Raw genomic sequence first — 56,575 nt, 5'->3', positions numbered from 1 at the left:
GCGCACGGCCATCGTGGCGCCGGTGGATGGCTTCGTGGCCAAGCGCAGCGTGCAACTGGGCCAGCGCGTGCAGCCGGGCGCCCCGCTGATGGCCATCATCCCCTTGCAGCAAGTGTGGGTGGACGCCAACTTCAAGGAAACCCAGCTGCGCAACCTGCGCCTGGGCCAACCGGTGAAACTGACCGCCGACATGTACGGCGATGCGATCGAATTCGATGGCAAGGTGGCCAGCCTCGGCCTGGGCACCGGCAGCGCGTTCGCCCTGTTGCCGGCGCAGAATGCCAGCGGCAACTGGATCAAGATCGTGCAGCGCGTGCCGGTGCGCATCACCCTGGACCCCAAGCAGTTGCAGGCGCACCCGCTGCGGCTGGGCATGAGCATGGCGGTGGATGTCGGCGTGCGCGACCAGTCGCTGCCGGTGTTGCCGGCCACCGCGCCCACCCGGCCGGTGCTGGCCACCGACGCCTATGCCAAACAGCTGCATGACGCCGACGCGATGATCGAGGCGCTCATCGCCGGCAACCTGCCGGGCAGCAAGCGCTGATCGCGGCGGCCCCATGAGCACGCTTGCAGAGCAGGAAGAGGCGGCGGGCCTGCCGCCCGGGCGCGAGGCCACCACCCGCCTGGCGGATTTCCGACCGCCCAACGTCGCCCTGACCACCCTGGGGCTGGCGCTGGCCAGCTTCATGCAGGTGCTGGACACCACCATCGCCAATGTCTCGTTGCCCGCGATTTCCGGCAATCTTGGCGGCAGCGCCAATCAGGCCACGTGGGTCATCACCTCGTTTGCGGTCAGCACCGCGATTGCGTTGCCGCTGACCGGCTGGCTGGCGCGCCGCTTCGGCGAGCGCAAGCTGTTCATGATCTCCACGCTGGCGTTCGTGATCGCGTCGTTCCTGTGCGGCCTGGCGCACAGCATGGGCCTGCTGGTGGCCGCACGCGCCTTGCAGGGGTTTGTGGCCGGGCCGATGTATCCGGTGACGCAGGCATTGCTGCTGTCGATCTATCCGCCCGCCAAACGCGGCCAAGCCATTGCCTTGCTGGCGATGGTGACCGTGGTGGCCCCCATCGCCGGCCCGATCCTGGGCGGCTGGGTCACCGACAACTACAGCTGGGAATGGATTTTCTTCATCAACATCCCGATCGGCATTTTTGCAAGCGTGGTGGTGGGGTCCCAGCTCAAGGGCCGCCCCGAGAAGCTGGAAAAGCCGAAGATGGATTACATCGGCCTGGCCACGCTGGTGTTGGGCGTGGGTGCGCTGCAGATCCTGCTGGACCTGGGCAATGACGAAGACTGGTTCGCGTCCCCCACCATCGTGGCGCTGGCCATCGTGTCGGTGATTGCGCTGGCGGTGTTCGTGATCTGGGAGCTGACCGACAAGGACCCGATCGTCAACCTGCGCCTGTTCCGCCATCGCAATTTCGCCGCCGGCACCATTGCGATGGTGTTCGCCTACGGCGCTTTTTTCAGCGTCGGCATCCTCGTCCCGCTGTGGCTGCAGCGCAATCTTGGCTATACCGCCATCTGGGCCGGTTTTGCCAGCGCGCCGATCGGATTCCTGCCGGTCATCCTGGCGCCGCTGATCGGCAAGTACGCCAACAGGTTCGATTTGCGCATGCTGGCCACGGCGGCGTTCATCGTCATGGCCGCCACCAGCTTCACCCGCTCGCACTTCAACCTGGACGTGGATTTCGCGCATGTGGCCATGGTGCAGCTGATGCAAGGCCTCGGGGTCGCGCTGTTCTTCATGCCGGTGCTGCAAATCCTGCTGTCCGATCTGGAGCCGCACGAGATCTCGGCGGGCTCCGGCTTGATGACGTTCGCACGCACGCTGGGCGGCAGCTTCGCCGCGTCGCTGACCACGTATGCGTGGTCACAGCGCACCACCGTGCACCATGCCCAACTGACCGAACACATCAGCACCGCCGATCCCACGATGCTGGAAACCGTCGCCCGCTATGGCGGCGGTGACTTGCAGCGGGGGGCCTTCGTGCTGGACCAGATGATTTCGCAACAGGCGCTGCAAATCGGCTTCAACGAAATATTCCATCTGCTCGGGATCATCTTCCTCGGCGTGATCGTATTCGTGTGGGTCGCCAGGCCCCCGTTTGCCGCAAAAACCGGGGCCCCCGCCGGCGGCGGCCACTGACGCGAAGCGATCAGGCCTGTTCCAGCGCGTCGGCCAAGCGTTCCACGCCGATGACCTCCATGCCTTTGTAGCTGCCGGATTTCGGCGCATTGGCCTTGGGCACGATGGCGCGTTTGAAGCCGTGGGTGGCGGCTTCTTTCAGGCGTTCTTCACCATTGGGCACCGGGCGCAGCTCGCCGCTCAGGCCCACTTCACCAAAGGCCACGGTCTTGTCTGGCAACGGCGTGCTGCGCAGTGAGGAGAGCACTGCCAGCAGCACCGGCAGATCGGCGGCGGTTTCTTGCACGCGGATGCCGCCGACCACGTTCACGAACACGTCCTGGTCGCCCACCATCACCCCGCCGTGGCGGTGCAGCACCGCCAGCAGCATCGCCAGCCGGTTGCCCTCCAGCCCGACCACCACGCGCCGCGGGTTGGACAGCGGCGAGGCGTCCACCAGCGCCTGCACTTCCACCAGCAGCGGGCGGGTGCCTTCGCGGGTCACCATCACGCAGCTGCCCGGCTGCGGCCGGCCGCTGCCCGACAGGAAGATCGCGGACGGGTTGGCCACCTCGCGCAGGCCGCCGTCGGACATCGCGAACACGCCCAGCTCATTCACCGCGCCGAAGCGGTTCTTGAACGCGCGCAGCACGCGGAAGCGGCTGCCGGAATCGCCTTCGAAATACAGCACCGCATCGACCATGTGCTCCAGCACGCGCGGGCCGGCGATGCCGCCCTCCTTGGTCACGTGGCCGACCAGGAACACGGCGGTACCGGTTTCCTTGGCATAGCGCACCAGCCGCGCGGCCGCTTCGCGCACCTGGCTCACCGAGCCGGGCGCGGCCGTCAGGCTGTCCGTCCACAGGGTCTGGATGGAGTCGGCGATCAGCAGGCGTGGCTTGGCGGCGATGGCGTGTTCGAGGATGCGCTCCACGCAGGTTTCCGCCAGCCCGTGCAAGCCCTGCAGCGGCAGGCCCAGGCGCTGCGCGCGGCCGGCCACCTGCGCCAGCGATTCCTCGCCGGTGACGTACAGCCCCGGCAACGTGCCGGCCATTTTCGCCAGCGTCTGCAACAGCAACGTGGACTTGCCGATGCCCGGATCGCCGCCCACCAGCACCACCGCACCTTCCGCCAGCCCGCCACCCAGCACGCGGTCGAACTCGCCGATGCCGGTGGAAGCACGCGCCTGTTCGTCGGTGCGCACATCAGCCAGCGCAGTGATCTTCGGCGCGTCCACCTTGCCGGCCCATCCGCTGCGCCGCGAGGCCGGCGACTTGGCCTGCGCCGCCGTTTCCAGCGCGATCTCCGCCAGCGTGTTCCATGCCCCGCAGGCCTCGCACTGGCCTTGCCACTTGGGGTGATCGGCCCCGCAATCGGAGCACACATACGCGGTTCTGGATTTGGAAGCGGGCTTGGCCATGGGTACGCACATCGGACGGTACGGACACTGTAGCCGCCGTCCGTCGCAAATGCCGAGACGGATGCCCCTCCGGGCTCAAGATCGCGCGCCGGTGGACGCTAACGAAGATGAGCCTCCCCCGGTTTCCACACTCGCCATGATCGTCACCGGTTCCAACCTGCAATTGACCGGCAGCCACGCCTACCTGGACTACCAGCGCACGCAGGAATCCCTGACCGCGTGGAAGGACGGCCCGGACGGCCGCCAGCAGATCCAGCATGCGTCCACCCGCGAGCAGTTGCGGATGGGGGCCGGCAACGCGCAGGTCAGCCTGCAAACACACGCGCCGCGCCCCAGCCTGCCACCGCTGGCCAGCGCGCCGGCGGCCCCCGCCCCGGCCACGGCCGCCGACGAGGCCGCCGCCACCGACGCCACCGTGGACGACCCCGGCGACCTGAAGATGGCGTTCCTGCGGCTGCTGATCGAACAGCTCACCGGTCGCGCCGTGCAGGTATTCGATGCCAGCCAGATCAAGGCCGATGCCGAACCGCCATCGGAACTGGCCGCCGCCGCGCAACAACAGCAGGCCGCGCAATCGGGCGCCGCCGGCGGCAACGATCGCGTGGGCTGGGGGCTGAACTACCAGTACGAAGAGATCCACCAGGAAAGCGAAACCACGCAATTCACCGCCCAGGGCATCGTGCACACCGCCGACGGCAAGGAGATCGCCCTGACCCTCGAGTTGAACATGGCCCGCAGCTACGCCAGTCACACCAGCCTGTCGGTGCGTGCCGGCGATGCCCTGAAAGATCCGCTGGTGATCAACTTCACCGGCAACGCCGCGCAGCTGTCGCAAACCACGTTCAAGTTCGACCTCGATGCCGACGGCAAGGCCGACGACATGCGCTTTGTCAGCTCCGGCAGCGGACTGCTGGCCATGGATCGCAACGGCGACGGCAAGATCAACGACGGCAGCGAACTGTTCGGCGCGAAAAGCGGCAACGGTTTCGCCGACCTTGCACAATACGACGATGACGGCAACGGCTGGATCGACGAAAAAGACACGGCTTTCCAGACCTTGCGTGTCTGGACGCGGGATGACGCCGGCAACAACCACTTGCTGGGGCTGCTGCAAGCCGGCGTGGGCGCGCTGTATCTCGGCAAGGCCGACACCCCCTTCGCAGTGAAGGACAGCCACAACGTGCTGCAAGGGCAAATCCGCGCCACCGGCCTGTACCTGCGCGAAAGTGGCGCCGCCGGCACCCTGCAACAACTCGACCTGGTGGCCTGAAAGCAGATGACGTCGGGTAATCCGATGGTGATCGAGAAGGCCGGGCTGCAACAACTCGACCTGGTGGCCTGAAAGCAGATGACCGCGCGGCCATGCTGCGGCATGCTTGCAACACCCGCCGCCCGTCTTGATGCCGATGCGCCCGTTTCGATCCGTTGCATGCCTGCTGCCGCTCCTGCTTGCCGCCTGCGCCCACACCCCCGCCGCCCACGACGATGCCCGCCATTGGGCCAGCGCGCGGCAATTGGTGCTGGTCACCTCCACCGGCTGGGACGCCACCGATGGCGAGCTGCGCCGCTTCGAACGCAACGGTGACGGCAACGGCTGGAAGCAGGTCGGCGAGGCGATGCCGGTGACGCTGGGCCGCGGCGGCAGCGGCTGGGGCCTGGGCCTGAATCCGCAGCGTGGCGACGGCCCGGTCAAGCGCGAGGGCGACGGCAAGGCGCCGGCCGGCGTGTTCGCCATCGGCACCGCGTTCGGCTACGCCGACCGCGCAAATACCGGCCTGCGCTACCAGGCGATGACCGCCAATGACTGGTGCATCGACGTGCCGGCCTCGAACTACTACAACAGGATCATCGACCGCAGCACGGTCAAGGCGCCCTACCTCGACCAATCCAGCGAGCCGATGCGCCGCGACCTCCACGCCGACGGCGACCAGCGCTATCGCGAAGGCTTCGTGATCGAACACAACCAAGGCGGCGCGGCACGCGAGGGTGGCAGTTGCATCTTCGCCCACCTGTGGCAAGACCCGCAGACCACCACCGCCGGCTGCACCGCGATGGCGCCCGCCAGCATGGACGCGCTGCTGGCCTGGCTGGACGGGCGCCGCAAGCCGGTGTTCGTGCTGCTGCCGAAGGCCGAGTACGCGGCGCTGAAGCACGACTGGAAGCTGCCGGACATCACCGCCCCGGAGGGCAACCCGTGAGTCAGACCGCACGCGTGCTGACCGGCCTCGTCGCCGGTATCGTCCTCGGCATCCTGCTGGCATGGCTGGCGCCGGATACCGGGTTGCGGCTCGCCGCCGTCGTCGAGCCGTTCGGCAAGCTCTGGCTGAACGCCCTGCAGATGACCGTGGTGCCGTTGGTGTTCGCGCTGGTGGTGGTGGGCATCAACCAGGCCAGCGACGCCGCCCATTCCGGACGGGTCGCGCGGCAGGCCATCGTGAGCTTCGTGGTGCTGCTGGCCGCCGCCGCCGCGATGGCCGCCGTGCTGGCGCCGCTGGCGCTGTCGATGCTGCAGCCCGATCCGGCCGTGGCCGCCGCGCTGCGTGGCCATGCGCAGGACATCGCACCCCCCGCCGGCGGCTGGGCCGAGGCCCTCGTCGCACTCGTCCCCAGCAATGCCTTCGCCGCCGCCGCCGCCTCGGCGATGCTGCCGCTGGTGACCTTCGCGCTGTTCTTCGGCTTCGCGCTCACGCGCCTCGCGCCGGAGCCGCGCGCGCAGGTGGTCGGCCTGCTGAAGGCGATCAGCGACGCCATGATCGTGATCGTGCACTGGGTGCTCTGGGCCGCGCCGGTCGGCATCTTCGCGCTGGTGCTGGCGCTGACCGCGCGCGCGGGCCTGGGCATGCTGCAGGCGCTGGGCATCTACATCCTGCTGGAATGCGCGCTGTACGTGCTGGCGGTGGTGCTGCTGATCGCGGTAGCGGTGACCGTGGGCAAGCACCGGTTCGGCCACTTCATGGGCGGGCTGGTGCCGGTGCAGGCGGTGGCGGCCAGCACGCAGTCGTCGCTGGCCACGCTGCCGGCAATGCTGGACAGCGCTTCGAGCCGGCTGGGCATCCCTGCCCGGGTGTCCGGGCTGGTGCTGCCGATGGCGGTGTCGCTGTTCCGCATCACCTCGCCGATCCAGTACCTCGCCACCGCCTGCTTCATCGCCTGGGCGCTGGGCGTCACGCTCACCCCGGCGCAGCTCGCCACCGGCGTGGCGCTGTCGGTGCTGGTCAGCATGGGCTCGGTGGGCCTGCCGGGGCAGGCGATCTTCCTTGCCACCAACCTGCCGATCACCTCGGCGATGGGCCTGCCGATCGCTCCGCTGCCCGTGCTGATGGCGGTGGACGCCATCCCGGACGTGCTGGCCACCGTGGGAAATGTGACAGGCGACATGACCGCGACGGCGGTGGTGGCGGCGCGCTGCGGCGAGCCGGAACAAGCGGTTCCATCCGAAACCACCGCTTGACAGCCCTCGCTGCAGTGCAGCAGAGTCGACCCATGTCCCGCCGCATGACCACCACCACGACCATTACCACCGGTACCACGCCGGTGCGGTCGGTCATGCCTGGATAAACCATCCCAGACAACGGCCCCCGCAGCGAAGAGGCGGGGCGCGAATCCCGACTCGATGCGACGCGGGGCTTCCACCGGAGGCTCCATGGATTCGTCGCAACCTGCACCGCCAAAACCCGTTTGCCGCGCGCACAAGTTCGGCGGCAGTTCGCTGGCCGACGCCGGGCGTATCCGCCATGTCGCCGGCCTGCTGCTGGCCGATGGCGCTGCGCGACAGATCGCCGTCACCTCGGCGATGCACGGGACCACCAACGCGCTGGTGGCACTGGGTGAAGCCGCCACCGGCGGCGGTGACTGGCAGGAGGGGCTGGCCGCCCTGCGCCAACGCCATCGCGACACCGCGCGTGAACTCCTGACGCATCCCGATGCGGCGCTGGCGCGGATCGACGCGCTCTGCGGCGAGCTGGCCGAGCTGCTGCAGGCCACCTCGTTGCTGCGCCAGCCGGGCCGCACTGCGCTGGAGCGCATCCACGGCATGGGCGAAGTGCTGTCCACCCACCTGCTGCACGCCCATCTGTGCGAGCGCGGCGCGGACTATGCCCTGCTGGATGCGCGCGAGGTACTGGTGGTGCGCCACACCGACCTCGGCGCGGTGGTCGACTGGGATGCCAGCGCGGCGCTGCTGGCCGACTGGCGCGCACGCCACCCGCAGGCGCGGGTCAATATCACCGGCTATGTCGCCCGCGACGAACACGGCCTGCCCACCACGCTGGGCCGCAACGGCAGCGACTACTCCGCGGCGATCTTCGCCAGCCTGTTCGAGGCCGACGAGCTGCACATCTGGAGCGATGTCGATGGCGTGCTGTCGGCCGATCCGCGGCTGGTGCCGGAGGCGGTGCCGCTGGCGGCGATGAGCTATCGCGAGGCCTGCGAGCTGGCCTATTTCGGGGCCAAGGTGATCCACCCGCAGACGATGACGCCGGCCATCGCGCGCGGCCTGCCGATCCTGATGCGCAACACCTTCCGCCCCGATTTCCCCGGCACCCGCATCGACGCCGATGGCGACCGCAGCGCCGCCGGCCCGGTGAAGGGACTCACGCTGGGCGGCGACCTGGCGCTGGTGTGCCTGGAAGGCGCGGGCCTGATCGGCGTGCCCGGCACCGCCGAGCGCGTATTCGCGGCGCTGCATGCCGCGCACATCTCGGTGGTGATGATCTCGCAGGGCAGCTCCGAGCATTCGATCTGCTGCGTCGTCCACCAGCGCGAAGCGGCAGCCGCGCGCGACGCGCTGCGCGAGGCGTTCGCCCGCGAACTGGCCGGGGCACAGGTGCAGGGCGTGACGATGCTGGCCGGCGTCAGCGTGCTCGCCGCGGTGGGCGACGGCATGGCCGGCACGCCGGGCGTGGCGGCGCGCATGTTCGATGCGCTGGCGCGCGCCCGGGTCAACATCCGCGCGATCGCGCAGGGCGCCTCCGAGCGCAACATCTCGGTGGCGATCGACTCCGCCGATGCCGCGCGCGCGCTGCGCGCGGTGCACGCCGCGTTCTGGCTGTCGCCGCAGACGATCGCGCTTGCGGTGATCGGCCCCGGCAAGGTCGGCAGCGCCCTGCTCGACCAGCTGCAGGCGGCGCTGCCGCGGCTGCGCGAACGGCACAACATCGACCTGCGCCTGCGCGCACTGGCCAGCCGCAACTCGCTGTGGCTGTGCGAACACGGCGCAGACGCCGACTGGCGCGCGCGCATGCAGGCCGCACCGTCCGCGGACGGCCTCGACAGCCTTGCAGCGCACCTGCTGGACGCACACCTGCCGCACGCCGTGATCATCGACTGCAGCGCCAGCGACACCGTCGCGCAGCGCTACCCGGACTGGCTGGCGGCCGGCATCCACGTCATCACCCCGAACAAGCAGGCCGGTGCCGGGCCGCTGGAACGCTATGGAGCGATCCGTGCGGCGCAGGCGAAAAGCGGCGCGCGCTTCCGCTACGAGGCCACGGTGGGCGCCGGGTTGCCGGTGATCTCCACCCTGCGCGACCTGCTGGACACCGGCGACGAACTGCTGGCCATCGAGGGCATCTTCTCCGGCACGCTGGCCTGGCTGTTCAACATGTTCGACGGCAGCAAGCCCTTCTCCACGCTGGTGCGCGAGGCGCATGCGCTGGGCTACACCGAACCCGACCCGCGCGACGACCTCTCCGGCACCGACGTGGCGCGCAAGCTGGTGATCCTCGCCCGCGAATCCGGCATGCCGCTGTCGCTGGCCGACGTGCAGGTGGAAAGCCTCGTCCCCGACGCCCTGCGCGACGCCGACCGCGACGCCTTCATGGCCGGGCTGGAAACGCTGGACGCACCGATGCGGGCCCGGCTGGAGGCCGCGCGAGCCAAGGGCCACGTGCTGCGTTATGTCGCCCGGTTGGAACGTGATGGCAAGGCGTCCGTTGCACTGCGCGAACTTCCCGCCGACCATGCTTTCGCCCATCTGCGACTGACGGACAACTGCGTGTCGTTCACCACCCGCCGCTACTGCGACAACCCCTTGGTCGTGCAAGGCCCCGGTGCCGGGCCGGACGTCACCGCCGCCGGCGTGTTCTCCGACCTGCTGCGGCTGGCCGCAGCGCTGGGAGCCAGGCTGTGAGCGCCGTGCGATACGAGGCGCGGGCGTTCGCACCCGGTTCGGTCGGCAATGTCGGCGTCGGCTTCGACGTACTCGGCCACGGCATCGCCGGCATCGGCGATGTCGCCACCGTGCGCCGCATCGAGGTGCCGATGGTGCGGATCAGTGCCATCCGCGGCGCCGTCACCGACCTGCCGCAGGAGGCCGCGCGCAACACGGCCGGAATGGCGCTGATCGCCCTGCGCGAGGCGCTGGCGCTGCCGTTCGGCTTCGAGATCGAGATCGACAAGGGCATCCCGCTGGGCTCCGGGCTGGGTGGCTCGGCCGCGTCCTGCGTGGCCGCGCTGGTGGCGGCGAACGCGCTGCTGGAGGTGCCGCTGCCGCCGCACGCCCTGTATCCGCATGCGCTGGCCGGCGAAGCCGTGGCCAGCGGCGGCCGCCACGGCGACAACGTCGGGCCGATGCTGCTGGGCGGGCTGGTGCTGGCCACCGCGGAGCGACTGACCAAGGTCGACGTGCCGGCCAGCTGGTACGCGGCGGTGGTGCATCCGCACGCGGTGCTGGAAACCCGCCGCGCGCGCGAAGCGCTGGCCGGGGCCTATGCGCTGAGGGAGTTCGTCGCGCAAAGCGCGAACCTGGCGCAGGTGCTGCTGGGCTGCGAACGCGGCGACGCGTCGCTGGTGCGGGCCGGCCTGTCGGACGTGCTGGTGGAGCCACGCCGCGCGCCGCTGATCGCGGGTTTCGCGGCAGTGAAGCAGGCCGCACTGGAAGCCGATGCCATGGGCGCCAGCATTTCCGGCGCGGGGCCCAGCGTGTTCGCCTGGTGCGAGGATGAAGCCACCGCACGGCGCGCGGGCGGCGCGATGACGGCTGCATTCGCCGCCGCCGGCATCGACAGCGACCTGCACCTCACGCCGGTGGCCGGCCCCGCCGCCGAGGTGCTGGCATGAACGCCTACAGCACACGCGGCCGCGCGCCGCTTGTTTCGATCGCGGATGCCATCGCCGCCGGCCTCGCGCCGGATGGCGGCCTGTACATGCCCGCAACATGGCCGTCGTTCACCGCCGCGCAGTTCGAAGGCGCGGACACGCTGGCCGACGTCGCCACCCGCTTCCTCGCCCCGTTCTTCGCCGGCGGCGCGCTGGAATCCGCCCTGCCCAGCATCTGCACCGACGCGTTCGCCATCGCGCCGCCGCTGGTGGATTTCGGCAAGCGCGGCGACTTCCTGCTGGAGCTGTTCCACGGGCCCACCGCCGCGTTCAAGGACTACGGCGCGGCCTTCCTGGCCGGTTGCCTGGCGGCGCTGCCGCGCGACGACAAACCCTTGACCATTGTGGTCGCCACCTCCGGCGACACCGGCGCAGCGGTGGCCGCCGCCTTCGACGGCCGGCCCGGCTTCCGCGTCGCCATCCTCTATCCCGATGGCCGCGTCTCCCCGCGGCAGGCGCACCAGCTGGGCTGCTTTGGCGACAACATCCGCGCGCTGCGGGTGGACGGCAGCTTCGACGACTGCCAGCGCCTCGCCAAGACCCTGCTCGCCGATACCGCCTACCGCGCCGAGGTGCCGCTGGGCTCGGCCAACAGCATCAGCCTGGGCCGGCTGCTGCCGCAGGCGGCCTATTACGCGCACGCCGCCCTGCAGCACTGGCGCAGCACCGGTCGCACGCTGAACTTCGTGGTGCCCACCGGCAACCTCGGCAATGCGCTGGCCTGCCTGCTGGCCAAGCGCATGGGCCTGCCCATCGGCGAGGTGGTACTGGCCAGCAATGCCAATACCGTGCTGCCGGATTTCTTCGCCGGCGGCGACTACGCGCCGCGGCCCAGCATCGCCACGCTGGCCAACGCGATGGATGTGGGCGCGCCCAGCAACTTCGAGCGCCTGCAATCCCTGTATCCCGACAACGCGGAACTGCGCGCCGCCCTGCGCGCCGAAGCGGTCAGCAATGCGCAGATCCGCGCCGCCATCGTCCGCGTCCGCCACGAGCGCGGCCACGTCCTCTGCCCGCACACGGCGTGCGCCGCCGAGGTGCTGGACCGCCTGCGCGCGGGCGGCGCGCAGGGCGACTGGGCCGCCGTGGCCACCGCCCACCCGGCCAAGTTCCCGGAAGTGGTCGAACCGCTGCTGGGCGAGGCCATCGTCCCGCCACCGGCACTGGCGGCGATGCTGCAACGGGAAAGCCACGCGCAAGCGCTGGCCAACGATGCAGCGCTGCTGAAGCAGCACTTGCGGAATGCCTGAGCCTCTCGGGCATTCCGCACAACAACTTTGGGCGAATCAACATGCCATGCCGACGGACTGGCGAAATTCGCCATGCATGGGATAATGGCGGGTCATGGCCCCGTAGCTCAGCTGGATAGAGCGTCCCCCTCCTAAGGGGAAGGTCGCCCGTTCGAATCGGGCCGGGGTCGCCAGCTCGCCCGTTCGCATTCCGGAAGCAGGCAGGCAACGGCTTTCAGGGTAGGCATGCGCCGGCCTTGTGCGTCTTGTTTGAACTTGACCTGCTCTACGCCAGTACAACTCATCGGAGATCCACCATGTCCCATCCCGTCCTCACTGCGCTCGGCCTCGCCGCCGTCGAATCCGGTACCTATCTCGGCAACGGCGAATGGTCGAAGACCACCGATGCCGGCGTGATCGAACCGGTCAACCCGACCACCGGCGAGGTACTGGGCCGTGTGCACGCCTCGTCGCAGGCGGATTACGAGCTGATCGTCGAGCGCGCGCAGGCCGCCTACAAGGTGTGGCGCACCACCCCGGCACCGCGCCGTGGCGAGGCGATCCGCCTGTGCGCCGACGCGCTGCGCACCCACAAGGACGCGCTGGGTTCGCTGGTGGCGCTGGAAATGGGCAAGTCGAAGCCGGAAGGCGACGGCGAAGTGCAGGAAATGATCGACATCGGCGAGTTCGCCGTGGGCCTGTCGCGCCAGCTGTACGGCCTGACGATGCACTCCGAGCGCCCGGGCCACCGCATGTACGAGCAGTGGCACCCGATCGGCCTGGTCGGCGTGATCTCGGCATTCAACTTCCCGGTGGCGGTGTGGGCCTGGAACAGCTTCATCGCGGCGATCTGCGGTGACATCACGCTGTGGAAGCCCTCGCCCAAGACCCCGCTGTCGGCGATTGCGTCGATGAAGATCTGCAACGAAGCACTGCGCGCCGGCGGCTTCCCGGACATCTTCTTCCTGTTCAACGACGCCGGCAGCGAGCTGGCGCAGCAGTTCGTGGACGACAAGCGCATCCCGCTGATCAGTTTCACCGGCAGCACCCGCGTCGGCCGCATGGTCGGCGAGCGTGTCGCGCGCCGGATGGGCCGCAGCCTGCTGGAGCTGGGTGGCAACAACGCGATCATCCTCGATGAAACCGCCGACCTGAAACTGGCGATCCCCGGCATCGTGTTCGGTGCGGTCGGCACCGCCGGCCAGCGCTGCACCACCACCCGTCGCCTGATCGTGCACGAAGCCGTGTACGACGACGTGCTGGCCAAGCTCATCACCGCCTACAAGCAGGTGGAAGGCAAGATCGGCGACCCCACCGACCCGGCCAACCTGATGGGCCCGCTCAACAGCAAGGACGCGGTGGACGCCTACCTCGACGCCGTCGCCAAGGCCAAGGCCTCCGGCGGCACCGTGGAAACCGGCGGCGCGGCGATCGACCGCCCCGGCAACTTCGTGCTGCCCACCATCGTCACCGGCCTGAGCAACGACGCCGAGATCGTCCAGCACGAGACCTTCGCGCCGATCCTGTACGTGATGAAGTACAAGGACCTCGACGAAGCGATCGAAATGCAGAACGCAGTGCCGCAGGGCCTGAGCTCGTCGATCTTCACCACCAATCTCAAGCGCGCCGAGGCGTTCCTGTCGGCGGCCGGCAGCGACTGCGGAATCGCCAACGTCAACATCGGCACCAGCGGCGCCGAGATCGGCGGCGCGTTCGGCGGCGAGAAGGAAACCGGCGGCGGCCGCGAGTCCGGCAGCGATGCGTGGAAGGCCTACATGCGCCGCCAGACCAATACAATCAATTATTCTGATGCGCTGCCGCTGGCACAGGGCATCAAATTCGACCTGTAAGGACGGCAATGAACGCAGCTGCGCGCCAAACCAACTCGCTTGCCGTGGTCAGTCTTGTCTGCGGCATCCTGGGCTGGACCTTGCTGCCCTTCCTCGGCAGCCTGGTGGCGATCATCTGCGGGCACATGGCCCGCAGCGAGATCCGCCGATCGCCCGACACCCAGGAAGGCGACGGGCTGGCCGTGGCCGGGCTGGTGCTGGGCTACCTGGTGATCGGCGTCTCGGCCCTGGTGGTGATCGGGGTGGTCCTGTTCTTCGGCGGGCTGGCGGCACTGCTGGCCGTTGCCGGCATGGGGCACTGAGCACTTGTACTCGCTGGCACGCCCATTCCTGTTTGGCGTCGATGCCGAGCGTGCGCACGGCATCGGTTTGCTGTCGCTGGAAGCCGCCTACCGTTGCGGCCTGAACCCGCTGCTGGCGAACCGGCCGAAGCCGCTGCCCACCAAGGCCTTCGGCCTGACCTTCCCCAATCCGGTGGGCCTGGCCGCCGGGATGGACAAGAACGGCGCGCACATCGACGCATTGCTGGGGCTGGGCTTCGGCTTCGTGGAAGTGGGCACGGTGACGCCGCTGCCGCAACCGGGCAACCCCCGGCCGCGCATGTTCCGCCTGCCGGAACACGCAGCGGTGATCAACCGCATGGGCTTCAACAACGAAGGCGTGGACGTGCTGGTGCGCAATGTCGAGCGTGCCAAGCGCAAGACCGGCTTGCTGGGCATCAACATCGGCAAGAACAAGGACACCCCGAACGACCGCGCCGAGTTCGACTACCTGCTGTGCCTGCGCAGGGTCTATGCGCTGGCCGATTACGTGGCGATCAATATTTCCTCGCCCAACACCGCCGGCCTGCGCGAATTGCAGGAAGAACAGGCGCTGCGCAGGCTGGTGGGCACGCTGCGCGACGAGCAGGAAAAGCTGGCCGGCGTCCACGGCAAGCGGGTGCCGGTGCTGGTGAAGGTGGCGCCCGACCTGTCGGAAAGCGACATCGACGCCTGCGCCCGGGTACTGGGCGACTTGCAGGTGGACGGGGTCATCGCCACCAACACCACCATCGCCCGCGACGGCGTGGCCGGCGCCCCGCATGCCGAGCAGGCCGGCGGGTTGTCGGGCGCACCCTTGATGGGCCAGGCCACCACGGTACTGCGCATGCTGCGCACCCGCTTGCCGGATGCCATCCCGTTGATCGGCGTGGGCGGCATCATGCACGGCGCCGATGCCGCCACCAAGCAGACCGCGGGCGCAGCGCTGGTGCAGACCTATACCGGGCTGGTCTATCGCGGCCCGGCACTGATTGGCGAATGCGTGGAAGCCTTGCGCCGGCGCAAGGAAGCCCCCAGCCGCGGCACCCTGCCGCCCGACCATCCCTGAGCCCGTGTCCAGCGCCTATCGTCTGACCGAACATGCGCGGCTGGATGCGCGCAACACGTTCGGCGTGCCCGCACGCGCGCCGATGCTGGTGGAAGTGACCGACACTGCGGCACTGCCGGAATTGTTCGGCTACGCGATGCTGCGTGCTGCCGACCTGTTGCTGCTGGGCGGCGGCAGCAACCTGCTGTTTGCCGGCGACGCGCCGGGGGCGGTGCTGGCGCTGCAGACCCGCCGCATCACCCTGCTGGATGAAACCGACCACACCGCCATCGTGCGGGCCGATGCCGGCGTGGTCTGGCACGAGTTCGTGTTGTGGACGCTGGGGCATGGCTTGACCGGGCTGGAAAACCTGGCGCTGATCCCCGGCACCGTGGGTGCCGCGCCCATCCAGAACATCGGTGCCTACGGCGTGGAGGTGCGCGAGCATGTGCGGCAGGTGCAGGCCTTCGACCGGCATGCCGGCAACTTCGTGACGCTGGACGCGGCGGCCTGCGCGTTCGGCTACCGCGATTCGCTGTTCAAGCACGACGGCGACCGCTACGTGGTCACGGAGGTGGAATTCGCCCTGCCGCGCCGGTTCCAGCCGCGCCTGGACTACGCCGGCATCGGCGAGGAATTGCATGCCATGGGCGTGACGGCCGCACCACGCGCGTCGCAGGTGGCCGAAGCGGTGATGCGCATCCGCCGCCGCAAGCTGCCCGACCCGACGCTGGTGGGCAATGCCGGCAGCTTCTTCAAGAACCCGATCGTGCCGGCCGCACAGGCCGAGACGCTGCTGGCCGCGCACCCCGCCCTGCCGGTGTTCCGGGGCGCGGATGCCGGCTCGCGCAAGCTCTCTGCCGCCTGGCTGATCGACCAATGCGGCTTCAAGGGCCATCGCGACGGCGATGCCGGCGTGTCCGCCAGCCATGCACTGGTGCTGGTCAACCACGGGGCCGCCACCGGCCTACAATTGCTGGGGCTGGCGCACAGGATCGCCGACGCCGTGCAGGCGCGCTTCGGCGTGGCGATCGAGCCGGAGCCGCGCATCGTGGGCGCCACGTGGTGAGCAATAACCCGCATCGCCAGCACCTGCGCGCAGCGCTGCTGATGCTGGGCAGCACCGCCGGGTTCGGGTTGATGGCGATCTTCATCCGGCTGGCATCGAAGACCGTCCCGACCTGGGAAGTGGCGTTCTTCCGCAACCTGTTCGGCTTCCTCGCCCTGCTGCCGCTGCTGGCTGCGCCGGCGCTGCGACAGCCGCAACCGCTGCACGCCTTCGCCGCCAACGTGCGCACCCGGCAATTGCCGCGCTACCTGGTGCGCACCGCGATCGGCATCGCCAGCATGTTCTGCGGGTTCTGGGCGATCGCCCACCTGCCGCTGGCGCAGGCGATCTCGCTGACCTATTCCTCGCCGATCTTCGTCACCATCGCCGCCATCCTGATGCTGGGCGAGAAGGTGCGCATCCGTCGCTGGCTGGCGGTCACCGCCGGTTTCATCGGCGTGCTGGTGATCGTGCAGCCGTGGTCGCATGCGTTCAGCGCGAAGACGCTGGTGGCGGTGGCGGCGGCGGTACTGAGTGCGCTGGTGGCGATCCAGATCAAGCAGCTTTCCGCCATCGACAAGGCCGACACGATCGTGTTCTGGACCTATGCGCTGTGGGTGCCGATGTCGCTGCTGCCGGCGCTGCTGGACTGGCACTGGCCGCAGGGCCGCACCTGGTTTTGGCTGCTGGCCACCGGGCTGATGGGCACCACCGGGCAATTGCTGTGGACGCGCGCGCTGAAGCTGGGGGATGTTTCGGCGCTGACGCCGATCAGCTTCACGCAATTGCCCATCGTCACCCTGGCCGGCTGGCTGCTGTTCGGCGAAGCGGTGGGCGCGGCCACCCTGCTGGGGGCCGGCATCATCCTGGCGTCCACGTTCTACATCGCCCACCGCGAGGCGCTGCTGGCCCGCCGGGCGGCGTCGAAAGCGGTCAACGAGGCCAATCCACCGGGCGAATGAGCAGCCCCGGCACCGGTGCTACAGGTAATCCTCGATCCGCACCGCGTCGATCTGTTCCGGCGCCAGGAAGCGCTCGGCGTATTCGCGGTACACCCCGGCACGCAGGAACAGTTCGAACAGACCGGCGTCGATGTGCGCGCTGGCGCGCATCGAGGCCATGATCGCCAACGCTTCCGACAGGGTCTTGCCGGCTTTGTAGGGCCGGTCGGCGGCCGTCAGGGCCTCGAAGATATCGGCGATCGCCATCATCCGGGTTTCCATGCACAACTGGCTGGCATCCAGCCGCCGCGGATAGCCGGTTCCATCGAGTTTCTCGTGATGGCCACCGGCGATCTCCGGCACCGAACGCAGGTACTTCGGCAGCGGCAACGCACCCAGCATTTCGATGGTGAGCACGATGTGCTGGTTGATCTTGTAACGCTCTTCCTCGGTCAAGGTGCCGCGCGCCACCGCCAGGTTGTGCAACTCGCCGCGGTTGTAGAGCAGCTCCGGCACCTGCATGCGGAAGCCCCAACGGTTGCTGTCGGACATGTGCTCGTTGCTGGGGCGCGGAATGCGATGCTCGGGGCGGTCGGCCAGCAGCGGCTCCAGTGTCGGCAGCGCGGGGGCGGGTTGCGGGTAACGCTCCAGCTCGTCGCGGGACAGGCCCAGGCGGTCGTCCAGCGTGCGCTGCCAGCACCGCTGGCCGATCACGTGCAGGCGCTCGCGATCCTCGCGCGACAGGAATTCGCCACCCACGTTGCAGCGCGCGACGAACGCGAATTCCTCGTCCAGCGCAAGCAGCAGCGCATCCCGCCGCTCGCGCAGCGGCGGCTCTTCCAGGCCGGCGGCCCGGCCCTGCCAATAGGCCACCTCGGCATCGCGCTTGAGCACTTCGAAACGCATGCGCACTTCATGGATGCGGTTGTGCAGGGTTTCCAGCTTGGTGGCCTTGTCCACCACATATTCCGGCGTCACCACCTTGCCGCAATCGTGCAGCCAGCCGGCGATCTGCAGTGCCTCCCACTGTTCGCGGTCGAGCGTGTAGCCGGCGAACGGCCCCGTCTGCGCGGCGCAGGCGGCGCGCGCCAGCATGAAGGTGAGCTCGGGCACGCGCGAGCAATGCCCGCCGGTGTACGGGCTCTTGGCGTCGATCGCGTTGGCGACCATGTGGATGGTGGCCTCCACCAGCGCCTTCTGGCTGCGCAGCAGTTCCTGCGTTTCCAGCGAGGTGGCCGCACTGGCCGCCACCGCCTCGATGAACGCGACCACCGAGGCATCGATGACATCGTCCTTGAACAGCAGCAGCATGCCCAGCAGTTGCTCGCTGCGGTCGCGCACGGGCAATGCCAGGACCTCCAGCCGCGACAACCCCGCGTCCAGCCCGAGCGTCCGCAATTCACCGGTCTGCAAACGCCCGCTCAAGGGCTGCATGATGGCCGCCGCCGCTGCCAGCAATGCCGGCAGCGCGCCCGGATGCAGCGGCGGCAGATCCGGCGCGGGCGTGGCCCTGCCGCCCTCGACATCGAACGCGCAGGCACGCAGCGCATCCGTGGCCGGATCGATGAGATAGAGCACGCCGCCGCGTGCGCCGGCGATGTCCACCAACTTGTCCAGCAGCCAGGGACGCAGCGCCTCGAAATCCGTTTCCACCGCCAGCCGCCGGTTGATGCGCAGGAAACGCCGGACCGCATCGCGCATCAGGTCGAAAGCCGCGCCCAGCTCGGCAATCTCGCGTACCCGCGAGCGCACCACCGGGTGATCGCTGAAATCGAAGCGGCGCACCGCTTCCGCCTCGCCCTCCAACTGCGCCAGCGGTGCCGCGATCCGACGCGCCATCACCAGTGCCACCACCAGCACGGCAAGAATCAACAGCACCAGCTCCCACACCCCCGGGATCAGCTCGGCAAACGCGCGCAGGAACCCCGCGGTGGCCAGTGCCAGGCCAACCGCCAGCACGGTGATGTGCAGGTACAGCGGAAAACTGATGCGCCTATCACCCATGGCGCCCCCCAACGCGTTCGGCATGACAAGGATAACGCGGCAAGGCGCGATGCCGGGTCAGCCGGGTGGGCGCATCCGGTAATGGCCGTCCACGTAGTCGTCGATCAGCGCGATGAACTCCTGCGCGATGTGTTCGCCGCGCAGGGTGACGGTCTTCTCGCCGTCCACGAACACCGGCGCCGATGGCGCCTCGCCGGTGCCCGGCAGGCTGATGCCGATGTTGGCGTGGCGCGATTCGCCCGGCCCGTTGACCACGCACCCCATCACCGCCAGCGTCATGTTCTCCGCGCCCGGATGGCTGATCTTCCACTCCGGCATCTTCGCGCGCACGTGGTTCTGGACCACGCCGGCCAGCTCCTGAAAGAACTCGGAGGTGGTGCGGCCGCAGCCGGGGCACGCCGTCACCATCGGCGTGAACGCGCGCAGGCCCATGGTCTGCAGCAGCTCCTGCGCGACGATCACTTCCTGCGTGCGCGAGGCACCCGGCTCCGGGGTCAGCGAAATGCGGATGGTGTCGCCGATGCCTTCCTGCAGCAGCACCCCCAGCGCCGCGCTGGAAGCAACAATACCCTTGCTGCCGATGCCGGCTTCGGTCAGGCCCAGGTGCAGGGCGAAGTCGCTGCGCCGGGCCAGGTCGCGGTACACCGCGATCAGTTCCTGCACGCCGGACACCTTGGCGCTGAGGATGATTTTCTCCGCCGGCAGGCCCAGCTCCACCGCGCGCTGCGCCGATTCCAGCGCCGACAGGATCAGCGCCTCGCGCATCACCCGGCCGGCATCCCACGGCTCGGCGCGCTGGGCGTTCTCGTCCATCAGCCGCGCTGCCAAGGCCTGATCCAGCGAGCCCCAGTTGGCGCCGATCCGCACCGGCTTGTCGTAGCGGATGGCGAACTCGATCAGCTGCGCGAACTGGGTGTCCTTCTTCTTGCCGAAGCCGACGTTGCCGGGGTTGATGCGGTATTTCGCCAACGCTTCGGCGCAGGCCGGCTCGCCCGCCAGCAAAGTGTGGCCGTTGTAGTGGAAGTCGCCGATGATCGGCACGTGCACGCCCATCATCGCCAGCCGTTCGACGATCCGCGGGACCGCGGCGGCGGCCTCGGCGGTGTTCACCGTCACCCGCACCAGTTCGGAACCGGCGCGCCACAGCTCGCCGATCTGCTTGGCCGTGGACGCCACGTCGGCGGTATCGGTATTGGTCATCGACTGCACGACGACCGGCGCGCCCCCACCCACCTGCACGCCTCCGATCTGGACGGGGCGAGTGATACGGCGGGCAAGCGGGCCGAAGCGGTCTGGGGCGAGTGTGGTCATGCGGGCATTTTAGCGGGCTACTCGCTTCCGGGGTCTGCCTGCCCCCTGCGGTTCGCCGCTTAGGCTCCGCATCCAGCTCCGATGCGCGGCCGCGCATTGACGCTACGATGCCCCCATGCAACCCAACACCCACACCCTCACCCCCAGCCAGCTGAACACGCTGGCGCGCGACCTGCTGGAAGGCAGCTTTCCCAATGTGGTGGTGGAGGGCGAACTGGGCAATGTCACCAGGCCGGCGTCCGGCCATTTGTATTTCACCCTCAAGGACGCCCGCGCGCAGGTGCGCTGCGCGCTGTTCAAGCCCAAGAGCCAGTGGCTGAACTTCATCCCGCGCGAGGGGCTGAAGGTGCTGGCGCGCGGGCGGTTGACCCTGTACGAGGCGCGCGGTGATTACCAGCTGGTGTTGGATGCGATGGAGGAAGCCGGCGAAGGCGCGCTGCGACGGGCCTTCGAAGAACTGAAGGCGCGGTTGCAGGCGGAAGGACTGTTCGATGCCGTCCGCAAGCGCGCCCTGCCCCCCTTTCCGCGCCGGATCGCGGTGCTCACCTCGCCCTCCGGCGCGGTGATCCGCGACATCGTCAGCGTGCTGCGGCGGCGCTTCCCCTTGCTCGAGGTCGAACTGCTGCCGGTGCCGGTGCAAGGCGAAGGCGCGGCCGCGCAGATCCGCACCACCCTGCTGCGCGCCGACGCCAGTGGCCGCTACGACGTGCTGTTGCTGGCGCGCGGCGGCGGCTCGCTGGAAGACCTGTGGGCGTTCAACGACGAGGCGCTGGCGCGTGCGATCGCCGGCTGCACCACACCGGTGGTGTCGGCCATTGGTCATGAAACCGATTTCTCGCTGAGCGACTTCGCCGCCGACCTGCGCGCACCCACGCCCTCGGCCGCCGCCGAACTGCTGGTGCCCGACACCGCCGCGCTGTCGGCGCGGCTGGCCGCCTTGCAGCGGCAGATGGCGTCCCTGCATGCCAATGCCCTGCGCCAACGGATGCAGCGCGCCGACCGCGCCCTGCTGCGTCTGCACGCGCAGCGCCCGCAGGCACGGCTGGCGGCGCTGGCACAACGCGCGGCACAGGCACGGCTGCGACTGGGCAGCGCCATCACCCGCGTGCTGGAACGCGAAAAAGCAACCCTGCGCCACGCCGATGCAGTGCTGCGCGCCCGGCATCCCCAGGGCCGCCTGCAACAACTGCGTGCACGCCTGCAATTGCTGGCCCAGCGTCCACAGGCCCTGATCGTCCAGCGCCTGCAGCGCGACGCCCTGCACCTGCGCGGGCTGGCGCGCTCGCTGCATGCCATCAGCCCGCTGGCGACGGTGGGGCGCGGCTACAGCATCCTGCAGCACGACGACGGCCAGGTGGTGCGCACCATCACCGAAGTGGCCATCGGTGAACGCCTGCACGCGCGCCTGCACGACGGCACATTGGCGCTGCGGGTGGAAACGCCAACCGCGCCGTGAGGCGCCAGGCTCAACCCGCAGGCAGCGGCACCGGCGGGCTGTACAGGAACCCTTGCGCGTAGGTGCAACCCAGCTCCACCAGCCGGTCGCGCTGGTGGCGGGTTTCCACGCCTTCGGCGATCAATTCGATGCCGAGGCTGGTGGCCAGCGCCACGATCGCACGGATCACCGCCACGCTTTCCGCGCTGTTCTCGCCATCGAGGCCCGCCACGAAGCTGCGGTCCACCTTCAGGCTGGCGATCGGGAAGCGGTGCAGGTACGACAGCGCGGAATAGCCGGTACCGAAATCGTCCAGCTGCGCCAGCACCCCGTGCCTGCGCAGCAACGCCAGGCTTTCCAGCGTCCGCGGCGCATCGTCCAGCAACGCCACCTCGGTGATTTCCACCCGCAGCCGCGCGGGCGACACGCCGGCATCTTCCATCAAGGCCAACAGCCGGCCGGCGAAGTCGGGGGAACGGAAATGGCGGGGCGACACATTCATCGCCACGTACCCCAGGCCGGGGTGGGTGGCCACGTCGGCGATCACCCGCGCGTACATCAGCCAGTCGATCTGCTCGATCAACCCGCTTTCCTCGCCGACATCGAGGAACTCGCCCGGCACCAGCAGCCCGTGCTGCTCATGGCGCCAGCGCAGCAACGCTTCCTGGCCAACCGGCTCGCCGGTATCCATGCGCACGATGGGCTGGTAATACGGCACGAACCGTTCGGCCTGGATCGCCCGGCGCAGATCCATTTCCATGTCGAGGCTGCGCATCGCCTCCTTGTGCATTTCCTCGTCGAACATCGCGCAGCGATCACGGCCGTCGCCCTTGGCGCGATACATCGCCGCATCCGCATCGCGCAGCATTTCCTCGCCACTGCGGTAGCGCGAGTGCCACATGGCAATGCCCACGCTGGCGCTGGGGAACAGCTCGCGGCCAGCCACCCACACCGGCGAGGACAATGCCGCCAGCACCCGGCATCCCAGTTCCTCGGCCATGCCCGGGCCATCCAGCCCTTCGGCGAGGATGGCGAACTCGTCACCCCCCAGGCGCGCCACCAGGTCGTCGCCGCGCACGCTGCCGACGATGCGGCGGCCGGCTTCCACCAGCAGTTCGTCGCCCACCGCATGGCCCACGCTGTCGTTGACCAGCTTGAAGCGGTCCAGATCCATGAACAGCACCGCGAAGCACGCATGCGGATCGTGCTCCGCCGTCGCGATGGCGCGCGCCAACCGCTCCAGCAGCTGCACCCGGTTGGGCAGGCCGGTGAGGGTATCGTGCAACGTCTGGTGGATCAGCTTGCGTTCCACCCGCATGCGCTCGCCGATCTGTTCGACCAGCTCCGCATTGGCCTCGGCCAGCTCGCGGGTGCGCTCGCTGACGCGCTGCTCCAGGCTGGCATGCGCCTGCACCAGCCGGTCCTGCGCCTGCTTGCGTGCGAGGCTGCTGCCGATGTGGAACGAAACGAAGGTCAGCAGGTCCTGGTCACGCACGTTGAACTGGACATCGGGCGAATAGCTTTGCACCGCGATCACGCCCACCACCTTGTCGTCGCGCAGCAGCGGCACGCCCAGCCAGCAGTGCGCCATGCTGCCGTAGCTGCGCACCTTGCCTTCGGCCTGCAGTGCGGCAATGCGCTCGCGATCGGCCAACAAGGGCTTGCCGGTCTGCAGCACGTATTCGGTCAACCCGCCGGCGGGCTTGCGCGGCTTGCGGTCGATGTCGCGCTCATCCACCGAATAAGGGAACTCCAGCATGCTGGAGTCTTCCGACAGCATCGCGATGTAGAAATTGCGCGCGTACAACAATTCGCTGACGGTATCGTGGATCTCGGCATAGAAGTGGCCAAGGCTTTCGCTGGTCATCGACAACTCGGCGATGCGGAACAGCGCGCGCTGGATCTCCTGCACCCGCTTGCGCTCGAACACTTCCGCCTGCAGGTCTTCGTTGGCGCGTTGCAGCTCGGCCGTGCGTTCGGCCACCCGCACCTCCAGCCGCTTGCGCGCACCGCGTCGCTCCAGCGCGGTCAGCACGTGCTGGGCCACGTAGGCCAGCAGGATGCGGTCATCCTCGGTGTAGACGTTGGCCTGTCGGTAGTTCTGCACCACCAGCGCACCGGCCACCCGCTCGTCGCGGCTCATCGGCACGCCCAACCAGTCGGCGCTGTCGGGGCCGCTGGCTTCGCTGCGCGGAATCCCGTGCAACTCCCGCAGCTCGGCCGACGGCCCACGCAGGGTTTCACCGGTGCGCAACAGGTGCACGGTCAGCGAAACACCGTCGTCGGTCAGCGGGATGTCCTGGTCCGGGTCGTTGACGTAGGGGTCCAACTGGTCGACGAAATACAGGAACCGCATGGTCTGGCGGCGATCGTCGTACAGGACGATGTAGAAATTCTCCGCATACATCAGCTCGCCCACGATGGCGTGCACCCGCCGCAGCATCACCGGCAGTTCCAGGCTGCTGCCGGCCAGGTCGGCGATTTCGTACAGAGCCTGCCGCAGCAACTCCGAGCGCAGCAGCGATTCGATCCGGATGCCGGACAACTCCAGCTGCACGGCCTGTTCCAGCAATGCACGGGCCCCCGCATGCCAGCGTTCCAGCGCTGCGGGGTCGGCCCCTGCCGATGCTTGCGCCGTGACTGCCAGCGCCGCACCCTCCGGGCCCGTCCAGACATACCGTTGCCCGCCGTCGCCGGCGGCCTCGGCCGCGCTGGTTTCGCTGCCGCGCCCCAGGGAGGCTTGCTGCCATTCCACCCGCACCCAGCCCGGTGCCGGCAACAACCCGGCCAGCCGCTCGGCAATGCCCGCAAGCGCGCCCTTGGGCCGGCGCTGCGCGGGGTCGGGAATGGCGGAGGGTATGGCCGTCAAGGTTGCGTTCATCTTCGCCCCCATATTGCCTGCAACTGCGCCCGGATACCATGCCGGAATACGTTTTCCATGACCCCACCGATCGCGTTCGCGCGTTGCAGCGGGCATGCCTAGCATCGCCACTTCATCGCAGCCCCTGCGCGCCCCCTTTTCGCCGGCCATGGCAACCCGTAGGCTGTTGCGGGTGGACATGGCGGAGCACAGTGACGAAGCCCTGATGCTGGCCTATGCCGCCGGCAACGCCGATGCGTTCGCGCAACTGTATGCGCGCCATCGCCAGCCCCTCTATCGCTACCTGCTGCGCCATCTGCGCGACACCACGCTGGCCGACGAATTCTTCCAGGATGTCTGGCAACGCGTGATCGCCGCCCGCACCACCTGGGCCCCGGATACCGGCTTCACGGCATGGCTGTTCACCATCGCCCACCATCGGCTGGGGGACCACTGGCGCAGCCTCAAGCACCGGCCCGTCGCACCGGCAGATGCCGAACAGCGACTGGAACGGCTGGCCGATACCGACACCCCCGAGCGGGTATTGTCCGAGTTCGAACGCCGCCGCCAGCTGCAACTGGCCCTGGATGCCTTGCCCGACGAACAGCGCGAAGTGCTGCTGCTGCGACTGGAACAGGAAATGACACTGGAACAGATCGGCGCGGTGACCGGCACGGGCCGGGAAACGGTGAAATCGCGACTGCGCTACGCCATGGACAAACTCCGCGCGAGGTTGCCGCAATGACGCGCCAGCCACAGCACCCGCTGGATGCCGAGGAACGCGCACTGGCCGCGCAACTGCCGCGCCTGCCCGGCCACGACGGCCCCGACCCGGCGCTGGACGCCCGCATCCTGGCCGCCGCCCGCACCGCGCTGCAGGCGCCGGTGGGCGCGCGCCCCGCACCACGCCGCATCCGCTGGAGCGTGCCGCTGGGCCTGGCAGCCTCGCTGACGCTGGCGCTGGGGCTGGCCTGGCGCCTGCAAATGGCACCGCCTGCACGCCTGCCCGTCCCGCCCCCCCCTGCCGCCGAGCAGCAGCGGGCAATGCACGCCCTTGCCCCGCCCGACCGCGCGACCCCGCTGACGGATCGCGTCATGCCGCCGGCTGCCCTGACCCCGATCCCGCCTGCCGAGCCGGCACCGCCGACACTGAAGACCCTGGCCGCCCCACCGGCAGAGCCACCGGTGGTGCTGGACGCGCCCGCCGCATTCCCCGCGCCCGCAGCGTCCCCGCCATCGCCCCCGCCGCCGGCCCCCGCAGCGGCGATCGCGCCGCCACCGCCGGCCGTGGTTACCGCCCCCATGCCGCCTCCCGCCCCGGCGGATGCCGCCACGGGCACGATGGCAAAAAACACGCTGCGCACGCAGGCACGGGAACAGGCGGACATGTCCGACGCCCCGGTGGAGGATGTCCCTCCCGCCACCATGGCCAGTCCGTCGGCCCGCGATGCCTGGCTGCGACGCATCCGCCAGTTGCAACAACAAGGGAAGCTCGACGACGCGCGTGCCAGCCTGGCCGAATTCCGCCGCCGCTATCCCGAGGCGCGACTGCCGACCGATTTGCAGCCCCTGGAGCCCGTTCCCGCATCGCACTGACAGCTGGCGCTAAAATGCACGGATGAACTCCCCCGCACCGGCGCCGGCGAAGGCGCCCATCGGTTCCCTACGCGCGCTCTGGCCCTTCATCCGTCGGCATTCGGCGCTGTTTGGCGCATGGCTGGTGGCGTTGGCCTGCTCCTCCACCGCCACCTTGAGCCTGCCGGTGGCATTCCGGCAGATGATCGACCACGGGTTCAAGAGCGGTGCCAACATCGACCGCACCTTCGCCTTCGTGCTGATGGTGATCGTGGCGCTGGCGCTGGCCACCGCCGCCCGCTACTTCTTCGTCACCCTGCTGGGTGAAAAGGTCGTGGCCGACCTGCGCAGCCAGTTGTATGCGCACTTGCTGGAGCTGGATGCCGGCTTCTACGACCGCAGCCGCAGCGGCGAGCTGGTCTCGCGCCTGACCGCCGATGCCGAACTGCTGCGCAGCGTGATCGCCTCCAGCATGTCGGTGGCCCTGCGCAGCAGCGTGACCGTGGTCGGCGCACTGGCGATGCTGTTCGTCACCAGCCCCAAATTGGCGGCGTGGGCGCTGCTGGGCATTCCGCTGGCGGTGGCACCCATCATCGTCGGCGCGCGCCGCATCCAGAAAGTCTCGCGCGCCAGCCAGGACCGCATCGCCGACGCCAACGCATTGGCCACCGAGGCGCTGGGGGCCGTGCGCACGGTGCAGGCGCACGCACGCGAAAACTTCGAGCGCAGTCGCTACCGCGATGCCATGCATGCGGCCGTGCAAACCGCGCGCAAGCGCATCGGCGCGCAGGCATTGGTGACGGCGGTGGCGATCAGCCTGATCTTCGGTGCCGTCATCGTGGTGCTGTGGTCGGGCGCGCACGATGTCATCGGCGGCAAACTCAGCGCCGGCGCGCTGGGCCAGTTCGTGATGTACGCCCTGATCGGCGGCGGCTCGGTGGGTGCGCTGGCGGAAGTGTGGAACGAACTGCAGAAAGCCGCCGGTGGCATGGGCCGCATCCACGAGCTGTTGCAGGAACAGCCTGCCATCACCGCGCCGGCCAGCCCGCAGGCATTGCCGGTGCCGGTACGCGGCGAGATCGTGTTCGAAAACGTCACCTTCCACTACCCGCAACGCCCCGACACGCCGGCGCTGGAAAGCGTCAGCCTGCACGTGCGGCCGGGCGAGACGGTGGCATTGGTGGGGCCGTCGGGCGCGGGCAAGAGCACCGTGTTCTCGATGTTGCTGCGCTTCCACGACCCGCAGGCCGGGCGCATCCTGCTGGACGGCATCGACCTGCGCGCGCTGGCCCCGACCGCGCTGCGCAACACCGTGGCCCTGGTGCCGCAGGCACCGGCGATCTTCGCCGCCAGCGCCGCCGACAACATCCGCTACGGACGCCTCGACGCCAGCGACGAAGAAGTGCGCCACGCCGCGCAATCGGCCCGCGCCGACGAATTCCTCGATGCCCTGCCCGACGGTTTCGCCAGCGAGCTGGGCGAACGCGGCACCCGCCTGTCCGGTGGCCAGCAGCAGCGCATCGCGATTGCCCGGGCACTGCTCAAGGACGCGCCGATCCTGCTGCTGGACGAAGCCACGTCCGCGCTCGACGCCCAGAGCGAACGCAGCGTGCAGCAGGCGCTGGAAAACCTGATGACCGGCCGCACCACGCTGGTGGTGGCGCACCGCCTGGCCACCGTGCTCAAGGCCGACCGCATCGTGGTGATGGACCACGGCCGCATCGTCGCCGAAGGCACCCACGCCGAACTGCTGGCGCAGGGCGGGCTGTACGCGGAGCTGGCGCGACTGCAGTTCCTGGACTGAGGGGTGACAGCAAAACGCCCGGCATTGCCGGGCGTTTTGCGGGTGCCTGCCTGCGCTTATTTCTGCTTCCAGCCGCCGCTGGATTCATACCACCAGCCGCTGCGTGCGCTGGCGGCCCACTGGCGCGCAAACACCCCGCGGATCTGGTCTTCCCATTCCGGATGGCCATTGGCCACCGCCACTTCGCGATACACCGCCTTACGGTCGCGGTTGTCGTCGGCGACCGCCGAGTTCAGCGCCACCCGATCCTTCAACTCGACCTTCGACGGATCGCGCACCGTGATCAGGCCATCGCTGGTGAAACCCAGCGCGCCGCTGTCGAAGCCCGCGCGCAGGCTGGCATTGAAGCGGGCCTCCATGCGCGACTGGATGGCCTGGATGGCGGGCGTCTTGATGGTGATGTCGGGCGCAGCCTGCGCGCGTGCACTGCCGATGCCCACCAGCGCCCACGGGTCCACGCCCGACAGGTCGATCTCGATGCGGCGCTCCAGCATCGCCATGCCGCCGCCCCCCTGCGGCTGCACGGCGGGTGCCGGGGTGCCTTCCTGGATCACCTTTTCGACGAACTCCTTGGCGGCTTCCTTGGCCTCGGCGGCCGGGAAGTACACGTTGATCGTCACGCACGCGCTGAGCAACAGCGTGGCCGCAACCGGCATGCCTACCCAATGTTTCATGTCCTGCCCTCTCTGGTTCGTCAATGAATGATCGGCGCCACGTCGCCCTTGCCGGCGGCCACCAGCCGCTCCACCAGCGTCGGCCAATTCACCGCGCGGTTGTAACCCACGACCTGCAGGCGCGGCACGCCGGCACCTTCCACGATAGTAAAGGCGTTGCCGGCTGAATGCAGGCCGGACATCGCGCACACCTGGTTCTCCAGCTTGCAGCCGATGCCGATGCGGCGATAGCCGAAATCCTCGAACAACCCGATCACCCGGCCCTGCAGGGTCTGGATGAAGGACGCGCCGCCGACGCTGCCGATGTCCTGCACCGCGCGTTGGCTGATGCGTTGCGGCACGCCGGCGACGGCGCGGGTGGCGAAGCGCGCATCGAAGGCCACCGGCGTCCAGTCCACCAGCCGCAACCCATCGATGCGCCCGTCCAGCCGCCCGGTAATACTGCCGAAGCCCAGCACTTCGGTGAGGCGAAGCAAGTCCAGGCCTTGCAGCGCGATGTCCGCACTCAGGCTGGGGGCGGTACCGAACGGGCGCTCCAGCGCCAGCGAGGAAAAAGCCACCCGGCCGTCGAACAATTGCAGCGCCAACCCGCCTTCGAACACGATGCGATCCTGCGCGTACCGCGCATGCGGGATGTCGCCGCCCAGCACGCCCTTGAAGGCCGGCAGGCCCAACGCCTGCGACACCTTGCCGAAATCGATGCCGGCCAGCTGCATGCCGAAGTCGATCTCCATGCCGGCATCGCCTTGTGGCGGGCGGATCACCACGTCACGCAGGCCCAGCGCGCCGCCCATCAGCGGCACTTGCACGGGTTGCGGAATGCGCAAAGCACCCTCGGCACTGCTGAACGGCAGGCGGGCGGCACCGAACGCCAGTCCGTAAAGCTGGCCATCCTCCCATTCCAGCGCGCTGGCCACCGGCGCAGCGGCCGAATAGCGCAGGTCCCCCCGCAGGCCTTCGAACACGAAGCGCCCGGCCGGGTCGCGCAGGGTGGTGCGTGCCAGCACCGCGTCCACCGCTTGCAGGCGGCCATCGCGCACCTGCGCATCCACCTGCAATGCCCCTTGCATCGCCACGTCGCCCAGGCCGAACAGGCCCATCCAGCCGGACAGGTAGCGCGGTTTCAGTGGCCCCATGTCGTCACTGTGCGCCTGTACCGTCAAGGCGTCCAGCGTGCCCTCCGGCGTCAGGCGGGCACTGGCGTCGGCACGCAGGGCGCTGCCGTCGCGCCATTCCATGCGCGGCAAGGTCCAGCCCGCATGCCCCTGCCGGTCGGCGTCGATGCGGATGCCCACGGCATCCTTCGGCAAGGCCACATAGGTATTGCCGGCGAGAAATTCCCCCCCCAGCAGGTGGCCGCGCAGGCAGGCGCTGGCTTGCGTCGCCGCGAGGCGATAGTCCAACTGCAGGTCGGCGCCCAGACCTTCGCCGACGATGCTGGCATCGGCATTCTCGAAGCCCGCCCCGCGCACCCGCAGCGGCCCGTCCACGCGCAGCGGTGCCCGCGCCGGGGCCTGCACCCGCAGCTGCCCGTCCACGCGGCCCGCCTTCAGGCGCGCACCCGGCCAGGCCTGCGCCAGCAACGCCTGGGCCCACGCCAGTGGCACCGCCGTCAACACCAGCGCAGTCTGGTCCGGGGTTGCCGTGGCACGCACCACCTGCAACCGCGCGGCATCGTCCGCCAGCGTGGCGTGCTGGCCATCGGCATCCAGCACCAAGGCGAGCTGCAACGGCGCGGACGGGCCCTGTGCCACCGGGCCCGCGCAGCGCCAGCCACCGCCGGCGGTACGCGCCAGCGGGCAACGCCAGTGCACGTCGCGGAAGTGGTAGCCCAGCTCCGGTGCATCCACGCGGGCCGCCCACAACTGCAGATCCCCGCCGGCGGCCCCTTCCGGCCAATCCAGGCGCAGGCGCACCTGCGCCAGCTGCACCGCCGGCGTGGCCACTCGCGCCACGCGCAGCGTCGCCACCCGCGCCTGCGCCACCGGCGCGGCCAGGAACCACGCCAGCGCAACTCCCAGGCAACGCGTTAGCATCGGGCGCGACATGGACGCAGCATACAAAGACCGGAGGCCCCTGCGATGAACCACGCCCCTGCCGCGCCTTGCGTGCTGCTGGTCGAAGACGACCCGGTCAGCGCCGGCTTCCTTGTCGATGCGCTGACGGCGCTGCCGGTGCGTGCCGTGCTGGCCGGCAGCGTGGCCGACGCCATCGCGCTGGCGAGCCGCCACCCCTTCGACCTGCTGCTGCTGGACGCCAACCTGCCCGACGGCAGCGGCATGGTGCTGCTGCAACGCCTGCGCCAACACGGGCTGCATGCGGTGGCGCTGGCGCATACCGCCGACACCGACCCCGGCCTGCACGCGGCATTGCGGGAAGCCGGCTTTCTGGACGTGCTGCCCAAGCCATTGACCGTTGCCCGGTTGCACGCCGCATTGCGCAAGCACCTGCCCACCCACTCCGTGCCCGCCTGGGACGATGCCGCCGCACTGGCGGCACTGGGTGGCCAGGCCGCGCACGTGCAGGCACTGCGCGAGATGTTCCTGGCCGACTTGCCGCAGCAACAGGCGCGCATCCTTGCCGCGTCGCAACGGGGCGACGCTGCCGGCGTGCGCGCCGAGTTGCACAAGCTGGTGGCCAGTTGCGGCTTCGTCGGCGCGCTGGCGCTGCGTTCGGCCGTGCAGCAGATGCAGGCGAGCCCGCTGGACCCGGCGTGCATGCAGGCGGTGGCGGCCGCCATCACCGCATTGCATTCAAGCGCCTGAGCGCAACTCCGCCAGCACCGCCCGGGTCACCGGATCGTCGGCCTCGCGCTCGCCTTGCAGGGCCGGCAGCAGGCGGTTGGCCACCTGCTTGCCCAGTTCCACGCCGAACTGGTCGAAGGCATTGATGCCCCACAACACCGATTGCAGGAACACGCTGTGTTCGTACAACGCGATCAACATGCCCAGCGTCTGCGGGGTCAACGCCTCCAGCAGCAGCAAGGTGCTGGGACGCCCGCCGGGGTAGCGGCGATGCGGGTCGTCGCTGTTCTGGCCATTGGCCAGTGCTTCGGTCTGTGCCAGCAGGTTGGCCAGCAGCGCAGCGTGGTTGGCAGCAAACGGGTGGTCGGCCTGCACCACGCCGATGAAATCGGCCGGCACCACCTGCGTGCCCTGGTGCAGGGCCTGGAAGAAACTGTGCTGGGTGTCGGTGCCGGCACCGCCCCACCATACCGGCACGGTTTCCACCTGCACGTCGCTGCCATCCAGCCGCACCCGCTTGCCCAGGCTTTCCATCACCAGTTGTTGCAGGTAATTGGGCAGCAGCTTCAACCGGTCGTCATACGGCAGCACCGCCTGGGTGGCGGCGTGCAGGCCGTTGCGGTTCCACACGGCGGTGAGGGCGTGCCAGACCGCGATGTTCTGCCGCAGCGGCGCGTGCAGGGCATGTGCATCGATGGCGGCGGCACCTTCCAGCAACTGCTCGAAGCAGTCCATGCCCAGCGCCAGCGCGATCGGAAAGCCCACCGCCGACCACAGCGAATAACGCCCGCCCACCCAATCCCACATCGGCAGGGTGCGTTCCGGCGGAATCCCGAAATCGGCCACCCGTTGCGCGTTGGTGCTGACGGCGTACAGGCGGCTGTCATCGCCCAGCCAGTCACGCACGATCTGGCCGTTGAGCAAGGTTTCCTGGGTGCCGAAGGTCTTGGAAATGACGACCCCGGCGGTCTTCTTCGGGTCCAGCCCGGCCAGCACGCGGCGCGCGGCATTGCCATCGACATTGGAAATGAAGTGCACGCGGAAACGCGCATCCGGCGTGGCCAGCGCGTCCACCACCAGGCGCGGGCCCAGGTCGGAGCCGCCGATGCCGACGCTGACGATGTCGGTGACGTCGGTGGCCGCCAGCGCCTCGATCAACTCGCGCATCCGCAGCTGCGCCGCCATCGCCTGCGCGCGCGCCGCCAGCACGAAGGCCGACGCCGTGGCCTCGCCGCGCAAGGCGCTGTGCAGGGCTGCACGGCCTTCGGTGGGATTGACGGTGTCACCGCCCAGTTGGCGCTGCATCGCGCCGGCCAGATCGGCACGGGCTGCGATATCGAACAAGGCATCCAGCGCCACGCGGTCATAGCGCTGGCGGGCGAAGTTGGCATACAGCGGGCCGCAGCGCAGGGCGAAGTCCTGCGCGCGCGCCGGGTCGGCCTGGATCAGGGTGGCCAGTGATTGGCCGGCCAGTCGTTGCGCATGCGCAGCCAGACCCACCAGCCAGTCGCGCATGGTCAGGCCGCCTGCTTGGGCATCGAATGGTTGGTATGGGTCAGGCGGTTGTCGCGGTCCACGTACACGCAGGTGGGCTTGTGCGCCTTGGCTTCTTCGGCATCGCACTGCACGTAGGCGCAGATGATGACCAGATCGCCCACCCGCGACTTGTGCGCGGCTGCGCCGTTCACCGAGATCACGCCACTGCCCTCCTCGCCGCGGATGGCATAGGTGGAATAGCGCTCGCCACTGGTCACGTCGTAGATGTGGATCTGCTCGTATTCACGGATGCCGGCGATGTCCAGCAAGCGACCGTCGATGGCGCAGGAACCTTCGTAATGCAGTTCGGCATGGGTGACGGTGGCGCGGTGGATCTTGCCCTTGAGCAGGGTGAGTTGCATGGCGGCGGCTCCGGTGGAACGGCAGGACAGGACGGCGGAATTCGCAGTATAGGGCGCGGATGGCGCACTGCAACATTCGCCAGGAATCAAATCATCCGGGCAATTCGAACTCAAGGTTGTCGATCAGCCGCGTACGGCCCAGCCGTGCCGCGATCAAGGCAACCTGCGGGCCGGCTTCGCCGTCGCCCGGCGCACTGAAATCGGGGCGCCGCAGCACCGCGTAATCCGGCACGAACCCGGCGGCGCGCAAGGCCGCATCGGCACCGGCTTCCACCTGTGCGCGCGCCTGCCCGCGCTGCGCGGCATCCCGCATCGCCAGCAACACCCGATGGATGGTGGCGGCCACGGCGCGCTCGGGGGCCGACAGGTACTGGTTGCGCGAGCTCATTGCCAGCCCGTCGTCCTCGCGCACGATGTCGCCCGCCAGGATCTCCAGCGGCATGTGCAGGTCCACCACCAACTGCCGGATCACCGCCAGTTGCTGGAAATCCTTCTTGCCGAATGCGGCCACGTCGGGTTGCACCTGGTTGAACAGGCGCGTCACCACGGTGCACACGCCGTCGAAATGGCCGGGGCGGCAGGCGCCTTCCAGCACCGCGCTGACGCCGGGCACGTGCACGTTGGAGGCCAGCTCGACGCCGAACGGATACATCGCCTCCACTTCCGGCAGCCACAGCACGTCGCAACCGGCCGCTTCCAGCCCGCTGGTATCGGCCTCGGGTGTGCGCGGGTAGCGGGTGAAATCCTCGTTCGGCCCGAACTGGGTGGGGTTGACGAACACGCTGGACACCACCTTGTCGGCGTGCTGCCGCGCCAGCGTCACCAGCGAATAGTGGCCGGCGTGCAGGTTGCCCATCGTCGGCACGAAGCCCACGCGCAGGCCGTCGCGGCGCCAGAGGCGGATCCGCTCGCGCAATGCGGCCAGCTGGGTGATGGTTTCGATCATGCGTAGCTGTGCTCCGTGGTCGGGAACGCGCCGCTGCGTACCGCCTCGGCGTAGGCACGCACCGCACCGGCGATGGAGCCGCCCTCGACGAGGAAATCCTTGACGAACTTCGGCTTGCGGTGGCCGGTGTCGATGCCCAGCAGGTCGTGCAGCACCAGCACCTGGCCGTCGCAACCGGGGCCCGCACCGATCCCGATGGTGGGAACCGGGCTGGCGGCGGTGATCTCGGCGGCCAGCGCCGCAGGCACGCCTTCCAGCACCAGCAGCGCGGCACCGGCCTCGGCCACCGCCAGCGCCTCGGCACGCAGGCGTTCGGCGGCGGAGAGCCCGCGTCCCTGTACCTTGAAGCCGCCCATCCGCAGCACCGATTGCGGGGTCAGGCCCAGATGCGCACAGACCGGGATTTCGCGCTCGACCAGGAAGCGGATGATCTCGAGCTTGTGGCCGGCACCTTCCAGCTTGACCATCGCCGCGCCCGCCTGGATGAAGCGCACGGCGGCGGCAAATGCCTGCTCCGGCGTGCCATCGCTGCCGAACGGGAAGTCGGCGATCTTCAGCGGATGCTGCGCGCAGCGCGCCACCGCAGCGGTGTGGTAGACGATGTCGTCCACCCGTACCGGCAAGGTGGAATCGTGCCCCTGCACCACCATGCCCAGCGAATCGCCGACCAGGATCAGGTCGATGCCGGCGGCATCCAGCACCCGCGCGAAACTGGCGTCGTAGCAGGTCAGCATCACCAGCTTGCGGCCTTCGGCGCGCGCCTGTGCCAATTGCGGCACGCTCCAGGACTTGGTTTCCGCGTGGACGCTCATCGGCGCTTCCATCAATGGCAATCGCGCATTATTGCGCAGAAAGCGGGTGGCGACCGCGTGGCATCACGCCAGCGCCACCACGCCACGCACATCCACGCCACGCAAGGCATCGGCCACCGTGCCGTGCCCGGGGAACGGCACCTCGGCCGCCACCTCGGCCAGCGGCACCAGCGCAAACGCGCGCGCATGCAGGTGCGGGTGCGGCACCTGCAGGCCAACCTCGTCGATCACCTGCTCGCCATACAGCAGCAGGTCCAGATCCAGCAGCCGCGGGCCCCACCGCACCGCAGCGGCATCGCTGCGGTCGCGGCCGGCATGGCGTTCGATGTCCAGCAACTGCGCCAGCAACGCCAACGGCGGCAGATGGGTGTGCAGGCGCACGGCGGCATTGATGAAATCCGGCTGGTCGGTGCAGCCCCAGGCCGGGGTGCGATACAGCCGGGATGCCGCCAGCACCCGGCATTCCGGCACGGCGTGCAACGCCTGGATGGCATCGCGCACGGCCTGCGCGGCATCCCCCAGATTGGCCCCCAGCCCGATGCAGGCCGTGGCCCCGGTGGTCACGCCGGAGCACCCGCAGGGGCACGACGGCGGCGGCGACGCTTGCGGGGGGCCGATCCATCGCCCTCGCCCGCCTCGCCTTCCGCCGCCTGCAATTCACCGGCGGCCAGCACGGCTGCGGGTTCAAGCTGGACATCTCGCCAGAACGACACATCGTCTGCGTGGGCATCCGATGCGGACAAGCGCAGGGCGAGGAAATCGAACGCGGCCCGGAAGCGGGGATGCGCCAGCAGGCGCAGCACCCGCTTGCGCTGGCGCTGGGTGAAGCGCGGCTGCAACAGCCAGATTTCCTGCATCGGCAGTGAAAACCGGCGCGGCAATGCGGTGCGCCCGACCTGGTGCAAGGTCACGCGATCGGCGGCGCGGCGCTGCGCTTCCGCCGGATGCACGCCCTGCGCCTGCAGTTGCGCCAGTGCGCGGCAATAGGCCGGCCACAGCAGCACCGCGTACAGGAACGCCGGCGATACCGGCTCGTCGTTCGCCACCCGCGCATCGGTATTTTGCAAGCCCTGCAGCAGCATCCGCCGCAACGCACCGGACTTGTTGCTGGCCAGCGCCTGCGCGGTTTCCGGCAGCAAGGCCGGCAGCAGGCCCAGTTGCTCCAGCCATTCGAAACTGGCCGCCGCATGGCCGGACAGGAACAGCTTCAGGGTTTCTTCGAACAAGCGTGCCGGCGAGGCCTCGGCCAGCAGGTGTGCCAGCGCGGGAACCGGTGCCGCCGTGCCGGCTTCGATGGAGAAGCCCAGCTTGGCGGCCAGCCGCGCCGCGCGCAGCATCCGCACCGGGTCTTCGCGATAGCGGGTTTCGGGGTCGCCGATCAGGCGCAACACCCGCGCCTGCACGTCGGCATAGCCGCCGACGTAGTCGCGTACCGAGAAATCCTCGATCGCGTAATACAGCGCGTTGACCGTGAAGTCGCGGCGCACCGCGTCGTCTTCGATGCTGCCGTAGATGTTGTCGCGCAGCAGGCGGCCGCCGTCGTCGGTCTGGCGGTCGCCATCGTCGTCGCCGCCATTGGCGCGAAACGTCGCCACTTCGATGATCTCGCGGCCGTAGACCACGTGCGCCAGCCGGAACCGGCGGCCGATCAACCGGCAATTGCGGAACAGCACCTTGACCTGCTCGGGCGTGGCGTCGGTGGCCACGTCGAAGTCCTTGGGTGCGCCGCCCACCAGCAGATCGCGCACCGCGCCACCCACCAGGTATGCGGCGAACCCCCCTTCGCGCAACCGGTACAACACACGCAGGGCGTTCTGGCTCATCTGGCGGCGGGACAGGCCGTGCACATCGCGTGGAACGCTGCGAAGCTCGGGGATGACGAGGGCGGACGTTGGTATGGGATCGATCATGCGCTGCCGGATGGATACGAATTGGTCGGGCGTTGCCAGCGGCAAGCCCGGCCTTCTATACTAGCAAGCTCAGCGCTTGACCCGGCAAACCGGGACGGCCGTCCAGCCGCAAGCCGCAACTCATGCTCCCTTCGTCTAGAGGCCCAGGACGTGGCCCTCTCAAGGCTAAAACACGGGTTCGAATCCCGTAGGGAGCGCCAAACAGGAACCCCCGCGTCTTGGCGCGGGGGTTTTTTGTGGGCCGCGGCCCGCTGCCGGTTTCAAGCAAGCCACCGCACGCGCTAAACTTGACGGCTGTAGAAACCGCTGCACGGATCACGCCCCATGCCCTTCGTCGTCACCGAAAACTGCATCAAGTGCAAGCACACCGACTGCGTCGAGGTGTGCCCGGTGGACTGCTTCCACGAAGGTCCGAACTTCCTCGTCATCGACCCCGACGAGTGCATCGACTGCACCCTGTGCGAGCCGGAATGCCCGGTGGGCGCGATCTTCCCCGAGGAAGACGTGCCGGCGGGCCAGGAAGTCTTCATCGGCCTCAATGCCGAGCTGGCCAAGCAGTGGCCGGTGCTCACCACCCGCAAGGACCCGCCGGCCGACCACGCCGAATGGGACGGCAAGCCCGGCAAGCTGCCCCTGCTGCAGCGCTGAAACCACGGCGTGCGGGCGCCGCACGCGCCCGGTCTGGATGTTGTGCGCCGCCGAGCGCCTGCCCGCGACGCGGGCAGGCGCTCGGCAGGCCTTACTTGGCTTCCTCGAAGATGTAGTTCACGCCCGCCGGCTCCACCGCCGCCTTGACGCGCTCGCCCAGGATCGGGGTGCCGATGAAGACCACCTTGACGCCCTTCATGGTGCCCGCCGGCACCTGCTTGAACGCCGCTTCGATCATTTCGGTTTCCTTGTCGGGTGCCGGCGAGGCGAACGCCAGCAGGTTGCCCTCGACGATCCCGCGGCTCAGGTCCTGTTGCAATTTTTCCAGCAGGCGCTGGTATTGGGCGTCGAAATCCGGAACGTCCGGCTTCGGCAGGAAATACACGTACGGCTGGTTGGTCAAACCGGCCAGGTGCGGCGTCAACTTGTAAACCACGTACGGCTGCCAATCCTTCTGCTCGCCACTGGTCGGCAGCGGGACGGCGGCCACGGCCTCGGTCTTGGCGGCATCCTCCTTCTTGCAGGCGGTGAACGGCAAAGCGAGACAGGCAACGACGAGCAGGCGGGACAACGTGTTCATGGGCTTTTCCCCGGGCATGGCTGTGGCGATGGATACAACGTCAGTGTGCGGCGGGCGGGCTCATTTCACCCCGCCCCGCCATTGCACTTCAAGCGCCGCCGCGACCGCAGCGGGCACGAAGCCGGACACGTCGCCGCCCAGCCGCGAGATCTCGCGCACCAGCGACGACGAAATGAAACCGTATTGCTCGGCCGGGGTCAGGAACAGCGTCTCGACCTCGGGGATCAGGTGGCGGTTCATGCTCGCCATCTGGAATTCGTATTCGAAATCCGACACCGCGCGCAGGCCGCGCAGCAGCACGCCGGCGCCGATGTCGCGCACGAAATGCGCCAGCAGCGAATCGAAGCCGCGCACCTCCACGTTGGCGTGGTGCGCCAGCGCCTGCTGCGCCAATCGCACCCGCAACTCCAGCGGCAGCGCCGGCCCCTTGCCGGGGCTGGCGGCCACCCCGACCACCAGCGTCTCGAACAGCGGCGCGGCCCGGCTCACCAGATCCAGGTGTCCGTTGGTGATCGGGTCGAAGGTACCGGGATAAACCGCGGTGCGCGTTGCCACGCTCATGTCGATGCCGTGCCGCCCAGTTGCAGGGAAACGGGGAGTGTAACGCGGCGATACAAGGCATAGCGCACGTCGCGGGTCTGGTTTTCGCGATGCAGTACCCAATCCGCGGGCATGTCCGGGCGTTGCCCGGCGGGGCTTTCGAGATACAGCCACGCCGCTTCGGCCATCTTCGCAGGCAACAACGCCAGTACCGCCGGCCACAGCCCGTCCGCGAACGGCGGATCGACGAAGGCGATGTCGTAGCGCGCCGCCGCCTGCGCCCGCAGGAACGCCAGTGCATCGCCGGCCTGCACCGCCACCCGGTCCTGCCCGTGCAGGCGGGCCACCGTGTCCTGCAAGCCGCGGGCAAGGCCGGGGTCGGCTTCCACCAACTGCACCTGCGCAGCACCGCGCGATGCCGCCTCCAGCCCCAGCGCGCCGCTGCCGGCGAACAGATCCAGCACCCGCGCGCCCGGCAGTGCCGGCACCAGCCAGTTGAACAGGGTTTCACGCACGCGGTCGGAGGTGGGCCGCAAGCCCGGACGGGCGGGCACCGGCAGGCGCGTGCCGCGCCATTGACCGCCGATGATGCGGACGCTGCCGGGGGTGTTGCGCGAAGGGGTTCCGCGGGTTTTGTTCATCGGTCGATGCAGGGGGCGAGTGCTACCATGCCGGCCATTTTCCGACATTCCCACGGCAACATGCTCAGCTGGTTCCGCCGCAAGCCAACCGACCCGCAAACGCCCCCGCCGCAACCGGCCCGGCCCGATGCGCCTGCGGTGGCGGCAGCCGACCAGGCCGACAACGCGCCACCGGCAGCCGCAGCCCTTGCCGAACCACCGGCATCGGCGGCGACGGCGGCAGTGGAACCCGCAGCAGCAGCAGCCGGCAAGCCGGGCTGGCGGCAGCGCATCGGCAGCATCCTGACCCGCGACATCGCGGAGCTGTTCGGGCGCAACCCCATTCTCGACGATGCCCTGCTGGACGACATCGAGACCGCCCTGCTCACCGCCGATGTCGGCGTCACCGCCAGCACCCAGCTGGTCGAGAACCTGCGCAAGCGGATGAAGGCGCGCGAGTTCGCCGATGCCCGGGCGCTGCTGGCGGCATTGCGCGGCGAGTTGCTGGCGCTGCTGCGCCCGGTCGCGGTGCCGCTGCACATCGACGCATCGAAGAAGCCCTTCGTGCTGCTGACCATCGGCGTCAACGGCGTCGGCAAGACCACCACGATTGGCAAATTGGCGCGCCGCTACAAGGACGAGGGCCGCAGCCTGATGCTGGCCGCGGGCGACACTTTCCGCGCCGCCGCCGTCGCGCAGTTGCAGGCCTGGGGCGAGCGCAACGGCGTCGCCGTGGTGGCGCAGGGCCAGAACGCCGACGCCGCCTCGGTGGCGTTCGACGCGCTGCAAGCGGCGCGTGCGCGCGGCACCGAGGTCCTGATTGCCGACACCGCCGGCCGCCTGCACACCCAGGGCGGGCTGATGGATGAGTTGGCGAAGGTGGCGCGCGTGCTGCGCAAACTCGATGCCGAAGCGCCCCACGAGGTGCTGATGGTGATCGACGGCACCACCGGCCAGAACGCGATCAACCAGGTCCGCAAGTTCAACGAGAAGATCCCGGTCACCGGGCTGGTGGTCACCAAGCTGGACGGCACCGCCAAGGGTGGCGTGGTGTTCGCATTGGCACGCGAATTCGGCATCCCGATCCGCTATGCCGGCATCGGCGAGCGCCCGGAAGACCTGCGCGTGTTCGACGCCGAGGCCTTCGTCGATGCGCTGCTGCCCGAAACGCTGGGCAACGGATGACCGTCGCCGCCGCACCCCGCCCGCGCTTGCTGCGGCGGCTGCGACGGCTGCTGCTTCTGGCCATTGCCGCCCTGCTGGCGATCTGGCTGCTGCAACCACGAAACGCCGGCCGCCTGCTGCTGTGGCAGGCGGGCAAGGCGCTGGGCCTGGACATCACCGCGCAATCCATCGATTACCGCCTGCGCGGCACCCCGCAACTGGCGCTGCGCAACCTGGTGGTACAGCGCCCCGGCGACGCCACGCCGCTGCTGCGCGCGAACGGGATGTTGGTGTCACTGCCCTGGCGCACGCTGCGCAGCCTGGGGGATGACCTCACCCTGCAGCGCATCCTGCTGGATGCGCCGGTTCTGGATCTGCCAGCGTTGCAGCGCTGGCAGGCCTCGCGGCCACCCTCGGCAACCCGCATCCCCACCCTGGTGCACGGCCTGCGCGTGCTCGATGGCCGCGTCGACAACGTCGACTGGCACATCGACCGGCTGACCATCGCCATCCCCGCCCTGCATCCCCGGCAGCGCTTGCGCATGCGCGTGCAAGGCCGTTACCTGGCCGCGCCGCTGGCGATCCCGGTGACATTGGCGATCAGTATCGTCACCCCGCAGCGCTTGCTGGACGGGCAATCGGCGGGGGTTGCCGGCATCGGCACGATGACCTTGCAGGACGCGGGCTGGCAGGTTCCGATGCAGGTATTCGTCGCCGGCCCACTGCGCATCGGCAACGGCTCGGCGCGGCTGCAACCGGCCCGGCTGGGCATCGCCGGGCAATACCGGAATGCGTCCACCCGCCTGCCTTTCCAGCTGGGCCTGCACGGGCCGATGGCTTTCGACGGTGCCGGATGGCGGTGCGCGCCGGCCACCGTGGTGCTGGCGGGAGACGGCTTGATCCCGCAGGCACGGGCGCGCGGCAGCGTCACCCTTGGGCAAACCCTGCAGCTGCAACTGGACGGCCACCTGGCGCACTGGCCGCAGGGCTGGCCGGCACTGCCCGCGCCACTTGCGACATCGGCTTCGCCCCTGCCGTTTTCGCTGCGCTACCAAGGCGCGCCGGCATTCACCGATGCCGCCACCCTGTCCCTGCGCCGCGACACCACCCTGTTCGACGCACGGTTCCGCCTGCCCGAACTGCAAGCCTGGCTGAATGCCGGTGGCACCGGCTCGCCGCTGCCACCGATGACCGGCACGCTGACCACGCCACGCATCGAGCTGGACGGGGTGACGTTGGACGGCGTGCAGATCCAGCTGGACGAACCGCCGCAACCACGATGAACGCCAGCGTGGATTTCACACACCGCCTGCTGACGTGGTTCGACCGCCACGGTCGCCACGACCTGCCCTGGCAGCATCCACGCACGCCCTATCGCGTGTGGCTGAGCGAAATCATGCTGCAGCAGACCCAGGTGGGCGTGGTGGCGGGCTACTTCAGCCGCTTCGTCGATGCACTGCCCGACCTGCCGGCACTGGCGCACGCGCCGCAAGACCAAGTGCTGGCGCTGTGGTCAGGCCTTGGTTACTACGCCCGCGCCCGCAATCTGCACGCCGCGGCGAAGCTGTGCATGGAACGCCACGGCGGCGACTTGCCGCGCGACATCGATGCCCTCATCGCGCTGCCCGGCATCGGCCGCAGCACGGCCGGCGCGATCCTGTCGCAGGCCTGGGGCGACGCCGCCCCGATCCTCGACGGCAACGTCAAGCGCGTGCTGTGCCGGGTGTTCGGCATCGACGGCTGGCCGGGTACTCCAGCCATCGAAAAACGGCTGTGGGCATTGGCTGCAACTCTGTTGCCGCAGGCGCGGCTGGCCGACTGGACGCAGGCGCAGATGGATGTCGGTGCCACCTTGTGCACGCGCGCCAACCCCGCCTGCGCACGCTGCCCCGTGCAGGATGTTTGCGTGGCAAGGATCGCAGGCCGCACCGCCGAGCTGCCCACCCCCAAGCCCGGCAAGCCACGCCCGCAACGCCAGGCGCACATGGTGCTGGCGATGGATGCCACCGGCCGCGTGCTGCTGCAACGCCGCCCCCCCAGCGGCATCTGGGCGGCGCTGTGGTCGCTGCCGGAATTCGATGACCAGACGACTGCCCAGCAGTGGGTGGCGCGCCAGCTCGACAGCGGCGACGCCCGCGCCCTGCCCGTCCTCATCCACGATTTCAGCCACTTCCGCCTGCATATCCATCCGCACCTGATCGTCGTCAACGGCCTGCGCACGGGCATCGGCGATAATGCCGCCCTGTGCTGGGCCGGACGCAGCGAACTCGCCGGCCTCGGCCTGCCCGCCCCCATCCGAAAACTGCTTCAGGAGCACATCCCATGACGCGCAAGCTGCACTGCGTGGTGGACGACATCGACACCGACGGCCTGGATTTCCCACCTTGGCCCGGTGCCATCGGCAAGCGCGTGTTCGACACCGTGGGCAAACCGGCCTGGCAACGCTGGTTGGCCCACCAGACCATGTTGATCAACGAGAACCGTATCTCGCCGTTGAACCCCGAACACCGTGCCTTCCTGGAAGCACAGATGGTGAAATACCTGTTCGAAGGCGGTGCCGACAAGCCGCCGGGTTACGTGCCGGAAGCCTGAGCCGGTGCCTGTGCCCGCGCGCGCAGGGCGTCCTCGCCGGCCCGGATCGCCTTCATGTCCAGCGGCCGGATCTCACGGATCATGCACCCCATCTGCAGCCCGGGCACCATGATCTTGTCGAAGGTCGACAAGGTCATCCCGTTGAAGCTGGACACCGCCATGAACGGCGAGCCGTTGCTCCACGCCAGGCACGGCCCGGCCAGCGTCAGCAGCCACGACTCGCGCGGCCGCATCTGCAACACCAGATGCTGGTCATCCACCCGGTCCCAGCCGATGGGGTCGTAATAGCGCACCTGCTTCACCGGCGCGCCGGCGTGGCTTTGGTACAAGGCCAGCTTGTCGCTGTCGCTGATCCGGGTACTGGCACACGCCGACAACCCCAGCACGGCCAGCGCGGACACCAGGGCAGATCGCATGAACGCGTTCATGGCACACCTCCGTTGGGCGGGATGCCGCCATCATCCCTCCGCACGGCAGAACGCCCGCTTACTCACCCGCAAGCGACGTGCCCGCACCCTCGCGAGAACCGCGATGAACCGCCCTCCCCCCGTGCAAAGGCAACGGCTTGGCAGCACCCCGCAACCCCCGTATAATTGCGCTTCCCTTCGTGGGGCCATAGCTCAGCTGGGAGAGCGCGTCGTTCGCAATGACGAGGTCGGGAGTTCGATCCTCCCTGGCTCCACCAATTTTCCAAGCAAATACAGCGTCTTACGTGTTGCAGCGTAAGGCGCTGTGTTGTTTTGCGGGGCACTGTCCGGCCTGTTGCGTGTGGCGGATGTGTGGCAGGCCAGACCCCCTCTGTTCCGCAAACGGAATCGAGCCGGTGCGATGCACCCCCCGAGGGTCGCACCTGTCCATGCCGCGGAAGCGTTGCTTCAAGTGTTGCAACGGGCCCTGGCAGGTTCGATGCCCCCCATCCCCGGCAAGCACCTGCTCTGGGGCGGACTCGGCACCCCTGGGAACCAGGGCCGGCCAGGATGCCGGCCACGCCACGACGCCGGCAAGTCCACGCACTGGACCGACCAGCCTTTCGTAGACATCCGGGCGCCATAATCCATGGCAACGACCGAGGTGTTTATGAGCAGCAACAAGCAGTACACGGATGAGTTCCGTTCCGAGGCGGTGAGGCAGGTGATCGAGCGCGGCTTCACGGTGGTGGACGTCGCCTCCCGCATCGGGATCCCCAAGCACACGCTGTATGGCTGGGTGCAAGCGGCCAGGAAGACGGCACTGGCGTCCGGTGCCGCCGCCGCGCCGAGTGACTCGGCCGAGATCCGCCGGCTCAAGGCCGAGCTGCGACGGGTGACCGAGGAGCGCGACATCCTAAAAAAAGCCGCCGCGTACTTTGCCAAGGGGTAAAGGCGAAGTACGCGTTCATGCGCGCGCACGTCCGCGAGTTCCGCCTGGTAGCGATGTGTCGAGTGTTGGGCGTGCACCGCAGCGGCTACTACGCGTGGCTGCGCCAAGGCGCCAGTGCCCGCGAGCGGGAGGATCAGCGTCTTCTGGGGCTGATCAGCCACTTGCGCCGCGTCACGAACTCGTCCCGGAAGTACCCCAAGTGGGCAATCGGGCCACCGAAGGAGGTCAGGCCCAGGCGGCGGATGGTTGCCGCCTGAAAAACAGGCTGTCTGGATTAGATCGCACTTCTGCGGGTTGCTGCGGGCCTGGCGAAAGTCCAGACAGTATCTGGAGAATTCACACTTACTCAGCATTGCCATCAGCGCCGACCCTGTACCCCATCGCCCGGTAGCCCCGCTGTCGTTTGTCCCACATTCGCAGCAGTGCCGGGTGACCGGTGTCGACAAAGTCGATGATCCGCACGTCGGTCTTGCTGGCGTGCTCCCGGTGCAGGCGCCCTGCATATTGTTGCAGCGTGCCTTTCCAAGAGACTGGCATGGCCAGCATCAGCGTATCGAGCGGCGGGTGATCGAAGCCTTCGCCAACCAGTTTGCCTGTCGAAAGAAGAACGCGCGGCGCATCGGGCGGCAGGGCATCAAGATCAGCAACCAGCCCCGCTCGCTGTTTCCTGGACATTCGACCGTGCAACACAAAAGGCGCAGGCTCCAATCCATCAAGGGCGGCTTTGATGGCATGGAGATGTTCTGTACGTTCAGTCAGAACCAGCACCTTGCGTCCCTGCCCGATGGCATCACGCACCTCGGCGGCAATGGCTTCCGTTCGGGTCTGGTCATTGGCGAGATGCCGAAATACATCCTGGATGCCTGCATCGGTCGGCAGGTCGATCCGTGTGAAGCGCGAACGCGGCAGCACTTCGAGATCGTGCGGTGCACCGGCTGGCTTGGCCGCCGTGTAGCGAATTGGCCCGCACTGCATGAAGATGATGGGCTGCTGACCGTCACGGCGGACGGGCGTTGCCGTCAGGCCCAACACGTACTTGGCCTTGGTCCGCTTCAGAATGGCATCGAACGACACCGCGCCAACGTGGTGACACTCGTCCACGATCACATGTCCGTAGTTCTCGACCAGCGGGTTGACCTCACCTTGGCGGGAGACGGACTGCATGACGGCAATGTCGATCTTGCCGGTGGGTTTCGATTTGCCACCGCCGATGGTGCCGACCACACCTTTTCCTACACCCAGAAACGCCTGCAGACGCTCTTGCCATTGTTTGAGTAATTCGGTTCGATGCACCAGCACCAACGTGTTCACACCCCGGCGCGCGATCATCGCTGCTGCGGTCACGGTCTTGCCAAAGGCTGTCGGGGCGCACAGCACGCCGTTGTCGTGGCTCATCATTCCAGCAATGGCGGCCTCTTGGTCAAGACGCAAAGCGCCGACAAAAGAGACATCAACGGATTCACCTCCAAAGCGCTCGTCGCGCAGGTCACAGGCGATACCGTTGTCCCGCAGCAGATCCAGCGCGGCGTCGAGACAACCGCGAGGCAAGGCGATGTGTTGCGGAAAATTTTCTGCATTGCCGATGACACGGGGCTTGTCCCATACCGACATACGCATGGCTTGGGCCTTGTAGAACTCGGGGTTCTGGAAGGCAGCCAGGCGGATCAGGCGATTGGCCAGTGCCTGCGGCAGCTGGGATTTCTCGAAGTAAATCAGGTTAGCCAGCGTCACGGTCAACGACTTCGGCATTAGCCCAGCCAGTTTCTTGGGCGATGTGTTCTCACGCTTCCAGGGTGTGGCCAAGTCTTCATCATCGATGAAGGTGACGTCCAACGGATGGACGCCGCCCATGGCGCGCAAAATGGTCGGCTCGATGTCGTGTGCGGCCATGGGCTGAATCGAAGCAAGAAAACTCCATTGATCGGGATATGGGCGCAGATCGGCATCAACGAAAACACTGCAACCACTCTCACGTGGCCATTTCTGCAACGGCAAGGCGATCAGATTGCCGAAACCACCCTTGGGCATCGTGTCCTGATTCGGGAACAGCCGGTCGTAGGATTCCAGCTTCAATTGCCGGGTGCGCGAGCAGGTATGGCTGATGATGGCGGTGCCAAGACGCCGGGCATCACGTGCAGAAACACGGTTGCCGAAAAACACCCATGCGTGCGCGCCATTTCCGGACCGAGATATCTCCAGTTCCGCCGGAACACCCAGTTCCTCGCATGACTGGATGAAGGATCGCGCGTCGTCGCGCCATTCGGCCTCGTCGAAATCGACAGCCAGAAAATAGCAGGTGTCATCCTCCAGCAGCGGATAGACGCCGACCGTGTGCTCGCCAGCCAGATGATCGTAGATCACCGCATCGGACAGTGGAATCAGCAGACGATTGCTGCAATCGCCGCATTTGATGCGCGGTTTTTCACAAACACCGGTGCGCCATTCATTGGCGCAGGCTGGAGCATAGCCGGATTTGCCGGTTGATTTGCTCTCCCAGCGAATCGGGTAAACATCCGTGCGCCCGCGAAACAGTCGCCGGAAGAGTGCCACTTTCTCAGCGGTGGACAGCCGAGACGGTTCCGGCTCTTGAGCCATAACTGCCACTGGCTGTGGCAACCGCCACTCAATGCCGTGGGTTTCGAGCAGTGCAACCAAGCGAGCATTTTCGGAGCGCAGACCTTCGAGCCCTAGGGCCTGATCGGCATCCATCATGCCTGTCCGGCCAACCCGGCTTCCGACCAAAAATGTTCGAAATCACCGCCCACACCCCATCCGACGTTCTGCCCAAGCTGACGCACACGGTCGAGTCTTGCCAAGAGTCCCGCTTGCTGCGCCTTGGGTAAGGCCAGCACGTATTTCAGCGCCTGTTCGAACATCCGCACCAGCGCGTCGTAAAAGCCTTCATCGTCCATGCCGCAACCGGCCAGAAAATCGAACACTTCCTCACAATAGAACACCGTCAGTTCCGCCAAGCCCTCGGGCTGGCCCAGCGCCTTCTTGTAGTCGCTGATGGCTTTTTTGGCCTTGGCCACCGACTGCGGCTTGCGGTAGTCCGGCGGATTGATCCATTGCGTGATCACATCCTTGTACGGCTCCAGCGGGTCATCGCCCAGCCCGAAGCGAGCATGCAGGAAGGCCTTGTTGTCTTTGCTGGCTGCGTACAGGTCTTGCACCAACCCCAGCAGGCCAGCGCGGTCAAAATCGGCCAACTTGGTTTTGACGTCGCTCCAACTGGGATTGGCTTTGGATGGTTTCTTCGTGGCCATGCGCATCAGCCCTCATCCGTGCCGGCCTTGGCGCCGGATTCAATCTGTTTCAGCAGCCGGTCGAAGTCGCTTTCAAACAACCGGTCCTGCACGATGCGGTATTTTTCAAATTCGCTTTCGGCGTGGGCCTTGGCGATTTCCGTCGTGACTTTGCCTGCGTCCTGCAACACCTCGCGGTCGGTGGCCTCGATAAACCGGTTCAGGCGAGTTTCCCAGTCCTGCATCGTCATGGGAATCTTGCGCTGCGCCATGTCCTCGGCCACGTCCAGATAGGCGTTGACCAGGCGGGAGAGTTGCGCCATTTCGGGCTCGGTCAGGTAATTCTTGGCCACCTCCACATCGAACTTCTGGATCTTGCCCAGCGGCGCATCCTTCCAGGTGGTCAGTCCCATATTGGGCTGGTCGGCATCGGCGCGGTGGTAAACCACTTCCGCCGCCGTCTGGCCGTGGATGGCCCAGTGCAGCTTGTTTTGCACCGTGGCGAAAAAACGCTTGGTGGCCTGCGCCGTCACGTCGTAATCCAACGCCGTGGCGTAGATGTCGGTGATCTTTTGGTAGAACTTGCGCTCCGACAGGCGAATCTCGCGGACGCGCTGTAGCTGCTCTTCGAAATACTGATCGGTGAGGACGGAGCCACCGGCCTGGATGCGCTCGTCATCCATCACATAGGCCTTGATGGTGAACTGCTCGATGATGCCCGTGGCCCACTTGCGGAAATGCACCGCACGCTCGGAGTTGACCTTGTAGCCCACCGCGATGATGGCGGGCAGGCTGTAGTGCTGGGTGTCGTAGGTCTTGCCGTCGGCGGCAGTTATTCGAAATTTTCGAATAACTGAAGTTTCCTCCAGCTCACTGTCGCTAAACACCTTCTTCAGGTGGTAGTTGATGGTCTGGGTTTCTACGTCGTAGAGGGTGCCCATCATCTTCTGCGTGACCCAGATGCTCTCGTCGGCATAAACCGCCTCGACGCCCCCCTGGCCGCTGGCGGCGACGAAGGTCAGGTATTCCGCCGCCGAGGAGCGGACGAGGGAGACCTCGGTTTTCTTGGGCGATTGGGGCGGTTTGCGTTGGGCCATGGTCTAGGCCACCGTCACTTGGCCGTTCATCAGCAGGGGCAAGAGCCAGTCGCGGAGTTGGGCTAGTTGCTGGTTTTCCTGCTCAAGTACATCCTGACGCTTGAAGATAGATTCAACCGAGCCAGTGAACTGCTCTACAACACTCGACTTTGGCAAAACAATTTTGACGGTCTTCAACACCCCGGCCGACACCTCCTTGAAGGTCGATCCTGATGCATATTGGGTGATCGTTTTCAATGACCCCTTGACCGTGTAATAGATGAAAGCTGTTGAAAACCCTTTGACCGGAATAAATGACTTAAAACCTTGATTCGTAGTCAACTCAGTCCGCGCAATGGCCATATATCCGATGGGTGCACGAGAGCTCAGCAATACCGTTCCCGCGGGTAATTTTTTCAACGAGGCATCTTTGATACCCTCGTCTGATACGTCTTGCGTGCCACGGGTAATGAACTTGTTTCCTTGATTGCCGGAGAGGTCGTAAGGAGTGATCCAAGGAGTTCCCTCCGAGGTGAAATTGCTCGGGCTCTCGGTGCTCGGAGTACTGCCACCAACAATCCGGCCTAAATCATCCAAGGTACCATCCGCCCACCCCTCCGGAATCTCCCGCTTCAGCGTGGCGTTGTAGACCATCTTGCCGCCCGAGGATTTGTAGGGCTTGCCGTTGGCATTGGGGAAGTCGAACTGCACGAACCAATAGTCGTAGAGCGTCTTGGCCATCGCCTCCAGCTCGGCGTTGATGCGGTTGTTGCAGTCGATTTTCTGACTCAATAGAAATAGCAAATCTCCCGCTTTGACTTGATCATCGTAATCGGGAAGTAGCAAATCTAAGTACGAAAATATTTCTTCATTCAGACTTGCTCGTAACGTCAACACCGCATTGTTTGTCATCGTTTTCCTGAACAGGGGACTTCTCAGGTAAAACGCCATGAACTTAGGGTATGTGACTCTCTCTTTGATTGGCCGTAGTCGTTTCAAGAACCCGCTGTATGTAGCTCTCGGGTAATTTTTTAAGGCAACTGAACTCATGCCAAGCTCATCAATCACCTCACTTGTACGAGTCAAAAAAATATCGCCTTCATTTATCGAATATTTGTTCTGTTCGCGCTCGGATGTATCCATCCGATCGGTAAGGATTCTTGGCAAAAAGTAGTTGTTAAATACAGTTGAAAACGACAAGAACGGAGCGCCATGACCTGCCTGCTCTGGCTTCGATGAAATACCTGAGGCCATTGCATACAGATCTGCAAACTTATAGTGGATCAGTTCACTCATAGCGCAACCCCGCTAACTGCTTTTTGATCTCCTGTTCCAGCCCCGACGATTCCTTGAACAGCGCATCCAGCCGGTCGGTAAACCCTTCCAGCTTCTCGGCAAACTGCGCGGGTGTCAGATCGCTGTATTCAATCTTCACCTCGAAATACTGCCCGGCACTAAAGCTGTAATTCTTGGCGGCGATGTCAGCGTAACTGACCACCACCGAGAAATCCTCCACCGCCTGCTTGGCATTGAAGGTGGCGATGATGCGGTCTTCTTCTTCCGTTGAAAGCAGGGTCTTCTGGTTCTTGCCGTCCTTGACCTTGATGCCCAGATTGGAGGCGTCGATCAGGACTACGTCGGCTTTGTTGGCCGCGTCGATGAACAGGATGGAGACATTGGTGCCGGTGGTGGCGAAGATGTTGCTGGGCATGGAGACCACACCGGCCAGCATTTTGTTATCCACCAGATGCTGGCGGATGCCTTTGTCGATGCCGCTTTGCGCGGTGATAAAGCCGGTGGGCACCACCACCGCTGCTTTGCCACCGGGTTTGAGCGAATAAATGATGTGCTGCAAAAAGAGCTGGTAGATAGCCATTTTGTCCACGGCCTGCTTCGGGATATTCGGCACCCCGGCAAAGAAGCGTTCCTGATGCTCTTTGGTATCCAGCTCGTTGCGGAAGTCGGAGAAATCCATCTTGAACGGTGGATTGCTGACGATGTAGTCGAACTTCTTCAGGGCCTTACCGTCCCGGTGATACGGGTGGAGCATGGTGTTGCCCTGGATGATGTTGGGGATGGAATGCACCAGATTGTTGAGGATCAGGTTCAGGCGCAGCAGGCTGGAGGATTTCTGCGAAATGTCTTGCGAGTAGATGCTGCAGCGCTGCTCGCCGATCGCGTGGGCGATGTTCATCAGCAGCGTGCCGGAACCGGCTGAGGGGTCGTAACAGCTGACGTTATTGACTTTGCCGCGCACACCTTCCGGCACCAGAATGGCGGCCATGATCTTGGCCACGGCGTGAGGGGTGTAGTACTCGGCGTATTTGCCGCCGCTGTCCTTGTTGTAGTCCTTAATCAGGTATTCAAACAGCGCGGCGTAGAAATCGTACTTTTCGTTGAAGATGCGCTCGAAGCTGAAATCGCCCAGCTTGTTGATGACGGCGCGGCAAAAGGCATCGCGCTTCGAGGGATCGGTGATGAATTCACTGACGCGATCAAACAGGGTGATCTTGGCGCCACCATCGGTCTTGACGGCGAAGATGTCGTTGTTGGTAATCGCAATGTCGCGCAGGGTGTCGTCGAACAGCTTGGCGAATTCCGGGGCATTCTGGCGGCCAAACAGGTGGGCGATGAAATGCTCGGGTTTCAGGCGGGCGGTGTCTGGCCCCATTTGCATTTGCAGCATATCTATGTCATCGGCGCTCATGGCCGCGATGGCGGCTTCCCAGCTCTCCGCCGTGGCGAGCTCTGGCCGGATTTTCTTGGCTTCGAAGGCGAACTTGTCGTTGAGGAATTTGTAGAGAAAAACCTGGGTGATGATCTTGAATTCGTTGCCATCGTTGCCCAAGCCATAGGCGGCACAAATGGCTTTGAGGCTGTCGATCAGTTCGCGAGTGCGTTGTTCGAATTGTTGCGTTACCAAGGGTGTGCTCCAGTGCCGTGCGCACCGCTCGTGCGGGCGCCAGCAGAAAATTCATTCATGTATTCGGCCACCACCAGTTGGTTGATGGTGCGGGTGGCATCGGGCGTGAGTTTGATGTACTGGCGGGTGTAGAACTCGCCGATGACGATGGGCTGCATCATCCGTTCAAAGTAGCTTTCATTGTTCAGCAGCTGGGTGTTTTGCAGCACCTGTTCGTCGGCCTGCGCTTTGACACCAACCAGCGCTTCGAACAATTTGCGCTCGGTTTGCGTACCTTCCGAGGTGAGTGGGCCGCGCTCCTGCAGGCGCTTGTGGATGCGGGTGTATTTGGCATCGCCCCGGTATTTTGCGCGCAGCTGGTTATTCTGGCGATTGAGTTCTTTGACCTTTTCGTGGATGGCATTCAGCGCGCCGATGTTGGCCGTCATTTCTTCCTGGCTGACTTCGCTGAGTTTCTTTTTCTTGAACAGGCGCTCCAGCTCTTCGCGCAGGGTGATGAATTTGGGGTCTTGCTGGTCGAAGTTATCGGCGAGGGCTTCGCGCGTCTGGCGCAGGGTGTTTTTCAGCTTGTCGGCCAGCACCAGTTCTTCTTCCCTGATCTTGGCGAATTTGAAGATCACCTCTTCCAGCGCGACATTTAGCAGCTGGCTGGTGTCGGTGGCCGATTCGATGGTTTCTTTCAGATTGAGCAGATCAAGATGGTTGCAGGTTTCGCGATAGAGCTGGCCCAGCTTGTGAAAATCCAGCTGCTGCAACTGCGCATAGTCGCCTTGCAGGCGGATCAGGTTGTAGAGGTTGCGCGCGTCGCCCAGCGCTTTTTTGAGCGCCAGCACTGTGGCACGATCCTGAATCTGGCTGAGCTGCTTCGAAAACTCTTCGGCGTTTTCGATATTGAAGCTGAACAGGATGTCCTTGATGGCTTCGATTTCCTGCGTGATCTCCTCACTGGATTTGAACAGGTTGGAGTAGTGCTCGATTTCGTCACCCAGCTCGGCTTGCAGCTCGTCGAAGTAGTCTTTGTTGGTTTTGTCGAACTCCTTGCGGATATCGGCAAAGTCCACCACGTAGCCGTAGCGAAAATCCTTGTAGGTGCGATTGACGCGGGTGAGCGCCTGCAAGAGGTTGTGCGCCTTGATGATGCGGCCGAGGTAGAGCTTTTTCAGGCGCTTGGCATCAAAGCCGGTGAGCAGCATGTTGTAGACAAACAAAAGGTCGATCTTGCCGACCTTGAAATCTTCCACCCAGTCTTTGCGCTCGTCTTTGCTGCCGACATCGTGCAGGATCAGCGCGGCGGTTTTGGCACGGTTTTCCAACAGCGTGCGCGCGGCGTAGCTGTCGGGCTGCGCAGCGGCGATCACGGCTGGCGCGGAGTCCTGCACGGCATAGACGGGCGTGGGCTGGGCGGCGTACACCGCCGTGAAGATGCGGAACATCTCGCGGGCCTGTTCGGCGCTGTCGCAGATCACCATGCCGCCGATGCTGGCGTCGCCCAGTGCGCTGCGGCTTTTCTCGAAATCGCGCACGATGTAATCGAGCATGGGCTCGACAAACTTCGGGTGCGAGTAGATGAGCTTGCGGTCGATATCGCCCTGCTGCAGTTTGACGGCGGCGAGAGCCTCTTGCAGCGAGAGCTTGTAGTTGGTGGCGATTTCTTCGCGGATCAGGCGCAGGGTGTAGCCGTCGGCAATGGAGGCGTTGTAGTAATACTTGTGGATGTAGTCGCCAAACAGGGCGCGCGAGTTGTAATCATCACCCAATAGCGGGGTGCCGGTGAGGCCGATCTTGATGGCGTTGCGGTCGGACTGGCTGAGATTGGCAAGAAAGCTGCCCTGCGGGTTGTAGCTGCGGTGCACCTCGTCCAGAAAATAGACGCGCTGGATGTTGAAGTCGTAATCCTCGGCGCGGACTACGTCCGGATCATCTTGAAACTTCTGGATATTGACTACGGTGATTTCAGGCTTGCCGCTGTGGTTGTGCAGCACCTGCGTGGTTTTGATGTCGCGGGCAAAGGCGTCGCGGCTGTCAATGGTGTGCACCACCAGCCCACGCCCGGCAAATTCCCGCTGCGCCTGTGTGGCCAGATCAAGCCGGTCGACGATGAAGTAGAACTTCGGAATGACGCCTTTGCGCTGGAAATAATCGGTGAGGAAGCGAGTGTTGTAGTAGGCCAGTGCGGTTTTGCCGCTGCCCTGGGTGTGCCAGATGATGCCTTTCTTGATTCCCGCGTCGAGTTTTTTCTCGATAGCCTTGGTGGCGAAAAGCTGCGGGTAGCGCATGACGTGTTTGTGCAGGCCGTCGCTTTCATTGACGTAGGCCAGCGCAAAGCGCAGCAAAAAAGCCAATCGGTCACGGCTGAACAGGGACGTGCAAATGCGGTTGGTGGGCGTATCGGGTGATTTGTTGGTCAGAAACTCAGGGCTGTGCTTGATGACGTTGAGGTTGTTGTCGCGCAGCACTTCATTTTCGAGTGCGTCATCTTCATCCGCCAGAAGCTGGGTGAGGTCCAGCGTTTCTTCTTCGCGGAAATAGTTGAAGACCGGCGAGTCATAGGATGGACTGGCGTAGAACGCGCCCTCGATAGGCTGCGGCGAGCCATCTTCGTACTCCATGTTGTTGGAGAAGACCATCAACTGCGTGATGTTGATGAAGCGCCGAAATTTTGGATTGCGGCTACGCGTGATGATGCGGTTGCGCTCGGCCAGTACGCCTTCGCGGTTGTTGGGCTTTTTGACCTCGATGAAGGCCAGTGGCATGCCGTTGATGAGCAGGGTGATGTCGGGCCGGAATTCGTCGTCACCGTTTTTGCAGGTGAGTTCCGTAACGACGTGGAAGCTGTTGTTATCAAAGTTTTCGAAGTCGATCAGCCGAATGCCCGAGCGCTCGGTGAGCCGGTCGTAAAACGCTTTACCGAGGTCTTCGTTGTCCAGTAGGAGTTTGACATCGGCCAGCAGGCGGGTGACGTCATCTGCGCTCAATTCAGGATTGATGCGTGCAATGGCCTCATTAAAAAGCACCGGGAAGATATTGGTGTCGATGTCCCAAACGGCATCCTTCAGGGACAGATAGCGGTAGCCCAGCCGCACCAGGTGCAGGATGCATGGGATTTTGACTCGAGAATCTTCGCTGAAAATCATCTGCCCCGTTCCCCTCATTGTTCGTTCTGCGTGGGGTGACTCGAACCCTCATCTGCGCCGCCCGCGCGCACCCAGTCATCCACCTCCGAAACCTGGAATTTCCACAGCCGCCCCACACGGTGTGCGGGCAAGCCCTTGCGCTCGATCCAGCGGTAGATCGAGTCACGCGTGACGCCCAGATGCTCGGCAATCTGGTCCACGGACACCCACGGTTCAGCGGTCATGGAAGCACTCCGGCAACAGGGGTTCGGATGGCATAAAGTCGGTTTCAGTCGCAAAGGGTGTAATTTATCAGCTTGCCGGGGGGTAGGCGAGCGCCCGATGCTCGGAGCATGGATCTTTTGCTTGGCTTCATGATCGTTCAGCGCGTGAATGGTGGCGTCATCAATCAACCCGGAGCCCGCCATGAGCACACGGCCCAACGCCCTCGACACCTACCTGCAACGCCTGCCGCTGATCCTCGACAAGATCGAAGCCCTGCGGCAACTGGCCGACGACCACTTCGGCCATGACCCGGACACCATCCACTGGGGCCACGTCGGTGATCTTGGCCGGGTGGATCAGGCGCTGGACGATCTGCTGGCGATCTTCGACAGCGAAGCCAAGTGAGGGGGCGACGATGGACACCCTACCCAAACTTTCCCCGGCCCAAAGACTGCTCCTGCGCGCTGCAACCCGCCGTGCCGATGGGCGCGTGATTCCGCCCAGCACCATGCGCGGTGGCGCACGGTTCAAAGTGCTGAATTCACTGTTACAGCGCGGCTGGATTGAGCCTGCTGACGGCGGACACGTGCTGACCGACGCAGGCTACGCGGCCATCGGCCAGCAGCGACCTGCACCGCCGGATGAAGTGCCAGTGGACAACATCGGTGATCTCCAACTTCTGGAGGGCATCCCAGTACGCCCAGGCACCAAGCTCGCGGCGCTGGTGATGACGCTTCGCCGCCCACAGGGCGCAACAGGCCTGCAACTGATGCTGGCCACCGGCTGGCAGCCGCACACCGTGCGTGGCGCGATTTCCGGGATGCTGCGCAAGAAGCTCGGCCTGAACGTGGTGCTGGCGCACAACGACAGCGGCGAGCGGGTGTATCGCGTGGTCTGATCTCCAAGGGCGTCCAAATTCTGGAGGCCCTTGCGCAACTTTCACGATGGCCGATTTGCTGGGTTTCGGCAGTAGGTCGCCTACAACCCCTCAGCAGCATTGAGTTTCCGCCCTTGGCCGTTTTTGTGTTCGGGGTGCAAACCTGCGAACCCGGTACGCACCCCGGTTCGCACCTTTCGTATTCTGTCCAATCCCGCTCACGCCAGCGCTGACGCAGCATTCAGCCAGCAGGCCCGCACCATCGGGTGCGAACCGCAAACCCTGCAAACCTTGTTTTCGGGTCGGACAGTGGCGCAATGCTGCGCTGTCGCCCCCCGTATAGGAATATCGCCAGGAAGGACCCCTTTCGCCTGGGCGGGACGATGGAGTCACGAAACGTGAGCCCATCCTGACGAGAGTGAGGTGAGCATTCCCAATGCTCACCCTCTCTTTAGGGAAGGTCTGAACAACACGCCGCGAATCTTCAATTCCTGGCCACAGAGCAGTTTTCAGCTTCGTTCACCGCGCTTACGCGCCGTTTCCGGCGCTGTTTGGCGGGTTTCCCCGCCTTACAGACG

48 protein-coding genes, 3 tRNA genes and 2 pseudogenes (1 of these 53 cut by a window edge) are annotated in these 56,575 nt (G+C 66.6%); 29 read left to right on the top strand and 24 right to left on the bottom strand.

Annotated features, from left to right (window positions below; translation table 11 throughout):
* Positions 1-544: the final stretch of an efflux RND transporter periplasmic adaptor subunit gene (locus ACE3OK_RS02445; protein ID WP_374247948.1), read on the top strand. Its footprint begins 674 nt before the window's first position; the window shows 544 of its 1,218 coding nt (coding positions 675-1,218); the start codon falls outside the window, past its left edge; the stop codon is at positions 542-544.
* 13 nt (positions 545-557) lie between these two features.
* On the top strand, positions 558-2,150 hold the full coding sequence (locus ACE3OK_RS02440) for a DHA2 family efflux MFS transporter permease subunit (RefSeq protein WP_374247946.1): 1,593 nt from the start codon (positions 558-560) through the stop codon (positions 2,148-2,150).
* Positions 2,151-2,160: 10 nt separating this feature from the next.
* Here ACE3OK_RS02440 and radA read toward each other — a convergent pair whose 3' ends face one another.
* Complete coding sequence (radA, locus tag ACE3OK_RS02435) at positions 2,161-3,549, bottom strand: DNA repair protein RadA (RefSeq protein WP_374247945.1); 1,389 nt, start codon at positions 3,547-3,549, stop codon at positions 2,161-2,163.
* Between the two features lie 136 nt (positions 3,550-3,685).
* On the opposite strand from radA, the gene ACE3OK_RS02430 reads away from it, so the two are divergent.
* The 12 genes from ACE3OK_RS02430 (at position 3,686) to ACE3OK_RS02375 (ending at position 17,083) form a co-directional block, all read left to right on the top strand.
* On the top strand, positions 3,686-4,819 hold the full coding sequence (locus ACE3OK_RS02430) for a hypothetical protein (RefSeq protein WP_374247944.1): 1,134 nt from the start codon (positions 3,686-3,688) through the stop codon (positions 4,817-4,819).
* Positions 4,820-4,955: 136 nt separating this feature from the next.
* Complete coding sequence (locus ACE3OK_RS02425) at positions 4,956-5,747, top strand: L,D-transpeptidase (protein WP_374247943.1); 792 nt, start codon at positions 4,956-4,958, stop codon at positions 5,745-5,747.
* Positions 5,744-7,000 (top strand): dicarboxylate/amino acid:cation symporter, encoded by a 1,257-nt coding sequence (locus tag ACE3OK_RS02420; protein ID WP_374247942.1) that lies wholly within the window; start codon positions 5,744-5,746, stop codon positions 6,998-7,000. Before ACE3OK_RS02425 ends, ACE3OK_RS02420 begins: the two co-directional genes overlap by 4 nt.
* Positions 7,001-7,192: 192 nt before the next feature.
* Positions 7,193-9,679 carry a bifunctional aspartate kinase/homoserine dehydrogenase I gene (thrA, locus tag ACE3OK_RS02415; RefSeq protein WP_374247941.1) on the top strand — a complete coding sequence of 829 codons (2,487 nt, stop codon included), beginning with the start codon at positions 7,193-7,195 and terminating at the stop codon, positions 9,677-9,679.
* A gap of 5 nt (positions 9,680-9,684) precedes the next feature.
* Complete coding sequence (locus ACE3OK_RS02410) at positions 9,685-10,608, top strand: homoserine kinase (protein WP_374248283.1); 924 nt, start codon at positions 9,685-9,687, stop codon at positions 10,606-10,608.
* Complete coding sequence (gene thrC / locus ACE3OK_RS02405; RefSeq protein ID WP_374247940.1) at positions 10,605-11,897, top strand: threonine synthase; 1,293 nt, start codon at positions 10,605-10,607, stop codon at positions 11,895-11,897. The genes ACE3OK_RS02410 and thrC overlap by 4 nt, the downstream gene beginning before the upstream one ends.
* Before the next feature lie 96 nt (positions 11,898-11,993).
* A tRNA-Arg gene (locus ACE3OK_RS02400) sits at positions 11,994-12,070 on the top strand.
* 123 nt (positions 12,071-12,193) lie between these two features.
* Complete coding sequence (locus ACE3OK_RS02395) at positions 12,194-13,726, top strand: aldehyde dehydrogenase family protein (protein ID WP_374247939.1); 1,533 nt, start codon at positions 12,194-12,196, stop codon at positions 13,724-13,726.
* Between the two features lie 8 nt (positions 13,727-13,734).
* Positions 13,735-14,028, top strand: coding sequence for a DUF4190 domain-containing protein (locus ACE3OK_RS02390; RefSeq protein ID WP_374247938.1), 294 nt, complete (start codon positions 13,735-13,737; stop codon positions 14,026-14,028).
* Between the two features lie 4 nt (positions 14,029-14,032).
* Complete coding sequence (locus tag ACE3OK_RS02385) at positions 14,033-15,094, top strand: quinone-dependent dihydroorotate dehydrogenase (RefSeq protein ID WP_374247936.1); 1,062 nt, start codon at positions 14,033-14,035, stop codon at positions 15,092-15,094.
* Positions 15,087-16,142, top strand: coding sequence for a UDP-N-acetylmuramate dehydrogenase (gene murB / locus ACE3OK_RS02380; RefSeq protein ID WP_374248282.1), 1,056 nt, complete (start codon positions 15,087-15,089; stop codon positions 16,140-16,142). Before ACE3OK_RS02385 ends, murB begins: the two co-directional genes overlap by 8 nt.
* Before the next feature lie 23 nt (positions 16,143-16,165).
* A complete protein-coding gene (locus ACE3OK_RS02375) occupies positions 16,166-17,083 on the top strand; it encodes a DMT family transporter (RefSeq protein WP_374248281.1) in 918 nt (305 codons plus the stop codon).
* Between the two features lie 18 nt (positions 17,084-17,101).
* Here ACE3OK_RS02375 and ACE3OK_RS02370 read toward each other — a convergent pair whose 3' ends face one another.
* Both ACE3OK_RS02370 and ispG read right to left on the bottom strand, forming a co-directional pair.
* A complete protein-coding gene (locus tag ACE3OK_RS02370) occupies positions 17,102-19,066 on the bottom strand; it encodes an HD domain-containing phosphohydrolase (protein WP_374247935.1) in 1,965 nt (654 codons plus the stop codon).
* 57 nt (positions 19,067-19,123) lie between these two features.
* On the bottom strand, positions 19,124-20,377 hold the full coding sequence (ispG, locus tag ACE3OK_RS02365; protein WP_374247934.1) for a flavodoxin-dependent (E)-4-hydroxy-3-methylbut-2-enyl-diphosphate synthase: 1,254 nt from the start codon (positions 20,375-20,377) through the stop codon (positions 19,124-19,126).
* A 115-nt stretch (positions 20,378-20,492) separates the two neighbouring features.
* Between ispG and xseA the strand changes: the two genes are divergently transcribed.
* Positions 20,493-21,833 carry an exodeoxyribonuclease VII large subunit gene (xseA, locus tag ACE3OK_RS02360; RefSeq protein WP_374247933.1) on the top strand — a complete coding sequence of 447 codons (1,341 nt, stop codon included), beginning with the start codon at positions 20,493-20,495 and terminating at the stop codon, positions 21,831-21,833.
* Between the two features lie 10 nt (positions 21,834-21,843).
* Here xseA and ACE3OK_RS02355 read toward each other — a convergent pair whose 3' ends face one another.
* On the bottom strand, positions 21,844-24,693 hold the full coding sequence (locus ACE3OK_RS02355; RefSeq protein ID WP_374247932.1) for an EAL domain-containing protein: 2,850 nt from the start codon (positions 24,691-24,693) through the stop codon (positions 21,844-21,846).
* Positions 24,694-24,841: 148 nt separating this feature from the next.
* Between ACE3OK_RS02355 and ACE3OK_RS02350 the strand changes: the two genes are divergently transcribed.
* The 3 genes from ACE3OK_RS02350 to ACE3OK_RS02340 are packed head-to-tail and all read left to right on the top strand — an operon-like array spanning position 24,842 to position 28,051.
* On the top strand, positions 24,842-25,417 hold the full coding sequence (locus tag ACE3OK_RS02350) for an RNA polymerase sigma factor (protein WP_374247931.1): 576 nt from the start codon (positions 24,842-24,844) through the stop codon (positions 25,415-25,417).
* Positions 25,414-26,268: a hypothetical protein gene (locus tag ACE3OK_RS02345; RefSeq protein WP_374247930.1), complete on the top strand. Its 855-nt coding sequence runs from the start codon at positions 25,414-25,416 to the stop codon at positions 26,266-26,268. Before ACE3OK_RS02350 ends, ACE3OK_RS02345 begins: the two co-directional genes overlap by 4 nt.
* 22 nt (positions 26,269-26,290) lie before the next feature.
* Entirely contained in the window at positions 26,291-28,051 is a 1,761-nt protein-coding gene (locus ACE3OK_RS02340) for an ABC transporter transmembrane domain-containing protein (RefSeq protein WP_374247929.1), read from the top strand.
* A 56-nt stretch (positions 28,052-28,107) separates the two neighbouring features.
* Here ACE3OK_RS02340 and ACE3OK_RS02335 read toward each other — a convergent pair whose 3' ends face one another.
* A complete protein-coding gene (locus tag ACE3OK_RS02335) occupies positions 28,108-28,725 on the bottom strand; it encodes a YdbL family protein (protein WP_374247928.1) in 618 nt (205 codons plus the stop codon).
* Positions 28,726-28,745: 20 nt separating this feature from the next.
* Positions 28,746-30,773, bottom strand: coding sequence for a hypothetical protein (locus tag ACE3OK_RS02330; protein WP_374247926.1), 2,028 nt, complete (start codon positions 30,771-30,773; stop codon positions 28,746-28,748).
* 33 nt (positions 30,774-30,806) lie between these two features.
* On the opposite strand from ACE3OK_RS02330, the gene ACE3OK_RS02325 reads away from it, so the two are divergent.
* Positions 30,807-31,490, top strand: a complete 684-nt coding sequence (locus tag ACE3OK_RS02325) for a response regulator (RefSeq protein WP_374247925.1) — start codon at positions 30,807-30,809, stop codon at positions 31,488-31,490.
* Here the strand turns inward: ACE3OK_RS02325 and pgi are convergent.
* The 6 genes from pgi to pcnB all read right to left on the bottom strand — a co-directional run bounded on the left by pgi (position 31,479) and on the right by pcnB (position 37,035).
* A complete protein-coding gene (gene pgi, locus ACE3OK_RS02320; RefSeq protein WP_374248280.1) occupies positions 31,479-32,990 on the bottom strand; it encodes a glucose-6-phosphate isomerase in 1,512 nt (503 codons plus the stop codon). The two genes, ACE3OK_RS02325 and pgi, sit on opposite strands and share 12 nt — an antisense overlap.
* Complete coding sequence (gene panD / locus ACE3OK_RS02315) at positions 32,987-33,367, bottom strand: aspartate 1-decarboxylase (protein ID WP_374247924.1); 381 nt, start codon at positions 33,365-33,367, stop codon at positions 32,987-32,989. Before panD ends, pgi begins: the two co-directional genes overlap by 4 nt.
* Before the next feature lie 91 nt (positions 33,368-33,458).
* Positions 33,459-34,313 (bottom strand): pantoate--beta-alanine ligase, encoded by an 855-nt coding sequence (gene panC / locus ACE3OK_RS02310; protein WP_374247923.1) that lies wholly within the window; start codon positions 34,311-34,313, stop codon positions 33,459-33,461.
* The gene (panB, locus tag ACE3OK_RS02305) at positions 34,310-35,125 is read right to left on the bottom strand and encodes a 3-methyl-2-oxobutanoate hydroxymethyltransferase (protein ID WP_374247922.1); all 816 of its coding nucleotides are present in this window, start codon (positions 35,123-35,125) and stop codon (positions 34,310-34,312) included. Before panB ends, panC begins: the two co-directional genes overlap by 4 nt.
* A 63-nt stretch (positions 35,126-35,188) precedes the next feature.
* Positions 35,189-35,689: a 2-amino-4-hydroxy-6-hydroxymethyldihydropteridine diphosphokinase gene (gene folK / locus ACE3OK_RS02300; protein WP_374247921.1), complete on the bottom strand. Its 501-nt coding sequence runs from the start codon at positions 35,687-35,689 to the stop codon at positions 35,189-35,191.
* On the bottom strand, positions 35,686-37,035 hold the full coding sequence (gene pcnB, locus ACE3OK_RS02295; RefSeq protein ID WP_374247920.1) for a polynucleotide adenylyltransferase PcnB: 1,350 nt from the start codon (positions 37,033-37,035) through the stop codon (positions 35,686-35,688). Before pcnB ends, folK begins: the two co-directional genes overlap by 4 nt.
* Before the next feature lie 124 nt (positions 37,036-37,159).
* Between pcnB and ACE3OK_RS02290 the strand changes: the two genes are divergently transcribed.
* Positions 37,160-37,235: transfer RNA gene (locus ACE3OK_RS02290), tRNA-Glu, on the top strand.
* Positions 37,236-37,359: 124 nt separating this feature from the next.
* On the top strand, positions 37,360-37,683 hold the full coding sequence (gene fdxA / locus ACE3OK_RS02285; protein WP_374247919.1) for a ferredoxin FdxA: 324 nt from the start codon (positions 37,360-37,362) through the stop codon (positions 37,681-37,683).
* A gap of 91 nt (positions 37,684-37,774) precedes the next feature.
* Here the strand turns inward: fdxA and ACE3OK_RS02280 are convergent, their stop codons facing one another.
* Genes ACE3OK_RS02280 through rsmD form a run of 3 tightly spaced genes read right to left on the bottom strand, consistent with a single transcriptional unit; the run spans position 37,775 to position 39,444 of the window.
* On the bottom strand, positions 37,775-38,263 hold the full coding sequence (locus tag ACE3OK_RS02280) for a hypothetical protein (RefSeq protein ID WP_374247918.1): 489 nt from the start codon (positions 38,261-38,263) through the stop codon (positions 37,775-37,777).
* A 60-nt stretch (positions 38,264-38,323) separates the two neighbouring features.
* Complete coding sequence (gene coaD, locus ACE3OK_RS02275) at positions 38,324-38,824, bottom strand: pantetheine-phosphate adenylyltransferase (RefSeq protein WP_374247917.1); 501 nt, start codon at positions 38,822-38,824, stop codon at positions 38,324-38,326.
* Positions 38,821-39,444 carry a 16S rRNA (guanine(966)-N(2))-methyltransferase RsmD gene (gene rsmD / locus ACE3OK_RS02270; protein ID WP_374247916.1) on the bottom strand — a complete coding sequence of 208 codons (624 nt, stop codon included), beginning with the start codon at positions 39,442-39,444 and terminating at the stop codon, positions 38,821-38,823. The genes coaD and rsmD overlap by 4 nt, the downstream gene beginning before the upstream one ends.
* A gap of 60 nt (positions 39,445-39,504) precedes the next feature.
* Between rsmD and ftsY the strand changes: the two genes are divergently transcribed.
* From ftsY to ACE3OK_RS02250, 4 genes are read left to right on the top strand one after another with little or no spacing between them, the layout of a single operon-like run.
* Positions 39,505-40,608 carry a signal recognition particle-docking protein FtsY gene (ftsY, locus tag ACE3OK_RS02265; RefSeq protein ID WP_374247915.1) on the top strand — a complete coding sequence of 368 codons (1,104 nt, stop codon included), beginning with the start codon at positions 39,505-39,507 and terminating at the stop codon, positions 40,606-40,608.
* Positions 40,605-41,870 (top strand): hypothetical protein, encoded by a 1,266-nt coding sequence (locus ACE3OK_RS02260; RefSeq protein ID WP_374247914.1) that lies wholly within the window; start codon positions 40,605-40,607, stop codon positions 41,868-41,870. Before ftsY ends, ACE3OK_RS02260 begins: the two co-directional genes overlap by 4 nt.
* Entirely contained in the window at positions 41,867-42,913 is a 1,047-nt protein-coding gene (gene mutY, locus ACE3OK_RS02255; RefSeq protein ID WP_374247913.1) for an A/G-specific adenine glycosylase, read from the top strand. Before ACE3OK_RS02260 ends, mutY begins: the two co-directional genes overlap by 4 nt.
* Complete coding sequence (locus ACE3OK_RS02250) at positions 42,910-43,179, top strand: oxidative damage protection protein (protein WP_374247912.1); 270 nt, start codon at positions 42,910-42,912, stop codon at positions 43,177-43,179. The genes mutY and ACE3OK_RS02250 overlap by 4 nt, the downstream gene beginning before the upstream one ends.
* On the opposite strand, the gene ACE3OK_RS02245 is transcribed toward ACE3OK_RS02250, so the two are convergent.
* Positions 43,161-43,607, bottom strand: coding sequence for a DUF6491 family protein (locus ACE3OK_RS02245; protein WP_374247911.1), 447 nt, complete (start codon positions 43,605-43,607; stop codon positions 43,161-43,163). The two genes, ACE3OK_RS02250 and ACE3OK_RS02245, sit on opposite strands and share 19 nt — an antisense overlap.
* A 181-nt stretch (positions 43,608-43,788) precedes the next feature.
* Between ACE3OK_RS02245 and ACE3OK_RS02240 the strand changes: the two genes are divergently transcribed.
* Positions 43,789-43,864 (top strand) — tRNA-Ala (locus tag ACE3OK_RS02240).
* Between the two features lie 392 nt (positions 43,865-44,256).
* Positions 44,257-44,699: pseudogene (locus tag ACE3OK_RS02235) on the top strand (transposase); the annotation flags it as partial.
* Here ACE3OK_RS02235 and ACE3OK_RS02230 read toward each other — a convergent pair.
* From ACE3OK_RS02230 to ACE3OK_RS02195, 8 genes and pseudogenes are all read right to left on the bottom strand, one after another.
* Positions 44,693-44,782, bottom strand: a pseudogene (locus tag ACE3OK_RS02230) (chromate transporter); the annotation flags it as partial. The pseudogenes ACE3OK_RS02235 and ACE3OK_RS02230 sit on opposite strands and share 7 nt — an antisense overlap.
* 98 nt (positions 44,783-44,880) lie before the next feature.
* Entirely contained in the window at positions 44,881-47,247 is a 2,367-nt protein-coding gene (locus ACE3OK_RS02225; protein ID WP_374247910.1) for a DEAD/DEAH box helicase family protein, read from the bottom strand.
* A complete protein-coding gene (locus ACE3OK_RS02220; RefSeq protein ID WP_374247909.1) occupies positions 47,247-47,804 on the bottom strand; it encodes a hypothetical protein in 558 nt (185 codons plus the stop codon). Before ACE3OK_RS02220 ends, ACE3OK_RS02225 begins: the two co-directional genes overlap by 1 nt.
* Before the next feature lie 5 nt (positions 47,805-47,809).
* Positions 47,810-48,880 carry a virulence RhuM family protein gene (locus ACE3OK_RS02215; RefSeq protein WP_374247908.1) on the bottom strand — a complete coding sequence of 357 codons (1,071 nt, stop codon included), beginning with the start codon at positions 48,878-48,880 and terminating at the stop codon, positions 47,810-47,812.
* 3 nt (positions 48,881-48,883) lie between these two features.
* Positions 48,884-50,155 carry a restriction endonuclease subunit S gene (locus ACE3OK_RS02210; protein WP_374247907.1) on the bottom strand — a complete coding sequence of 424 codons (1,272 nt, stop codon included), beginning with the start codon at positions 50,153-50,155 and terminating at the stop codon, positions 48,884-48,886.
* A complete protein-coding gene (locus tag ACE3OK_RS02205; protein ID WP_374247906.1) occupies positions 50,148-51,782 on the bottom strand; it encodes a class I SAM-dependent DNA methyltransferase in 1,635 nt (544 codons plus the stop codon). The genes ACE3OK_RS02210 and ACE3OK_RS02205 overlap by 8 nt, the downstream gene beginning before the upstream one ends.
* Entirely contained in the window at positions 51,776-54,916 is a 3,141-nt protein-coding gene (locus ACE3OK_RS02200) for a type I restriction endonuclease subunit R (protein ID WP_374247905.1), read from the bottom strand. Before ACE3OK_RS02200 ends, ACE3OK_RS02205 begins: the two co-directional genes overlap by 7 nt.
* A gap of 14 nt (positions 54,917-54,930) precedes the next feature.
* On the bottom strand, positions 54,931-55,140 hold the full coding sequence (locus ACE3OK_RS02195; RefSeq protein WP_374247904.1) for a helix-turn-helix domain-containing protein: 210 nt from the start codon (positions 55,138-55,140) through the stop codon (positions 54,931-54,933).
* A 181-nt stretch (positions 55,141-55,321) separates the two neighbouring features.
* On the opposite strand from ACE3OK_RS02195, the gene ACE3OK_RS02190 reads away from it, so the two are divergent.
* Both ACE3OK_RS02190 and ACE3OK_RS02185 read left to right on the top strand, forming a co-directional pair.
* Positions 55,322-55,525 carry a hypothetical protein gene (locus ACE3OK_RS02190; protein WP_374247903.1) on the top strand — a complete coding sequence of 68 codons (204 nt, stop codon included), beginning with the start codon at positions 55,322-55,324 and terminating at the stop codon, positions 55,523-55,525.
* An 85-nt stretch (positions 55,526-55,610) separates the two neighbouring features.
* Positions 55,611-56,018 carry a DUF3489 domain-containing protein gene (locus ACE3OK_RS02185; protein WP_374247902.1) on the top strand — a complete coding sequence of 136 codons (408 nt, stop codon included), beginning with the start codon at positions 55,611-55,613 and terminating at the stop codon, positions 56,016-56,018.
* Positions 56,019-56,575 lie beyond the last annotated feature (557 nt).

Origin of the sequence: Thermomonas sp. (genome assembly GCF_041905325.1) — a bacterium.
Classification (GTDB): Bacteria; Pseudomonadota; Gammaproteobacteria; order Xanthomonadales; family Xanthomonadaceae; genus Thermomonas.
The sequence above is the reverse complement of the archived record's forward strand: the minus strand, read 5'-3'. Positions and strand labels throughout refer to the sequence as shown.

What these genes read in the sequence shown, in the direction of transcription:
- xseA (WP_374247933.1), top strand. Translation starts at nt 20,493, where the DNA reads ATGCAACCCAACACCCACACCCTCACCCCCAGCCAGCTGAACACGCTG.
- ACE3OK_RS02340 (WP_374247929.1), top strand. Translation starts at nt 26,291, where the DNA reads ATGAACTCCCCCGCACCGGCGCCGGCGAAGGCGCCCATCGGTTCCCTA.
- ACE3OK_RS02370 (WP_374247935.1), bottom strand. Translation starts at nt 19,066, where the DNA reads ATGGGTGATAGGCGCATCAGTTTTCCGCTGTACCTGCACATCACCGTG.
- ACE3OK_RS02250 (WP_374247912.1), top strand. Translation starts at nt 42,910, where the DNA reads ATGACGCGCAAGCTGCACTGCGTGGTGGACGACATCGACACCGACGGC.
- ACE3OK_RS02425 (WP_374247943.1), top strand. Translation starts at nt 4,956, where the DNA reads ATGCGCCCGTTTCGATCCGTTGCATGCCTGCTGCCGCTCCTGCTTGCC.
- ACE3OK_RS02190 (WP_374247903.1), top strand. Translation starts at nt 55,322, where the DNA reads ATGAGCACACGGCCCAACGCCCTCGACACCTACCTGCAACGCCTGCCG.
- radA (WP_374247945.1), bottom strand. Translation starts at nt 3,549, where the DNA reads ATGGCCAAGCCCGCTTCCAAATCCAGAACCGCGTATGTGTGCTCCGAT.
- pcnB (WP_374247920.1), bottom strand. Translation starts at nt 37,035, where the DNA reads ATGATCGATCCCATACCAACGTCCGCCCTCGTCATCCCCGAGCTTCGC.
- ACE3OK_RS02325 (WP_374247925.1), top strand. Translation starts at nt 30,807, where the DNA reads ATGAACCACGCCCCTGCCGCGCCTTGCGTGCTGCTGGTCGAAGACGAC.
- thrA (WP_374247941.1), top strand. Translation starts at nt 7,193, where the DNA reads ATGGATTCGTCGCAACCTGCACCGCCAAAACCCGTTTGCCGCGCGCAC.
- ACE3OK_RS02355 (WP_374247932.1), bottom strand. Translation starts at nt 24,693, where the DNA reads ATGAACGCAACCTTGACGGCCATACCCTCCGCCATTCCCGACCCCGCG.
- ACE3OK_RS02440 (WP_374247946.1), top strand. Translation starts at nt 558, where the DNA reads ATGAGCACGCTTGCAGAGCAGGAAGAGGCGGCGGGCCTGCCGCCCGGG.
- mutY (WP_374247913.1), top strand. Translation starts at nt 41,867, where the DNA reads ATGAACGCCAGCGTGGATTTCACACACCGCCTGCTGACGTGGTTCGAC.
- ACE3OK_RS02225 (WP_374247910.1), bottom strand. Translation starts at nt 47,247, where the DNA reads ATGGATGCCGATCAGGCCCTAGGGCTCGAAGGTCTGCGCTCCGAAAAT.
- ACE3OK_RS02280 (WP_374247918.1), bottom strand. Translation starts at nt 38,263, where the DNA reads ATGAACACGTTGTCCCGCCTGCTCGTCGTTGCCTGTCTCGCTTTGCCG.
- ACE3OK_RS02335 (WP_374247928.1), bottom strand. Translation starts at nt 28,725, where the DNA reads ATGAAACATTGGGTAGGCATGCCGGTTGCGGCCACGCTGTTGCTCAGC.
- panD (WP_374247924.1), bottom strand. Translation starts at nt 33,367, where the DNA reads ATGCAACTCACCCTGCTCAAGGGCAAGATCCACCGCGCCACCGTCACC.
- ACE3OK_RS02390 (WP_374247938.1), top strand. Translation starts at nt 13,735, where the DNA reads ATGAACGCAGCTGCGCGCCAAACCAACTCGCTTGCCGTGGTCAGTCTT.
- ACE3OK_RS02200 (WP_374247905.1), bottom strand. Translation starts at nt 54,916, where the DNA reads ATGATTTTCAGCGAAGATTCTCGAGTCAAAATCCCATGCATCCTGCAC.
- fdxA (WP_374247919.1), top strand. Translation starts at nt 37,360, where the DNA reads ATGCCCTTCGTCGTCACCGAAAACTGCATCAAGTGCAAGCACACCGAC.
- ACE3OK_RS02220 (WP_374247909.1), bottom strand. Translation starts at nt 47,804, where the DNA reads ATGGCCACGAAGAAACCATCCAAAGCCAATCCCAGTTGGAGCGACGTC.
- ACE3OK_RS02330 (WP_374247926.1), bottom strand. Translation starts at nt 30,773, where the DNA reads ATGTCGCGCCCGATGCTAACGCGTTGCCTGGGAGTTGCGCTGGCGTGG.
- ACE3OK_RS02210 (WP_374247907.1), bottom strand. Translation starts at nt 50,155, where the DNA reads ATGAGTGAACTGATCCACTATAAGTTTGCAGATCTGTATGCAATGGCC.
- ACE3OK_RS02260 (WP_374247914.1), top strand. Translation starts at nt 40,605, where the DNA reads ATGACCGTCGCCGCCGCACCCCGCCCGCGCTTGCTGCGGCGGCTGCGA.
- ACE3OK_RS02345 (WP_374247930.1), top strand. Translation starts at nt 25,414, where the DNA reads ATGACGCGCCAGCCACAGCACCCGCTGGATGCCGAGGAACGCGCACTG.
- ACE3OK_RS02215 (WP_374247908.1), bottom strand. Translation starts at nt 48,880, where the DNA reads ATGGCCCAACGCAAACCGCCCCAATCGCCCAAGAAAACCGAGGTCTCC.
- ACE3OK_RS02245 (WP_374247911.1), bottom strand. Translation starts at nt 43,607, where the DNA reads ATGAACGCGTTCATGCGATCTGCCCTGGTGTCCGCGCTGGCCGTGCTG.
- rsmD (WP_374247916.1), bottom strand. Translation starts at nt 39,444, where the DNA reads ATGAACAAAACCCGCGGAACCCCTTCGCGCAACACCCCCGGCAGCGTC.
- panB (WP_374247922.1), bottom strand. Translation starts at nt 35,125, where the DNA reads ATGAGCGTCCACGCGGAAACCAAGTCCTGGAGCGTGCCGCAATTGGCA.
- ACE3OK_RS02395 (WP_374247939.1), top strand. Translation starts at nt 12,194, where the DNA reads ATGTCCCATCCCGTCCTCACTGCGCTCGGCCTCGCCGCCGTCGAATCC.
- ACE3OK_RS02430 (WP_374247944.1), top strand. Translation starts at nt 3,686, where the DNA reads ATGATCGTCACCGGTTCCAACCTGCAATTGACCGGCAGCCACGCCTAC.
- ACE3OK_RS02350 (WP_374247931.1), top strand. Translation starts at nt 24,842, where the DNA reads ATGGCAACCCGTAGGCTGTTGCGGGTGGACATGGCGGAGCACAGTGAC.
- ftsY (WP_374247915.1), top strand. Translation starts at nt 39,505, where the DNA reads ATGCTCAGCTGGTTCCGCCGCAAGCCAACCGACCCGCAAACGCCCCCG.
- ispG (WP_374247934.1), bottom strand. Translation starts at nt 20,377, where the DNA reads ATGACCACACTCGCCCCAGACCGCTTCGGCCCGCTTGCCCGCCGTATC.
- thrC (WP_374247940.1), top strand. Translation starts at nt 10,605, where the DNA reads ATGAACGCCTACAGCACACGCGGCCGCGCGCCGCTTGTTTCGATCGCG.
- ACE3OK_RS02195 (WP_374247904.1), bottom strand. Translation starts at nt 55,140, where the DNA reads ATGACCGCTGAACCGTGGGTGTCCGTGGACCAGATTGCCGAGCATCTG.
- coaD (WP_374247917.1), bottom strand. Translation starts at nt 38,824, where the DNA reads ATGAGCGTGGCAACGCGCACCGCGGTTTATCCCGGTACCTTCGACCCG.
- panC (WP_374247923.1), bottom strand. Translation starts at nt 34,313, where the DNA reads ATGATCGAAACCATCACCCAGCTGGCCGCATTGCGCGAGCGGATCCGC.